General features: G+C 67.8%; 58 protein-coding genes and 1 riboswitch (1 of these 59 running past the window's edge). Of the genes, 14 read left to right on the top strand and 44 right to left on the bottom strand.

Annotated elements, in window-relative coordinates; translation table 11 throughout:
• The 13 genes from ACFXNW_RS18000 to ACFXNW_RS17940 all read right to left on the bottom strand — a co-directional run.
• Positions 1-1475 carry the 5' portion of a fatty acyl-AMP ligase gene (locus tag ACFXNW_RS18000; protein ID WP_379418829.1) on the bottom strand. Its footprint begins 208 nt before the window's first position, so the window shows 1475 of its 1683 coding nt (coding positions 1-1475); it begins with the start codon at positions 1473-1475; its stop codon lies off the left edge, out of view.
• Positions 1476-1594: 119 nt separating this feature from the next.
• Positions 1595-2368, bottom strand: coding sequence for an imidazole glycerol phosphate synthase subunit HisF (gene hisF / locus ACFXNW_RS17995; RefSeq protein WP_379418828.1), 774 nt, complete (start codon positions 2366-2368; stop codon positions 1595-1597).
• 4 nt (positions 2369-2372) lie between these two features.
• Positions 2373-3215, bottom strand: coding sequence for an inositol monophosphatase family protein (locus ACFXNW_RS17990; RefSeq protein ID WP_379418827.1), 843 nt, complete (start codon positions 3213-3215; stop codon positions 2373-2375).
• Positions 3216-3225: 10 nt separating this feature from the next.
• Positions 3226-3957: a bifunctional 1-(5-phosphoribosyl)-5-((5-phosphoribosylamino)methylideneamino)imidazole-4-carboxamide isomerase/phosphoribosylanthranilate isomerase PriA gene (gene priA, locus ACFXNW_RS17985; protein WP_379418826.1), complete on the bottom strand. Its 732-nt coding sequence runs from the start codon at positions 3955-3957 to the stop codon at positions 3226-3228.
• Between the two features lie 112 nt (positions 3958-4069).
• Entirely contained in the window at positions 4070-4597 is a 528-nt protein-coding gene (locus tag ACFXNW_RS17980) for a hypothetical protein (protein WP_379418825.1), read from the bottom strand.
• Between the two features lie 292 nt (positions 4598-4889).
• Positions 4890-5522 (bottom strand): imidazole glycerol phosphate synthase subunit HisH, encoded by a 633-nt coding sequence (hisH, locus tag ACFXNW_RS17975; RefSeq protein ID WP_379418824.1) that lies wholly within the window; start codon positions 5520-5522, stop codon positions 4890-4892.
• On the bottom strand, positions 5519-6151 hold the full coding sequence (gene hisB / locus ACFXNW_RS17970; RefSeq protein ID WP_379418823.1) for an imidazoleglycerol-phosphate dehydratase HisB: 633 nt from the start codon (positions 6149-6151) through the stop codon (positions 5519-5521). Before hisB ends, hisH begins: the two co-directional genes overlap by 4 nt.
• A gap of 20 nt (positions 6152-6171) precedes the next feature.
• A complete protein-coding gene (locus ACFXNW_RS17965) occupies positions 6172-7305 on the bottom strand; it encodes a histidinol-phosphate transaminase (RefSeq protein WP_379418822.1) in 1134 nt (377 codons plus the stop codon).
• Positions 7302-8639 carry a histidinol dehydrogenase gene (hisD, locus tag ACFXNW_RS17960; protein WP_379418821.1) on the bottom strand — a complete coding sequence of 446 codons (1338 nt, stop codon included), beginning with the start codon at positions 8637-8639 and terminating at the stop codon, positions 7302-7304. Before hisD ends, ACFXNW_RS17965 begins: the two co-directional genes overlap by 4 nt.
• 381 nt (positions 8640-9020) lie before the next feature.
• Entirely contained in the window at positions 9021-9623 is a 603-nt protein-coding gene (locus ACFXNW_RS17955; protein ID WP_379418820.1) for a maleylpyruvate isomerase family mycothiol-dependent enzyme, read from the bottom strand.
• Between the two features lie 320 nt (positions 9624-9943).
• Positions 9944-11464, bottom strand: a complete 1521-nt coding sequence (locus tag ACFXNW_RS17950) for a protein kinase (protein ID WP_379418819.1) — start codon at positions 11462-11464, stop codon at positions 9944-9946.
• Between the two features lie 412 nt (positions 11465-11876).
• Positions 11877-13628, bottom strand: a complete 1752-nt coding sequence (locus ACFXNW_RS17945; RefSeq protein ID WP_379418818.1) for a penicillin-binding transpeptidase domain-containing protein — start codon at positions 13626-13628, stop codon at positions 11877-11879.
• Positions 13629-13793: 165 nt separating this feature from the next.
• Positions 13794-14657: an arylamine N-acetyltransferase gene (locus ACFXNW_RS17940; RefSeq protein WP_379418817.1), complete on the bottom strand. Its 864-nt coding sequence runs from the start codon at positions 14655-14657 to the stop codon at positions 13794-13796.
• A 416-nt stretch (positions 14658-15073) separates the two neighbouring features.
• Between ACFXNW_RS17940 and ACFXNW_RS17935 the strand changes: the two genes are divergently transcribed.
• Positions 15074-15364, top strand: a complete 291-nt coding sequence (locus tag ACFXNW_RS17935; protein WP_379418816.1) for a hypothetical protein — start codon at positions 15074-15076, stop codon at positions 15362-15364.
• 338 nt (positions 15365-15702) lie between these two features.
• On the opposite strand, the gene ACFXNW_RS17930 is transcribed toward ACFXNW_RS17935, so the two are convergent.
• The 4 genes from ACFXNW_RS17930 to ACFXNW_RS17915 all read right to left on the bottom strand — a co-directional run bounded on the left by ACFXNW_RS17930 (position 15703) and on the right by ACFXNW_RS17915 (position 18970).
• Entirely contained in the window at positions 15703-16122 is a 420-nt protein-coding gene (locus ACFXNW_RS17930) for a pyridoxamine 5'-phosphate oxidase family protein (RefSeq protein WP_379418815.1), read from the bottom strand.
• 317 nt (positions 16123-16439) lie between these two features.
• Entirely contained in the window at positions 16440-17423 is a 984-nt protein-coding gene (locus ACFXNW_RS17925; protein WP_379418814.1) for an alpha/beta hydrolase family protein, read from the bottom strand.
• Positions 17424-17857: 434 nt separating this feature from the next.
• Positions 17858-18265, bottom strand: coding sequence for a VOC family protein (locus ACFXNW_RS17920; protein ID WP_379418813.1), 408 nt, complete (start codon positions 18263-18265; stop codon positions 17858-17860).
• A gap of 33 nt (positions 18266-18298) precedes the next feature.
• A complete protein-coding gene (locus ACFXNW_RS17915; RefSeq protein WP_379418812.1) occupies positions 18299-18970 on the bottom strand; it encodes a TetR/AcrR family transcriptional regulator C-terminal domain-containing protein in 672 nt (223 codons plus the stop codon).
• 91 nt (positions 18971-19061) lie between these two features.
• On the opposite strand from ACFXNW_RS17915, the gene ACFXNW_RS17910 reads away from it, so the two are divergent.
• Positions 19062-19766 carry an NAD(P)-dependent oxidoreductase gene (locus tag ACFXNW_RS17910; protein ID WP_379418811.1) on the top strand — a complete coding sequence of 235 codons (705 nt, stop codon included), beginning with the start codon at positions 19062-19064 and terminating at the stop codon, positions 19764-19766.
• Positions 19767-19933: 167 nt separating this feature from the next.
• Here ACFXNW_RS17910 and ACFXNW_RS17905 read toward each other — a convergent pair whose 3' ends face one another.
• Entirely contained in the window at positions 19934-20128 is a 195-nt protein-coding gene (locus tag ACFXNW_RS17905) for a DUF397 domain-containing protein (RefSeq protein ID WP_379418810.1), read from the bottom strand.
• Complete coding sequence (locus tag ACFXNW_RS17900) at positions 20125-20982, bottom strand: helix-turn-helix domain-containing protein (protein ID WP_379418809.1); 858 nt, start codon at positions 20980-20982, stop codon at positions 20125-20127. Before ACFXNW_RS17900 ends, ACFXNW_RS17905 begins: the two co-directional genes overlap by 4 nt.
• Before the next feature lie 304 nt (positions 20983-21286).
• On the opposite strand from ACFXNW_RS17900, the gene ACFXNW_RS17895 reads away from it, so the two are divergent.
• Together ACFXNW_RS17895 and ACFXNW_RS17890 are read left to right on the top strand one after the other, a co-directional pair.
• Positions 21287-21625: a hypothetical protein gene (locus ACFXNW_RS17895; RefSeq protein ID WP_379418808.1), complete on the top strand. Its 339-nt coding sequence runs from the start codon at positions 21287-21289 to the stop codon at positions 21623-21625.
• On the top strand, positions 21622-21813 hold the full coding sequence (locus tag ACFXNW_RS17890; protein ID WP_379418807.1) for a hypothetical protein: 192 nt from the start codon (positions 21622-21624) through the stop codon (positions 21811-21813). Before ACFXNW_RS17895 ends, ACFXNW_RS17890 begins: the two co-directional genes overlap by 4 nt.
• 58 nt (positions 21814-21871) lie before the next feature.
• On the opposite strand, the gene ACFXNW_RS17885 is transcribed toward ACFXNW_RS17890, so the two are convergent.
• Together ACFXNW_RS17885 and ACFXNW_RS17880 are read right to left on the bottom strand one after the other, a co-directional pair.
• Positions 21872-22732, bottom strand: coding sequence for an SGNH/GDSL hydrolase family protein (locus ACFXNW_RS17885; RefSeq protein WP_379418806.1), 861 nt, complete (start codon positions 22730-22732; stop codon positions 21872-21874).
• Between the two features lie 406 nt (positions 22733-23138).
• The gene (locus ACFXNW_RS17880) at positions 23139-24032 is read right to left on the bottom strand and encodes a LysR family transcriptional regulator (RefSeq protein WP_379418805.1); all 894 of its coding nucleotides are present in this window, start codon (positions 24030-24032) and stop codon (positions 23139-23141) included.
• Positions 24033-24122: 90 nt separating this feature from the next.
• Between ACFXNW_RS17880 and ACFXNW_RS17875 the strand changes: the two genes are divergently transcribed.
• Complete coding sequence (locus tag ACFXNW_RS17875; protein WP_379418804.1) at positions 24123-24476, top strand: DoxX family protein; 354 nt, start codon at positions 24123-24125, stop codon at positions 24474-24476.
• A gap of 143 nt (positions 24477-24619) precedes the next feature.
• On the top strand, positions 24620-25162 hold the full coding sequence (locus ACFXNW_RS17870; RefSeq protein ID WP_379418803.1) for a YaeQ family protein: 543 nt from the start codon (positions 24620-24622) through the stop codon (positions 25160-25162).
• On the opposite strand, the gene ACFXNW_RS17865 is transcribed toward ACFXNW_RS17870, so the two are convergent.
• From ACFXNW_RS17865 to ACFXNW_RS17845, 5 genes are all read right to left on the bottom strand, one after another.
• On the bottom strand, positions 25128-25559 hold the full coding sequence (locus ACFXNW_RS17865) for a lipase family protein (protein ID WP_379418802.1): 432 nt from the start codon (positions 25557-25559) through the stop codon (positions 25128-25130). The two genes, ACFXNW_RS17870 and ACFXNW_RS17865, sit on opposite strands and share 35 nt — an antisense overlap.
• Positions 25560-25640: 81 nt before the next feature.
• Positions 25641-27122, bottom strand: a complete 1482-nt coding sequence (locus tag ACFXNW_RS17860; RefSeq protein WP_379418801.1) for a flavin-containing monooxygenase — start codon at positions 27120-27122, stop codon at positions 25641-25643.
• A complete protein-coding gene (locus tag ACFXNW_RS17855) occupies positions 27119-28789 on the bottom strand; it encodes an AMP-binding protein (RefSeq protein ID WP_379418800.1) in 1671 nt (556 codons plus the stop codon). Before ACFXNW_RS17855 ends, ACFXNW_RS17860 begins: the two co-directional genes overlap by 4 nt.
• Positions 28779-29765, bottom strand: coding sequence for an SDR family NAD(P)-dependent oxidoreductase (locus ACFXNW_RS17850; RefSeq protein ID WP_379418799.1), 987 nt, complete (start codon positions 29763-29765; stop codon positions 28779-28781). Before ACFXNW_RS17850 ends, ACFXNW_RS17855 begins: the two co-directional genes overlap by 11 nt.
• A gap of 4 nt (positions 29766-29769) precedes the next feature.
• Positions 29770-30450 (bottom strand): TetR/AcrR family transcriptional regulator, encoded by a 681-nt coding sequence (locus ACFXNW_RS17845; protein WP_379418798.1) that lies wholly within the window; start codon positions 30448-30450, stop codon positions 29770-29772.
• Positions 30451-30682: 232 nt separating this feature from the next.
• Here ACFXNW_RS17845 and ACFXNW_RS17840 point away from each other — a divergent pair, with 232 nt between their 5' ends.
• From ACFXNW_RS17840 to ACFXNW_RS17830, 3 genes are all read left to right on the top strand, one after another.
• On the top strand, positions 30683-31225 hold the full coding sequence (locus tag ACFXNW_RS17840; RefSeq protein WP_379418797.1) for a CAP family protein: 543 nt from the start codon (positions 30683-30685) through the stop codon (positions 31223-31225).
• A gap of 511 nt (positions 31226-31736) precedes the next feature.
• Positions 31737-32915 (top strand): winged helix DNA-binding domain-containing protein, encoded by a 1179-nt coding sequence (locus tag ACFXNW_RS17835; protein ID WP_379418796.1) that lies wholly within the window; start codon positions 31737-31739, stop codon positions 32913-32915.
• Between the two features lie 163 nt (positions 32916-33078).
• Entirely contained in the window at positions 33079-33717 is a 639-nt protein-coding gene (locus tag ACFXNW_RS17830) for a GNAT family N-acetyltransferase (protein ID WP_379418795.1), read from the top strand.
• 4 nt (positions 33718-33721) lie between these two features.
• Here ACFXNW_RS17830 and ACFXNW_RS17825 read toward each other — a convergent pair whose 3' ends face one another.
• The 3 genes from ACFXNW_RS17825 to ACFXNW_RS17815 form a co-directional block, all read right to left on the bottom strand.
• Entirely contained in the window at positions 33722-34918 is a 1197-nt protein-coding gene (locus ACFXNW_RS17825) for a TetR/AcrR family transcriptional regulator (protein ID WP_379418794.1), read from the bottom strand.
• Positions 34919-35022: 104 nt separating this feature from the next.
• Entirely contained in the window at positions 35023-35853 is an 831-nt protein-coding gene (locus ACFXNW_RS17820; RefSeq protein WP_379418793.1) for an SDR family NAD(P)-dependent oxidoreductase, read from the bottom strand.
• Positions 35854-35994: 141 nt separating this feature from the next.
• On the bottom strand, positions 35995-37179 hold the full coding sequence (locus ACFXNW_RS17815; RefSeq protein WP_379418792.1) for a lipid-transfer protein: 1185 nt from the start codon (positions 37177-37179) through the stop codon (positions 35995-35997).
• A 186-nt stretch (positions 37180-37365) separates the two neighbouring features.
• On the opposite strand from ACFXNW_RS17815, the gene ACFXNW_RS17810 reads away from it, so the two are divergent.
• A complete protein-coding gene (locus tag ACFXNW_RS17810; RefSeq protein ID WP_379418791.1) occupies positions 37366-38913 on the top strand; it encodes a long-chain-fatty-acid--CoA ligase in 1548 nt (515 codons plus the stop codon).
• A 4-nt stretch (positions 38914-38917) separates the two neighbouring features.
• On the opposite strand, the gene nadC is transcribed toward ACFXNW_RS17810, so the two are convergent.
• The 3 genes from nadC to nadA all read right to left on the bottom strand — a co-directional run bounded on the left by nadC (position 38918) and on the right by nadA (position 42681).
• Entirely contained in the window at positions 38918-39778 is an 861-nt protein-coding gene (nadC, locus tag ACFXNW_RS17805; RefSeq protein WP_379418790.1) for a carboxylating nicotinate-nucleotide diphosphorylase, read from the bottom strand.
• A gap of 94 nt (positions 39779-39872) precedes the next feature.
• Positions 39873-41495: an L-aspartate oxidase gene (locus ACFXNW_RS17800; protein WP_379418789.1), complete on the bottom strand. Its 1623-nt coding sequence runs from the start codon at positions 41493-41495 to the stop codon at positions 39873-39875.
• Positions 41496-41637: 142 nt separating this feature from the next.
• The gene (gene nadA / locus ACFXNW_RS17795) at positions 41638-42681 is read right to left on the bottom strand and encodes a quinolinate synthase NadA (RefSeq protein ID WP_379418788.1); all 1044 of its coding nucleotides are present in this window, start codon (positions 42679-42681) and stop codon (positions 41638-41640) included.
• 77 nt (positions 42682-42758) lie between these two features.
• Here nadA and ACFXNW_RS17790 point away from each other — a divergent pair, with 77 nt between their 5' ends.
• Positions 42759-43517 carry an NUDIX domain-containing protein gene (locus ACFXNW_RS17790; protein WP_379418787.1) on the top strand — a complete coding sequence of 253 codons (759 nt, stop codon included), beginning with the start codon at positions 42759-42761 and terminating at the stop codon, positions 43515-43517.
• Between the two features lie 134 nt (positions 43518-43651).
• Here ACFXNW_RS17790 and ACFXNW_RS17785 read toward each other — a convergent pair whose 3' ends face one another.
• On the bottom strand, positions 43652-43963 hold the full coding sequence (locus ACFXNW_RS17785; protein WP_379418786.1) for a hypothetical protein: 312 nt from the start codon (positions 43961-43963) through the stop codon (positions 43652-43654).
• Positions 43964-44085: 122 nt separating this feature from the next.
• Here ACFXNW_RS17785 and ACFXNW_RS17780 point away from each other — a divergent pair, with 122 nt between their 5' ends.
• Positions 44086-44298, top strand: coding sequence for a hypothetical protein (locus ACFXNW_RS17780; RefSeq protein ID WP_379418785.1), 213 nt, complete (start codon positions 44086-44088; stop codon positions 44296-44298).
• A 234-nt stretch (positions 44299-44532) separates the two neighbouring features.
• Here the strand turns inward: ACFXNW_RS17780 and ACFXNW_RS17775 are convergent, their stop codons facing one another.
• Positions 44533-45468 carry a GlxA family transcriptional regulator gene (locus tag ACFXNW_RS17775; RefSeq protein WP_379418784.1) on the bottom strand — a complete coding sequence of 312 codons (936 nt, stop codon included), beginning with the start codon at positions 45466-45468 and terminating at the stop codon, positions 44533-44535.
• A 72-nt stretch (positions 45469-45540) separates the two neighbouring features.
• On the opposite strand from ACFXNW_RS17775, the gene ACFXNW_RS17770 reads away from it, so the two are divergent.
• Entirely contained in the window at positions 45541-45876 is a 336-nt protein-coding gene (locus ACFXNW_RS17770) for a cupin domain-containing protein (protein WP_379418783.1), read from the top strand.
• Positions 45877-45897: 21 nt separating this feature from the next.
• Here the strand turns inward: ACFXNW_RS17770 and ACFXNW_RS17765 are convergent, their stop codons facing one another.
• From ACFXNW_RS17765 to bioB, 5 genes are all read right to left on the bottom strand, one after another.
• Positions 45898-46083 carry a hypothetical protein gene (locus ACFXNW_RS17765; RefSeq protein ID WP_379418782.1) on the bottom strand — a complete coding sequence of 62 codons (186 nt, stop codon included), beginning with the start codon at positions 46081-46083 and terminating at the stop codon, positions 45898-45900.
• A 215-nt stretch (positions 46084-46298) separates the two neighbouring features.
• Positions 46299-46832 (bottom strand): DUF1353 domain-containing protein, encoded by a 534-nt coding sequence (locus ACFXNW_RS17760; RefSeq protein ID WP_379418781.1) that lies wholly within the window; start codon positions 46830-46832, stop codon positions 46299-46301.
• A gap of 164 nt (positions 46833-46996) precedes the next feature.
• Positions 46997-47722, bottom strand: coding sequence for a DUF2567 domain-containing protein (locus tag ACFXNW_RS17755; protein ID WP_379418780.1), 726 nt, complete (start codon positions 47720-47722; stop codon positions 46997-46999).
• Positions 47723-47757: 35 nt separating this feature from the next.
• Entirely contained in the window at positions 47758-47967 is a 210-nt protein-coding gene (locus ACFXNW_RS17750) for a hypothetical protein (RefSeq protein WP_379419083.1), read from the bottom strand.
• A 16-nt stretch (positions 47968-47983) separates the two neighbouring features.
• A complete protein-coding gene (gene bioB, locus ACFXNW_RS17745) occupies positions 47984-48997 on the bottom strand; it encodes a biotin synthase BioB (RefSeq protein WP_379418779.1) in 1014 nt (337 codons plus the stop codon).
• 131 nt (positions 48998-49128) lie between these two features.
• Here bioB and ACFXNW_RS17740 point away from each other — a divergent pair, with 131 nt between their 5' ends.
• Complete coding sequence (locus ACFXNW_RS17740) at positions 49129-49719, top strand: TetR/AcrR family transcriptional regulator C-terminal domain-containing protein (protein WP_379418778.1); 591 nt, start codon at positions 49129-49131, stop codon at positions 49717-49719.
• Between the two features lie 7 nt (positions 49720-49726).
• Here ACFXNW_RS17740 and ACFXNW_RS17735 read toward each other — a convergent pair whose 3' ends face one another.
• The 5 genes from ACFXNW_RS17735 to ACFXNW_RS17715 all read right to left on the bottom strand — a co-directional run bounded on the left by ACFXNW_RS17735 (position 49727) and on the right by ACFXNW_RS17715 (position 54970).
• Positions 49727-51076, bottom strand: coding sequence for an LLM class flavin-dependent oxidoreductase (locus ACFXNW_RS17735; RefSeq protein ID WP_379418777.1), 1350 nt, complete (start codon positions 51074-51076; stop codon positions 49727-49729).
• Positions 51073-51819: an ABC transporter ATP-binding protein gene (locus ACFXNW_RS17730; RefSeq protein ID WP_379418776.1), complete on the bottom strand. Its 747-nt coding sequence runs from the start codon at positions 51817-51819 to the stop codon at positions 51073-51075. The genes ACFXNW_RS17735 and ACFXNW_RS17730 overlap by 4 nt, the downstream gene beginning before the upstream one ends.
• Positions 51795-52658: an ABC transporter permease gene (locus ACFXNW_RS17725; RefSeq protein WP_379418775.1), complete on the bottom strand. Its 864-nt coding sequence runs from the start codon at positions 52656-52658 to the stop codon at positions 51795-51797. The genes ACFXNW_RS17730 and ACFXNW_RS17725 overlap by 25 nt, the downstream gene beginning before the upstream one ends.
• Positions 52658-53749, bottom strand: coding sequence for an ABC transporter substrate-binding protein (locus ACFXNW_RS17720; RefSeq protein WP_379418774.1), 1092 nt, complete (start codon positions 53747-53749; stop codon positions 52658-52660). Before ACFXNW_RS17720 ends, ACFXNW_RS17725 begins: the two co-directional genes overlap by 1 nt.
• A gap of 66 nt (positions 53750-53815) precedes the next feature.
• The gene (locus tag ACFXNW_RS17715; RefSeq protein WP_379418773.1) at positions 53816-54970 is read right to left on the bottom strand and encodes an alpha/beta fold hydrolase; all 1155 of its coding nucleotides are present in this window, start codon (positions 54968-54970) and stop codon (positions 53816-53818) included.
• 104 nt (positions 54971-55074) lie between these two features.
• A riboswitch (cobalamin riboswitch) is annotated at positions 55075-55140 on the top strand.
• The last annotated feature ends 54 nt before the right edge of the window (positions 55141-55194 follow it).

Genomic DNA, 55194 nt, shown 5'->3' with positions numbered 1-55194 from the left:
GCGCCGTCCTGCAACGCGGGCTTGACGCTGTGCAGCACGACCAGCCGCTCCCGGTCCCCCGCATCGACCGACACCGCGACACCGGCACCCGCCAGCGCCGGGTGCAGACCGCGCACCAGCTCCTCGATGTCCTGCGGATAGATGTTGCGGCCGTTGACGATCAGTAGGTCCTTACGGCGGCCCGCGACGAACAATTCACTCTCGCGCAGCACGCCCAGGTCACCGGTGCGCAGAAACGGTCCCTCGGTGCCGATATAGGCGTCGAAGTCTGCTGCGGTCTCCTCCGGGCGGTTCCAGTAACCGGCGGCGACACTGTCACCTCGGATCCAGATCTCGCCGACAACCGTGTCCGGCACGGGCTTTCCGGTGACGGGATCGACGATACGAATGTCGAGTCCGCGCGCCGCCCGACCGCAGCCGACGAGGCGGGCCTCATCTCCGGCGTCGAAGAACACCGGCTCCGTGGCGCGCGGGCTGGAACTGGCGAGCAAGGTGACCTCGGCCATCCCGTACGCCGGCCGGAACGCGGTCGACTTCCAGCCGACAGGCGCGAACCGGTCCCGCACGGCGGCGATCGTTCGTTCACGCACCGGTTCCGCACCGCACAACGCGATCTCCAGGCTCGACAGATCCAGTTGCGCCAACTGCTCGTCGGTGACGCGGCGCGCGATCAGCTCGTATGCGAAATTCGGTGCGGCGGTGATGGTTGCGCGATATCTGTCGATGGCCTCCAGCCAGCGCACCGGCCGCTTGAGGAAGGTGGTCGGCGCCATGAACACCAGGTTTCCCCCGGCATACAACCCACCCAGCAGCATGCCGATCAGGCCCATGTCGTGGAAGTGTGGAATCCAGCTGACCGCGGTCGCGGTCTCGTCGACGCCGAGCGCGGCGATGGCGGCTTCGTTGTGCAGCAGATTGCCGTGGGTGACGACGACGCCCTTCGGCGTGCCGGTCGACCCGGAGGTGTACTGGAGAAACGCGATCGTCGCGGTGTCGATGGCGGGCATGCGCCATGCGTCCGGATCGCCCAGTGCGCCGTCGGTGGTTGCGACCTTCGCCGAGGTCGCGCCCGCGATCAGCGGCTGGAGATCGGAAGTGGTGAGCACCAGGCCTGCGCCGGAATCGGCGATCACACCTTCGACCCGCTGGGCGCTGCGCTCATCGTGCGGCACGGGTGCGGGAACAGCTACCACACCCGCGTACAGGCAGCCGAGGAACGCCCGCAGGAACGCCATCCCGTCGAGATAGAGCAGCACGACCGGCTGCGCCGATTCCGGATGTCCGGCCAGCCAGACGGCCAGCGCCCTGGCCTCGCGGTCGAGGTCGCGATAGCTCGCGGTCTCCTCGACGAGTGCGCGGCCGTTCTCACGGAGGTAGGTGTAGGACCTGGTGTCGCCGTACGCGGCGACTTGCCGCCGGACATGCTGAACGTAGCCGTCGTGCACGGGGGATTCCTTCGCGGTGGAGGTGGCCATAGCTGGGAACTATGACTCTGGCCGATCCACCGGCCCGGAAACAGGAACCTCAGGTGCCTCGCGGCGAACCCCAGGGGTGAGCGCGAGCCCACCCTGGGTGGGGCACCGCGCGCGAGGTACTACCGGACGACGACGTCCGACTTGCGCATCGCGTCCTTGACCTCGGGGATGCTCAGATCACCGAAGTGGAACACGCTCGCCGCCAGCACCGCGTCCGCGCCGGCTTCGACCGCCGGTACGAAATGCTCGACTGTGCCCGCACCACCGCTGGCGATGACCGGAATCGACACCGCCGCGCGTACCGCCCGGATCATCGGCAGGTCGAAACCCGCCTTGGTGCCGTCGGCGTCCATCGAGTTGAGCAGAATCTCGCCGACACCGAGTTCGGCGCCGCGCACTGCCCATTCGATCGCGTCGATGCCGGTGCCACGTTTGCCGCCGTGGGTGGTGACCTCCCAGCCGGACGGGGTGTCGGGCTGACCGTCGGGGACGGTGCGGGCGTCGACCGAGAGCACGATGCACTGCGAACCGAACCGCTGCGACATCTCCCGCAGCACCTCGGGCCTGGCGATGGCCGCGGTATTGACCGACACCTTGTCGGCACCGGCGCGCAGCAGCCGATCCACATCGTCGACGGTGCGCACGCCGCCGCCGACGGTGAGCGGGATGAAGATCTGCTCGGCGGTGCGGGTGACCACGTCGATCATGGTGCCGCGATCACCGGAGGACGCGCTGACGTCGAGGAAGGTCAGCTCGTCGGCGCCTTGGGCGTCGTAGAGGGCGGCCAGTTCGACCGGATCGCCCGCATCGCGCAGGTTCTCGAACTTGACGCCCTTGACCACCCGGCCGGCATCCACATCCAGGCACGGAATCACGCGTACCGCGACCGTCATCGCCTCATCCTTCCCTGCCACCGCGCGCGGCGGTGGGTTCTGTTTCCGCCGAGACCGCGCCGATCATCTCCAGCAGCTCGGCGTGTACGCCCGGCGCGGCGGCCAGCACCGATCCGGATTCGATATGCCAGGGGGCACCGGCCAGGTCGGTCACCACACCGCCCGCGGCGCGCACCAGCGCCACACCCGCGGCGTTGTCCCAGGGATGGTGCCCGAACACGATCGCCCCGCCCAGCGCACCGGAGGCGGTGAAGGCCAGGTCGATGCCGGTCGAGCCGTGCATCCGCACCCGCGAGGACAGCCTGCTCAGCGCGCCGAGCAGATCGAACCGGAAGCGGCCGGGGATGCGGCCCGCCGAATCCACGTTGAACGCGCCGAAACCGATCATCGCCTCGGCGAGGGTCCCCGTCGGCAGCGGTGCTTGCGCCACACCGTCCAGTAGCACCGGTCCACCCGCGACGGCGGCGTATCGACGGCCGAGGACGGGCAGCCACGTCAAACCGAGCACCGGTTCGCCGTCACGGACCAGCGCGAGCAGCATGCCCGAGAGCGGATGTCCCGATGAATAGTTGAAGGTACCGTCGATGGGATCGAGCACCCAGGCGGTGCCCGAGGTCAGCTGCGGGCCGCCGAATTCCTCGCCGTGCACCTCGATACCGGTGAGCTGGTGCAGCCGTGCGGAGATGGTGCGTTCCAGTTCCAGATCGAGTTCGGTGGCGAAATCGTTGTGGCCCTTGTCGACCGCGCTCGGCGCGCCGAGGCCGTCGACGAACCGCACCGCGGCCGCGTCCAGCACTTCGGCGGCTATCGGCAGCAGCGCTGCGGGATCAGGGTTCGTGACGGTCATGTCGGCGGGTTCAGCGGACCGCGGCGAGCGCCTCGGGCAGCGTGAACCGACCCGCGTAGAGCGCCTTGCCGACGATCGAGCCCTCCACCCCGTCGGGCACCAGTTCCGCGATGGCCACCAGGTCCGCGATGGTGGACACCCCACCGGAGGCGATGACCGGGGCGTCGGTGGCGGCGCAGACCTCGCGAAGCAGATCGAGGTTGGGGCCGGTCAGGGTGCCGTCCTTGGTGACGTCGGTGACGACGTAGCGCGAGCAACCGTCGCGTTCGAGGCGCTCGAGCACCTCCCACAGGTCGCCGCCGTCGCTGACCCAGCCGCGTCCGCGCAGCCGGTATTCACCATCGATGATGCGCACGTCCAGGCCGACGGCGACGCGCTCGCCGTACTCGGCGATCGCGCGAGCACACCACACCGGATCTTCCAGAGCGGCGGTGCCGAGGTTGACTCGCGCGCAGCCGGTGGCCATCGCGGCCTTCAGCGATTCGTCGTCACGGATTCCGCCGGACAGCTCCACCTTCACATCGAGTTCACCGACGACGTCGGCGAGCAGTTCCCGATTCGATCCACGCCCGAACGCGGCGTCCAGATCGACCAGATGCACCCATTCCGCGCCGTCTTCCTGCCAGGCGAGCGCGGCCTCACGGGGCGAGCCGTAGCTGGTCTCGCTACCGGCCTCCCCCTGTACCAGGCGCACGGCCTCTCCATTGGCGACATCGACGGCGGGCAGCAGCACAAGACTCACTCCGAACAGCCTAGTAGCTGATCCCCGGCAACCAAGCTTCGGGCCTGCGGATACGGGACCGGCCGAGCGAGCCGTGCGGCGTCTTCGCGGCCGACGCCCGTGCACCACGCGCTCAGAGACCCGCCGCGAACTCGTCGGCCGCCGACGCCAGCACCCTTGCCCGGTAGCAGGCCAGCGCCGCTACCACGGCGCACACGGCGGTCACCGCGGCTGCCGCGATCCGCAGTCCCTGCCCGATCAGGAACTCGGAGGCGGCCTGCTCGATCTCGGCGAGAGTGTACTGATCGCGGTCGTCGAACAGGATCGACGCGCGCGGCCACTGATACAGCACCGATAGCAGGAACTGCCCGCTGATCAGCGAGACCAGCGACGCCGTCATCCAGCCGCGGGCGATCGGGGAGCGCACCGCGACCGCGCAGGCGATCAGCGCGGTCAGGGTCAGCACCCCACCCATCGGGCGCATCACGTCACCGACTGCAACCACGGACATGAACTCCTGCGTCTGCGCCAGCGACTCCGGCACATCGCGAAAAATGTTCGGGTACAGCAGGATCGTTTCGACCGCCGTGGTGGCGAACGCGAAACTCGCGACGACCGCGTACACCCCGATCACGGCCGACGCTACGGTGACAGACCTCATGGCGACCTCCTGCTGACCACGCTAGAACCGTGGGCGGACAGGCGGATCCGGGTGCAGCCCTGGGATTCACACCGCCCGGCTCAGGGTTGTCCCCGACCGCGGGAGCGTGGCACGATCGCTGACATGCCGGAGGTCAGCGACGATCTGCCGCCAGAACTCACCGAACGATTGGCGGTCGAGGCCACAGCGCAACCCCCGTTGCCCACCTTCCGTAGCGGTCGCCCGAGGAGCGCCGAGGATATGGACCGCGAGATCTCCGACCGCATTACGCAGCGGGCGGCCCGACGCCGACCTACAGCGAATGCACCCAGTTGCGCAGCAGATGCGCGCCGGCGTCGCCGGACTTCTCCGGGTGGAACTGGGTGGCCGACAGGGCGCCGTTCTCGACTGCGGCCAGGAACTTGGTGCCGTGGTCGGACCAGGTGAGTTTGGGTGCGGGGATGTGCTCGCTGGGCGGCAGGTCCCATTGCTGGGCTGCGTAGGAGTGCACGAAGTAGAAGCGGGTGTCGGCGTCCATGCCTGCGAACAGCACGCTGTCGGCGGGTGCTTCGACGGTGTTCCAGCCCATATGCGGGAGTACGGGGGCGTCGAGGCGGGCGACGGTGCCGGGCCATTCGCCGCAGCCCTCGGTCTCCACGTCGAATTCCACGCCGCGGTCGAACATGATCTGCATGCCGACGCAGATGCCGAGCACGGGACGTCCACCGGCCAGTCGCTGCCCGATGATGCGTTCGCCGCGCACCGCGCGCAGCCCCGCCATGCAGGCCGCGAACGCGCCGACGCCGGGTACCACCAGCCCGTCGGCAGCCAGCGCGGCCTTGGGGTCAGCGGTTACCTCTACCTGGGCGCCGGCGCGCACGAGGGCGCGTTCGGCCGAATGCAGGTTGCCGGAGCCGTAGTCCAGCAACACCACCGAGGCACTCACAGCGCACCCTTCGTCGACGGGATACCGCTGACTCGCGGATCGGGTTCGACAGCCGCGCGCAATGCCCGCGCGACGGCCTTGAATTCGGCCTCGGTCACGTGGTGCTGATCGCGCCCGTAGAGCACCCGCACATGCAGCGCGATGCGCGCGTTGAGCGCGATCGATTCGAAGACGTGCCGGTTGAGCACCGTCGAATAGGGCGCGCCCGGTTCGCCGCGCCCACGCACCGGCGACCCCGGAATCACTGTGTGCAGCAGGTGTTCCGGCTCGCCGACGTGCACGCAGTAGGGCCGCCCGGAGACGTCGACGGCGGCGTGGGCGAGGGTTTCGTCCATCGGAATATAGGCGTCACCGAAGCGGCGGATGCCCTTCTTGTCGCCCAGCGCCTGGCCCAGCGCCTGACCGAACACGATGGCGGTGTCCTCCACCGTGTGATGGGCTTCGATCTCGATATCGCCGTCGGCGCGCACGGTCAGGTCGAAGCTGGCGTGTGCGCCGAGCGCGGTCAGCATGTGGTCGTAGAACGGGACACCGGTGGAGATATCGGTGCGACCGGTGCCGTCGAGGTTCAACTCGACGACGATGCTGGACTCCTTGGTGGTGCGCTCCACCCGCGCGGTTCGGTTCATGCTCGCTTCCGTGGTGCCGGTCATCGGGCGGACCCGGGGGTCAGTTCGGTGCCGGCCAGTTTCGCACTGACCCGCAGGAATTCATCGTTCTCGGCGGCGAGGCCGATGGTGGTGCGCAGAAAGCCCGGGATGCCGACGTCCCGGATGAGCACACCTTCGTCCAGATAGTGCTGCCAGGCGCGCGGTGCGTCGGCGAACCGCCCGAACAGCAGGAAGTTGGCATCGCTCGGCACGACCTCGAAGCCGAGCGCGGCCAGTTCCGCCGCCACCCGATCACGCTGGGCCGCCAATTCCGCGACGCTGCCGAGCGTTTCGTCGGCGTGGCGCAGCGCCGCACGAGCCGCGGCCTGGGTGACCACCGACAGGTGATACGGCAACCGCACCAGCAGCAACGCGTCGATCACGGCGGGCGCGGCGACCAGGTAGCCGAGACGGCCACCGGCGAAGGCGAAGGCCTTGCTCATCGTCCGGCTCACCACCAGCTTGGTGGGGTATTCGTCGATGAGACCGATGGCGCTCGCCTCGGCGGAGAACTCGCCGTAGGCCTCGTCGACGATGACGATGCCCGGCGCCGCGTCCAGGATCCGCGCCAGCTCCGCGGCCGGGACACTGTGTCCGGTCGGATTGTTCGGGCTGGTCACGAACACCACATCAGGGTGACGTTCGGCGATCGCGGCCAGTGCGGCGTCGATATCGAGGGCGAAATCGGCGGAGCGCTCGGCTTCGATCCATTCGGTGTCGATGCCCTCGGAGATGATCGGATGCATCGAGTACGAGGGCACGAAACCGAGCGCACGACGGCCCGGTCCACCGAAGGCCTGCAACAGTTGTTGCAGGATCTCGTTGGAGCCGTTGGCGGCCCACACATTGCTCGCATCGACCGCAACGCCGGTCTGGCGGGTCAGGTAGACGGCCAGATCGGTGCGCAATGCCACCGCGTCGCGATCCGGGTAGCGGTGCAGGTCGGCGGCGGCGGCGCGAATGGCTTCGGCGACGTCGTCGATGAGGGCGCGGCTGGGCGGATGCGGGTTCTCATTGGTGTTGAGCTGCACCGGCACCGTCAACTGCGGTGCGCCATAGGGGCTCTTGCCGCGCAGGTTCTCCCGCAGCGGCAGATCCGCGAGACCGATGCGCGCACCGGGCACGCCGCTCACGACAGCGCCTCGAACCGCGCCTGCACAGCCTGGCCGTGCGCGGGCAGATCCTCGGCATTGGCCAGCGCCACCACGTGACCCGCGACATCCTTCAACGCCGCCTCGGTGTACTCCACGACGTGGATACCGCGCAGGAACGTCTGCACGCTCAACCCGGACGAGTGCCGCGCGCAGCCCGCCGTCGGCAACACGTGGTTGGAGCCCGCGCAGTAATCGCCCAGGCTGACCGGGGCGTACGCGCCCACGAACACCGCGCCCGCACTGCGCACCCTGGCAGCGACAGCGGCTGCGTCGGCGGTCTGGATCTCGAGGTGCTCGGCAGCGTAGGCGTTGACCACGCGCAGGCCCTGGGTGAGGTCGTCGACCAGCACCGTCCCGGACTGGGCGCCGGTCAGCGCCTCGGTGACCCGGTGCGCGTGCTTGACCACCGTCATCTGCGTGGTGAGGGCGGCGTCGACGGCATCGGCCAGCGCGACGCTGTCGGTGACCAGCACACTCGCCGCGAGTACATCGTGTTCGGCCTGGCTGATCAGGTCGGCGGCAACATGCACCGGATCGGCGGTGGCGTCGGCGAGGATGGCGATCTCGGTGGGCCCGGCTTCGGCGTCGATGCCGACCAGGCCGCGGCACAGCCGCTTGGCCGCGGTCACGTAGATGTTGCCGGGGCCGGTGATCATGTCCACCGGTGCGAGCTGCTCGCCGGTGGTGTCGGTGCCGCCGTAGGTCAGCAGCGCCACGGCCTGCGCACCGCCGACTGCCCACACCTCTTCGACACCGAGCAGCTGCGCCGCGGCGAGGATGGTCGGATGCGGCAGCCCGCCGAACTGCGCCTGCGGCGGCGAGGCCACCACCAGTGATTCCACGCCCGCGGCCTGCGCGGGGACGACGTTCATCACGACGCTCGACGGATAGACGGCATTACCGCCCGGCACGTACAGCCCAACCCTTTCGACCGGAACCCACCGCTCGGTGACGGTGCCGCCCGGCACCACCTCGGTGACGGTGTCGGTGCGCCGTTGATCGGCGTGCACGGCCCTGGTGCGTTCGATCGCGACCTCGAGCGCGGCACGAACGGCGGGGTCGAGCCGCTCGAGCGCACCGCTGAGTTCCGCTTCGGGAACCCGCACCGCGGGCGGCACGACACCGTCGAACTTCTCGCTGAACTCCTGCGCCGCGGCCACACCATGATCGCGGATCGCCTCGACCACCGGACGCACCTGATGCAGCACCGAGTCCACGTCGACTCCGCCGCGCGGCAGCGCGGTGCGCAGCTCGGCAGCAGACGGAGTGCGACCGCGCAGATCGACGCGGGCGAGCTCGATGCGGGATGTCATATCGGTGTCGATCCTTGTCTCCAGCTGGTTCGCAACAGGAAAGTTGCGTCTACCAGCCTAATGGGCGGATGCCAGGGGTTATGCGTGCGGTCTGCCGGGCAGGGCGTGCGCACGCGTGCCCGGCGGCCCGTGCGCAGGTCGACGGGCCGGGCGCGGTGTGCCAGATGCCTCCAGTGAGGTGCCCGTCTGCTCCACCAACCAAGTGAACCGACTGTGCATTCCGCCAGACGTATCCGAGGTCAGGCGGTCTGAGTGCACCCGGCACGGACATCGGTGATGACCGTCTCTCCCGCGTCGCGGAACTGTCGAGCACTCCCTACGAGCCGGCCGCTTGCGACGCGCGCGGAATCGCGACGCCGGACCGTATACCGATTCGGCGGGTCACGCGCAGCGGCGGCGTAATTCCGCGACCCCGTCGCCGGCGAGGTCGTCGAGCGCGACGGTGCGGCCGACCACCGCGAGCGCAATGGCCTCGCCCGGCCCGCGCACCTCAGGGCCGTCACCCGATGTCCACGACACGTCGGTGGCCACGAACCGCAGCCCCTTCGTGCGCCGGCCTGGCAGGGCGAACGGGTCGGGGTGGTCCAGGACGGTGATCAGCCGATCCTCGGGGATCTCGCGGGTGCGGCCGAGCGGGCGGCGGATGTCCTGATGATGGACGAACAGGTCGGCGAGCAACAGCCGGGGCGTGAACTTGGTCAATCGCCCGGCGCGATTCTCCAGTCCGTCGATCAGCTGCTCAGCCGACAGCTGCGCAGACGCCGTCACCAGAGCGTCATTGGTCTTGTCGATCGAGCCAAGGCTCTTCAGCACCACTGCCGCGTAACCCAGTGGCGAGTAAGTGTCGTACATCAGATGCCCGACCACATCACGTACCCGCCACCCCGCACACAGTGACGGCGATTCCCATTCCGCGTCCGACAGATCGCGCAGCATCTCGATCAGCTGCGCCCGCTCCGCGGCCAGCATCCCCCGAATACTCATGCGCCCGAGCCTATCCCGCGAGCTCGGCCTGCGAAAGGTTTGCGAGAGCCCGGACCTGACCGCGCGGCGGAATCCGCGGCCGGTACGACGGCGCGGCGTGCCCGCCTGCTGGTGGCGCAGCGTGCGAATCGTCACGCCCACCCGCCCGGAGACCGCCAACTCGGACCGATCCACCGCCGACTTTCGACAATACGGCCGCAGCGGACCAGTGGCACGTCCTTGCCCTCGGCCGTGTGTCGGAGGCATGGCCGCAGGCACTCAGGCCCACCCTTGCCTGCAATTACTGGTCGGCGGCGTGCGCCAGCGGAGGCTGCGGCCCCCTAGCGGGTGTCGCTGTCGATGAGCAATCGTCCGCCACCCGCGTCGATGATGCGCAGGCTGGGATTCTTGCTGTCGCCGCCGTAGGTGAGGCCGGTGACGAGCATGTCGACCGATCCGTCGCTGTTGACGCCGTCGGGGGCGTAGATGCGGCCGAAGCTCTGAATGGTGCGGCCATCAGCGCTCCAGTATTTCCGGAAGCCCTGCTGGTCGGTGTAGACCTTCTGCGCGGCGGGTGTCAGCAGCGACCAGTTGCTCTGTGGATCGCTGTAGAACCGCTCGACCAGCTGTCCGGCGGCACCGATATCGGTGACCTTGCCACCGACGCTCGGGGTGCTCCCGAGGGCGGGTATCGCGGCCGAAGTGCTCGGATCGCCCGAAGGCTCTACCGCCGCCGACGACGCCGACGCCTGCGGCGAGGATCCATCATCGGCACTGTTGAACGCGCTGACCAGCAACGCCGACACCGCGACGACCGCACCGACCAGCGCACCGATGAGCACCGCGCGCCGCTTACCCGCAGCCGCCGACGTGGGTCGCGGCTGGGCGGAGGTGCGCGGATGGGCGTCGGTGTCGGGCTGGTCGCGCGACGGCCGCATCGGCCGGTGTGCGGCGGTATCGACCGCCGAGGAGTTGCGCATCGGAGGACGCTGACGTTCGGTGGCCGGGGCGGCGGCCGCCGAACGTGTGCGCAACGCCCGGGTGGCGACGACCTCGGTGGCACCTTCGCCGTTGCGGCGGCCGTAAGCCTCACTGGCCGGGACGAATCCGGCGGGCACGGCGTCCTCATCGGCGTCGGCGAAGGCGGCGAGCTGATCGCGCGCCATCCGCATGGTCGGCCGGTCCTCGGGCTGCGGGCTCAGCAGCTGGAGCAGGAGATCGGTGGCTGGACCGGCATTGCGCGGCTCGCTGACCTGACCGTTCGCCGCCGCGTACAGTACCGCGAGCGGGTTCGAGCTTGCGCCGTAAGGCGGTTCACCCTCGAGCGCGTGAAACAGGGTGGCGCCCAAGGCGAAGACGTCGGCAGCCGGTGTGGGATCGGCCCCGCGCGCCACTTCGGGCGCGAGATAGGCGGCGGTACCGCAGATCAGGCCGGTTTCGGTGAGGGTGACATCGCCTGCGGCACGCGAGATACCGAAGTCGGTGATCTTCACGGTGCCGTGGTCGTCGAGCAGAATGTTGCCGGGTTTCACGTCACGGTGCACGATTCCGGCCTGATGCGCGGCGATCAGCGCCGAGGCCACCTGTTCACCGATCCGCGCGACCTGGTTCAACGGCACCGCGCCCTGCGCCGACAGCACCTGTGCGAGGCTGCGCGACTTCAGGTATTCCATCACCAGGCAGGGGTCGCCGCTGTGTTCGGTGATGTCGAAGACGACGATCGCGTTCGGATGCTGGAACCTGGCCGCGTTGCGCGCTTCCCGGATGGCTCGCTGACGCAGTACGTCGCGTTCGGCCTCGGGCAGGCTCGGCTTGATGTGGATCTGCTTGACCGCGACCGATCGCTGCAGGCGCTCGTCCACGGCGCGCCAAACCACGCCTGTGCCGCCGCTACCAATCCGCTCGACCAGGCGGTAATGCTCCGCGATCAACTGACCGGTATCGATGGCGCCTACTCCGAACCTTCTCGAAATGTGACAAATCGCGTACTGACCGCTCGCGCGTTCGGCACGAGTGTAGCTGGCGTGCGGGCCGCACCAGCCACTGATGTACCCCTCGACGGCCTCCAGCGGCCGCCGCTACCCCGCCACCTGCGGGCACTGTGCGGGTACCTGGGCTGATATGTCGGAACTCGGCCCGACACGCCGCGCGACACGCCGGAGCCTGGCCGGCTGACCGCTCGGCACGCTCGATCGCCGGGGTCGACTGCGCTGCGGCTCGGCACACACCCGCCACGCATCGGCCACTTGTCACCACCTTGCGTCCCGCCGGTGATCAGCGGCCGGCCCGCAGCATGCGCCCCGCCGCGTCGACCGCGGGCGCGGAGCTGCCTGCGTCGGCCACGAACACCGCGAACGCCAGGTCACCGTCGATCCCGACGAACCAGCCGTGCGCAGTGGAGTTGTCGCCGTATTCGGCGGTGCCGGTCTTGCCGAGCAGGCCGGGAATGTCGGCGAGCTGGGTGGCGGTGCCCGCGGTGATGGTCTCGCGCATCATCGACCGCACCTGGTCGGCGGTCCCCGCTGCCAGCGGTTGCGGTGTCCGGTCTGCGACACCCGGCGCACCCGTGACCAGCATCGGGACCGGCGGGCTGCCGTGTGCGAGCGAGGCCGCGACCAGCGCCATCCCGAACGGCGACGCGGTGACGGTGCCCTGTCCGATGCTCGATTCGACCCGTTCGGCGGGGGTGTTCGCGGGCGGAACCGAGCCGGTGACGGTGGTGAGGCCGGGTGTGACGTAGTCGATGCCGAGGCCGAGCTGTTCGGCGGTCTCGGTCAGGGCATCCGGCGGCAGGTTCACCGCGAGCCGGGCCATGGTGGTGTTGCAGGAGCGGGCGAAGGCGGTGTGCAGCGGCACCTCGCCCAGGTCGAAATTGTCGTCGTTGGGGATGCGGCGGCCCTCGATATTCGCCTCACCAGAGCAGGGCAGCACGGTGTCCGGGGTGACGGTTCCCGCGGCCAGCGCCGCCGAGGCGGTCACCGTCTTGAAGGTCGAACCGGGTGGATACAGCCCGGTCAGCGCGATCGGCCCCTGCGCGTCGGCGGCGTCGTTCTGCGCGACGGCCACGACCTTGCCGGTCGACGGTTGCAGTGCGACGATCGCCGCCGGTTGCGCCAGCGGTGTCAGCGCCGCTTCGGCCGCGTGTTGCAGGTCGATGTCGAGGGTGGTGGTGATGTCGACAGTCGGTTGGGCGTCCTGACCGGCGATGCGTTCGGTGCCCTCCGGCGTCTCGGCACGCACGGCCCAGCCCGCGGCGTCGTCGGCACGCTGCTGCCACAGCTCGCTCACTCCCGACAGCGTCGGCCCGGACAGGGACCTGTCGGTGGTCAGCAGGCGGGTCTGCGGCGCCAGGGTGACGCCGGGGATCGCTGCCAGCGCCTCCTGGATGGGGGCAATATCGGTGGCGCGCAAGCTGATCGGCGTGATCGATTTGCCCACGGCGGTCGCGAGGTCGGCATTCAGCGAATCGGCGGTGATAGTGGGTGCCAGCGGGGTGAGCAGCGCGGCGACGGCCACCGTGTCGGCGCCGGGCGCGAGGTTGACGAGCGTGACCACCTGTTCGGTCATGAGTTCGCCCCCGCTCGCGTCGAGCACCCGTGCGGGCTCGGGATAGACGGGCGCGTAGGTCAGCGGACCGGTGGCCAGGCCGGGTGCGACCGTGGCGGGATCCCAGCGAACTTTCCAGTCGTCACCGGATTCGGCGGCCGTGCCCGTGGTGGTGTAGGTCCACTCGTCCTTACCGTCCTTGCCGAGCTTCCAGGTGGCGGCGAGGGTGAAGCGGTCGTCGTCGGCGCTCTCGACCTCGAAAACAACCTCCGACCCCAGCCCTTCGTACAGTCCGCGCAACGCCTCGCCCGCCTGCGTCGGATTGTCGGTGAGCGCCGCCGCCCCAGGCAGATCGTCGCGATTGAGCGCCTCCACGAACTCCCCCGCCACCGTGTCGGGTTGTTCCGGCCCCGACGAGCACCCCGCCGAGAACAACGCGACGGAGGCCAGCAGCACGAAGACTTTCCGATCGGTGCGCATCCGCCCGACTGTAGCCACGTTCGGCGACATCCACCGTCGCCGCGACACGCTCGCACCGCGCCGCAGCCCGGTCGATCGGGCTCCTGATCAGCGGGTTCGGTGGGGACCGCTTGATTCGCGTAGAGGTCGAGCCGAGATGTCAGGTGCCACTCGGTCCGATGACGATCACCGCGTGGTCCACGGTGCCGCGATCAAGGCGGTGGTGTCTTCGTCGGTGAGGTCGATATCGAAGACTTCGCTGAGCACCTTGGGGAGTTCGCCGAGTTCCAGTTCGCGGGATTCGCTGGTGCCGTCGGGGTGCTCGGTGGTCCAGGTCGCGCCGTCGAGAATGTGGTGGACGGCCGGATGGAAGCGCTGCACGAACGGGCGCTGCGTGAACGGTGAGCGAGGTGAAGTGGAGACGAAATGGTTGCCCACCTCGTAGTCGATGCGGTACTGCGGGTTCAGGGTGAAGGTGTAGCGGTCGACCCAGCCGTCGCGGGCGAACTGGTGCAGCGTCCACAGCTCACTGTCGAGTTCGCCGTGGCCGTGTTCGAGGCGGAAACGCCAGTCCCCCAGGGTGAATTCACCGTTCGAGTCGGCGAGTTCGTATGGCGCCGCGGGTCCGGCGCCGAAACCGACGTCCACGATCCACACCCGGTCGTCATCGCCGGTGGTGACGCGCAGCAGCGCATGCGTCGCCGGCCGCAGCCCACCGGAGCCCATGGTCACCCGCCCGCTGAGCCCTGTGACGCCGAACCCGAACCGTTCCAGCGCTGCCGCGAACAACCCGACGTTCTCGTAGCAGTACCCGCCGCGCCGCCGCCGCACCAGTTTGTCCTGCAAGGACTCCACATCCAGCGGCACCGGTCTGCCGAGGACCGCCTCGAGATTCTCGAACGGAATCGAGGTGGTGTGCGCGGCCACCAGCGCCCGGAGCGCGGCGAGGGTGGGTGCACGCTCGCCGTCATAGCCGATCCGGGACAGGTACGCGTCCAGGTCGAGTTCGGCACCGTTCCAGTGGTAGGCCGGATCCGCAGGCTTGCTCATTGAAGTCCTCGATTCGTCGCTGTCGACTCGGACAACGACAGCGCGCCCGCACATGTTCCGGGCTCTGCTCGACCAGTCGCCGCTCCGACGTGGGACGGAATTCGGCATCCCGCAGGGCGCGGGGGCGACAGCATCCGCCCTGCACCTACCCATTCGAGGGGTCGGACTGGCACTGGCAGGGGCAATTGTTATGAGTCTTCGCGGGGAGCCCGGTTGTCCAGCAGTACGGCCGGCAGAGCGTGCGCGGTGCCCGCGAAGCTGCTCGGATCGACGGCAGTCCAGCGGGCGACAGATCGGTCATCAGACCGAGCACATCCGGAGTGATTGCCGTCACATTGCAGTCACAGTGGGAACCGGGCGCCCACTTCTGCGTCCAAGTCGTTGTAAGACAACCACATTCGAGTGAGGATTTCGATATGAGGCTTCGGACCGCAAGCGTCCTCGTCTCGGCAGCGATCGCCGGTTTCGGCCTGATCGCCACCGGATCGGCCATGGCCATGCCCGTCGACGGCGGCTCGGTGACGCTCGCCGCCGTTCCGGCCGACGGCTGCCCGCCCCCGCCGCTCGGCCCGGACGGCAGGCCGCTGCCGCCCCCGATCGGCCCGGACGGCAAGCCACTGCCGCCGCCGATCGGCGCCGACGGCAAGCCGTGCCCGCCGCCGGTCGGCCCCGACGGAAAGCCGCCGCAGCCGCCCGCCGACCGCTGAGGCCTCGCGCCGAACCCAGCGAACGCCCGCACGGGTTCCCGCAGGTTCGGCGCGCACCCTCCCGAGCGCCGATCGGTCCATGCCGCCGAGGGCGGCGAGCACTTGCCGATCTGCTCGGCGCCGCCCGCACCGGTAGTCCCGAACCGCGTGGACAGCCGATGACAGATCGTCTCGTAACTCTCGGTGAAGAACGCCATGCAACGGCCGGAACTGCGCGGTGGGCCGTTCTCGTTCGTTCGGGTAGATCGTGCAGGGGGTGAGACGTCGAGCATGGCGGATGATCGCGCCCGGCTGCGCTCGACGTTTGCCGACTCTGCCGGTCCGGAACGCCTGCGGGACTAGTCCTTCGAGTGGTCTGCGCTCAGCCAGCGTTCCGGTTTCATCCGAATGATGATCGAATCGCCCGTGAGGGTGTTTGCGGCGTAGGCGGTGCCCTCCTCCTCACCGAGGTAGCGCACCGCGATCGGGCGGGCGGTATCGAGGGTGGCCGGTTCGATCGCGATGACCTGGCCCTCCACCGTGGCGTACCGGTAGGGAGCCTGCTCCACCTGGACGCTCAACGCGAACCTGCCTGCGGCCCGGATGAGCTTCTCCTTCACCGACCCATTGTCCATCCAGACGACGACCTCACCGCCCGGCTCGTACCCGTACCAGATCGGCACCGCCAGCGGCGCACGGTCCGGGCGCTCGATCGCGATCACGCCCACATGCAGCTCGGCCAGAAACGCCTCACGCTCGGCAACTGTCATCTTCGCCATCCGTCAATTCCCTTCGGTCGCGTAACCCACCACCAGGGACCAACCCGACGATCCCGCAATCTATTTCGCCCGCATCCGCGACGTAACCAGCCCTGCCGCCGACGGGCAGGCGATGGCAGCACCCGCGCAAATCGTGACCGGTCGATGGCCGGGCTGGTCGACGGTGCCGGGCTCGTCACATGCCGATCAGGTGCGGCTTGCAGGACGCGCCGCCGAGCGTTCCGACACCGGCCGGATGGTGCAGCCGGCGCGTCAGTGGCTTCGCTCGATGAACCGACGAAGGGCGGCTCGCCGCAGCCAAGTACCACTCGCGGACTTCAGGCAGCGCATTTGGCGTTGCGGGGCGCGGGTGGGGCGGTGACGACATTGGCGGCGACGTCGACGAGGTACTCGCGGTCGAGCCCGTCGACGGGTTCGGTACCGAGGAGCAGGCGTTCGACCACGCAGCCGCCCTCGAAGAACGCGGGACCGATGCTGTGATCGCCTGGGACGACGGCGCCGTTCAGGTCGCGGCCGGTGACGACGGTGTACATCGACGTCGGTTTGCCCGCCACCAGCAGCGCCGCCCGCATCTGCATGCTCGCCGCGTACGGCACCACCGGATCGGCGGTGCCGTGGATCAAGAAGGCGCGCCGCACACCCATCCGCCCCGCCACCAGCGCAGGCGAACGCTCGACATAGGCCTGCGGGCACGCCACCGGCGGACATCCACCGGCGTCGCGTTCGATCTCGGCGCGCATCACCGGGTCACCGGCGGCGCCCATCCAGCGGGTGAATACGTCGGCGGGACCGTAGTTGTCCACCCAGTAGTCGAACAACCCGCGCGGGCCGTGTGCGGCGGCGAGCCCGCTGGTCGTCCCGCCCTGGCTCCAGCCCCACAGCACCGTGCGCACGATGCCGGGATGCTCGTTCTTGTACCACTGGGTGGCCGCCACCAGATCCCGCCAACCGGCCCACAGATTCCATTCGCCGGTGCGCCACGCGCTGGCCCCGCTCCGCAGATCCATCACCAGCACCGGTGTAGCGGTCCGCTGTGCGATCGAGGTCAGATACTCGGCGAAGTCGGCCGACGATCCGTCGTGTCCGTGCGCCGCGACCACGAGCCCGCCACCCGGCCCCGCGCATCCACTCGGTTCGTACACCCGGCCGGTCGCAGTCTCCCCATCGACCCCGACCGTCACGGGCCGCACCTGCACGACACATCCGGGCTCCGCATTCACCCCCGGCGCACCCAGCACCGTCAGGCATACCCCGACTACGACCGACAGCATCCAACCGGAAACCCGTATCCCGCGCCTCATTCGAGGGATGGTGTCATGCGACGAGCGCGGCGTCCGGCATCCGACGCGGGGTGTCGAATTCCGGATCTCGGTGTGCGCGAGAACCTTCCTGCAAGGGCCGCAGCCGCATCGCCGGCCGGTCGCGACAGCCGTTCTGGCGAGCCGGTCATCGACGACCACCGATCGCTCCCGATAGGTCGCCGCCGGCCCCGGGTCGGCGCGGTCGGAATGATCGCGCGGGCACGCGCAGAACTAACACGTCACGAGCATCACCACGAGGTATCCGAGGCTTGCTCACGCCGTGCGGCTGTCGGAAAGTGGTGAACCATCCGCCGAGCGGGTGGAATCGCTGGGTCGGGAAGGGACATCACTGTTCGGCGCCGGGCGTACCGCGTTGTCACAGAACAGGAGAACCGGCCAGATCATCGTCAACGGCTACCACGTGGCCTGACCGATCAGGACGTGGCGACGCGCGGGCGATGGGCTCGGATATCCACGGGCCGCCCATCTGGATCGCGCGCCGTCATCGTCCATTGCGTCGGCAATGTCTCGATCTCCTCGACCGGCCACCCGGCGCGCGAGATGCGTTCCCGAACCTCCGCCAATTGTTCGTAGGTCCCCACCCGCAGCCCCCACCCCGCGCGGCCGAGCGGGTCGAGCTCAGCCGTTGAGGCGTTCTCTGTTTCGACGATCATCAGGTGATCGGCGCCGCCGACATCGATGACGGCGATCCGGGGATCGTCATCAGCAGCGGCACGCTCGAATGCGAGCCTCGCTCCGAGCAATTCGGTGTAGTAGCGCACCAACTGGTCGAGGTCGGTGGTGGAAAGGGTCAGATGATTGATTCCGTGCAGATCGGGCATGGTGGCCCGAGCGTAGCGCGGATCCATCTCCGCCTAGCCTTCCCCGGGATGTAGCGCATCGAGAATCAGCGACAACCCGAAATCGAACTCGTCGGCGTAGGAGTACTCGGGCCGCAGCGCGTGGTCGGCAACGAGTTCAGCAAGGTGCGGGTACGCGTCGGTCGCCTCGCGCAGGATGCCGGTCGCGACCTCGTCCAGCTCGGCACGATTGGTGAACGGCAGGCTCGACTCCTGGAGCACGAATCCGTAGATGTAGCTGTCGATCACCGAGAACGCGTGCGCGGCCATCGCCACGGAGAAGCCGCCCGCGCGCAGCACGCCGAGCACGGCGTCATGGTGGCGCAGGGTCGCCGGGCCCGGATGGCTGCGCGAGTCCATCAGCCCGACGGCCCAGCGGTGGCGGCCGAGCGCCGCGCGGGTCGAGTCGGCGCGCTCACGCATGGCGTTCTTCCAGTCCGAAGTCGTTGCCGGGAGGTCGATTTCGGCGAAGACGGCGTCGACCATCCCGTCGAGGATGTCGTCGCGGCCTGCCACGTGGTTGTACAGCGACATCGCCTCGACGCCCAGCCCGGCGGCAATCGCCCGCATGGTGACCCCGGCCTCCCCCTTCTCGTCGGCCAGCGTCATCGCGGTGGCGATGACCCGCTCCCGACTCAGCGGCGGCCGCGTCGATTTCCCCCGCCGGGCGGTGCCCTTGTCGACCATGCGCTTCCTTCACCCTTGACGTACTTACGTTGTAAGCATAGCGTGACTTACACCGTAAGTACGACTGCCGACACGAGTGCAGGAGCAGGACATGACCACAGATCAGATGCGGAAGGTGTGCATCGTCGGCGCCTCGGGCAAGCTCGGGCAGTACATGGTCCGGCATGCGCTGGAGCGCGGCTACGAGGTCGTCGGCGTATGCCGTGAACGCAGTGTGCCGAAGCTCGCCGAGGTCGCGGACCGGATCACGATCGTCCCCGGCCAGACGAACGACCGCGATGTGATCCGCACGGCAGTCGCCGGATGCGACGGTGTACTGACGGTGCTCGCCCCCTGGGGAATCCAGCAGTACTCGTCGGGCACAGCGCAGGCAGTACTCGATTACGCCGACCCCGATGCGCGCCTGATCTTCTCCTGCGGCTGGCACGTCGCCCGCGACGACAAGGACGAATACACCTGGCGATTCAAGGCGATCGTCCGCATCACCACCTGGCTGGCCCGCCTGGTCCGCGCCGTCGAAATCGACGACCAGGTCGAGGCCGCCCGCCGCATCTTCGCCAGCGACCGCCGCTGGACCCTGGTCCGCGCCAGCGACCTCGAAGAGGGCGAACCCCAAGGCCTCCCCATCTGGCGCCCCCACGTCGGCGACCCAGCCCTCGCCACCAACCGCACCCGCCGCACCGACTTCGCCCTCTTCATGGTCGAAGCCCTCACCGACAACACCCTCACCCACCAATCCCCCGCCATAGTCGGCCGCCTCTCCCCCAGCGCCAGTCGTGCCACGAGTGGTACATGAAGCTGGCGACACGCCGATACGCCCTGCCTCATGTGCCGCTCGTGCGCGGAGTGGCTTGGGGGTACGAAACGTCTAGTAGTCGGCGGTCGGGGTTTGCGACGAGGGGACGTGAGGCTGGCGACACGCCGACAAGCTCAGTCTCATGTCTCCCTTGTGGGCGGCTCGGGTTAGGGGGTGTGCTTTGTGGTGGTGAGGAAGGTGTCCCAGGCGGTGGGGGTGAAGATGAGGGCTGGGACGGTGGGGTTTTTGGAGTCGCGGACGGCTACGTGGTCGGTGGCGAGGTGGGCTACTTCGACGCATTCCTTCCCTTGCACGCTTCTGGACGACGTGAACCACCGCGCGCCGGATAGGTCGAACTTCATTGCGTGTACTCCCTTGCTATCCGCCTGAGCAGCAGCTTGCTGTCCCCTCGGCTCAACGCTACCTGCTTCAACGTCTCGTGCGCGCGACGATATGACTCGATCGTGCGTGCGCGGTCATAGAAGATGTCTGCGTCGAAGTTCTCGATGTAGACGACAGCCGGCTCGTCGACGATGTCGAGCATCACGAATGAACCGACGTGTCCGACAGGAGAATACGGCCTGCCGATTGGTACTATTCGCAGCTCCACATTATCCGGAACATCCGCGAGGCTCCGAGCCTGATCCGCCATCACCCCGCGCGAACCCAGCGGACGTCGCAGCACGAATTCCTCAATAACCACGTCCAACTGGATCGGCGCCCTCTTGCGAGTGATCATCTGCTGCCGTTTCGCCCTGGCGGCGAGTTCGTCCTCTAGTTGCTTGCCGGGCTCGACCGTCATCTCGAACAGAGCACGCGTGTACGCCGGAGTCTGGAGCAGACCCGGGCACACCCACGGCTGGTACTGAGTCAGTTTCGTCGCACGGCTCTCCAGGGAGAGATACGACGCGAAATCTCCGGCCAGAACGTCTCGGTACTGGTGCCACCATCCCCGATCGGTCGATTCGGCTTCATCCGCAAGCCGTCGCAGTCGAGGCAGCTTGTCCATGGCATTGCAGACCTCACACAAGCCCTCGATATCGCTCATTCGGATCACATTGGCTTCACCCATTTCCAGGCGCTGGATCGTTGTCGCCCCTCGCCCGAGCAGGCGCGCGGTGTGCTCGATGGACAATCCCGCACCTTGCCGCATCTCGCGCAAGTCCCGTCCGAGCTGCCGTCGCGGCATGTTTGTCAGTACCGGCTTCGTCCGCATTGCGGTCACCTTCCCCCTTCGTGGATGGCTACCCATGGTTGTGATGGATGGGATTCAGCCCACCGACGGAGCCCTCTCTGGGGAACTCGGCGAACTCTCCTGAGCACCCCTGAAGAACTGGAATCCGCTGGCAGAGCCGTGTTTTCCTGACGCCGGTCACCAGGGCCGGGCCAGCTGTTCCGGGGGATGTGCCCCCTGCGAAAGCCCGGAACAGACATCTGCACGATGCCGTGGAGCGCGGGTTGCGGATGGCGATTGCCCCTCGCCCCGGCCCTGGTGGCACCCAACGAATCGTGAGGATGATGTGGACGACGATACACCGGTCGCGCTGGGGCTCATCCGGTTTCGAGATGAGCCGAAAACCTCGACACGCTGGGACGAGGCGCGCATCCAACGGCTGGCGGCGCGGCTCGGTTATGCGCTGGAGCAGCCTGTTTTCGTCTTCGGCCCCGAACCCTCGTTCTGGGAATCCGATATCACCGATGCCATCCGCCGTCTTAGGGCCGAAGCCCTTTTCGTGCCCTCACTCATCCATCTCGACCATGCGTTCCGAGCGCTGGAACAACAGGTCGACGTCATCACGCTCGACCCCTTCCACGTCTACGCCCGCTGGCCACTGAAGAACCTGGAGACCTTCGAATGATCACCGAATCCATGCTCGAGCCCCTGCTCGGCCACGCCCGCCTGCCGGTCATGGACGTCACCAACGCCCACTTGGTAATGCAAAAGCACCGGCACTGCCTGACCACCAACTGCCCGATCCGCCATCAGGCGAAAATCCGCCTGGTGCAGGCGAAGCGGATGGTCCCCGCAGACTGGCCGCATATGTGACGCCGAGCGCTGCGGTCGAGGTGGTGCCGCGCATCAGCAGCAGCGGATGCGGGACCGGTCAACGGTCGAGGACGCCGGAGCTGGTGATCGTGGCGACGATGCGGTCGGCGACGCCCCGGTGGCCCGCCAGCGTCGGGTGGTACGGCAGCAGCGTCTGATCGGCGATGATCGGGTCGAACCAGCGCACCGCAGGGTCGGCGCACATGCCTGCGGGCGGTGAGGCCGCGACGGTGTCGAGGTAGATCGCGCCGTGGGCGGCGGCTTCGCGGGCGACGACGGTGTTGAGGCGGGCGAACTTGGATTGAATGTAGGGCGCGTCGGCGTCGCGCAGACCCAGCATCGGCGCGCAGCTCGAGTCGCCGAGATAGGTCGGCCAGCCATCGACGAAGATCGTCGCTTGCGGTGCGCGTCGCGAGATCTCGTCCAGGGCGGCGGCATAGGCGGGGGTGATCGCGTCGATGTCGGCATCCCACTGCGGGTCGGCGGCGGCCGCGCAGCCGCCGGTCGCGATGCCCGCATGGCAGCCGCCGAGAATGTATCTCGTCATGTTCGCGTCATTGGCACCGATGTGCAGGGTCACGATCTCGGTGTTCGGCCCCAGCGCATCCAATTGCGGTGCGACGCCAGGAGACTGCGAGCGCATCAGGTCGGGAATCTTGGCGGAACTACAGGTGCGATCGTCCAGCTCGAGCCCGAGTTGCCGCGCCACCAGCGTCGGCGCGTTCGAATTCGACCGAATACATGCCAAGGGCGCGGTCGGATCGATGTCCACTGCTCCGGTAGTCGCGGCACCGGAATCACCCAGCGCCACATACTGCGCACCGCCGGACGCTTCGGGAGCCGCATGAGCTGCCGCCGGCGAAAGGGCGAGCGCTGACAGCGCGACCATGGCGACGAGGCGGTGGCGAGTGATGCGCATGAGATGTCCTCGCATTCGAACGACGGCAGTTCGGCGCAGAGCTGCCGCACCACCATTGAGACGACGTCGTCTCAATAGTTGGCATCATAGCGAGACATCAGGTCGGCCGGACCACTTTCACCCCGACCACCTAGCTCAACGCGGCTTGGGAACGAGGCGATGCCGATGTGATCGGTCGGCGACCCTGCATCGATAGGCCGACCGAGCCTGCGCCTACCGGCGCACCCGCCTCCCCGGACATCGCCAGCGCGGTATGGAGGGCCCTGTGGGCTGACTTCGTGGCTGGATCTCCCACAGCATCACGGCAACCCCACTCTTGGTCGCGCACGACCATGGTCACCCTGTAGCCGCCGCAGGCGAGTGCCGCCTCACGCAGCTCCGGAGTGAGAGCACCCTCGGCTGAAGCTCACTTCTGACGAAAGCGCAGGCAGCTCGCGACGAAGTCGTGCACGGCCGATGTCGCGCCGACGGCCGGATCCCAGGCCACAGCGACCTGTGTCGGCGCGATACCGGTCACCGGGCGATACACCACCCCGGGGCGCTGGAAATAGCGCGCGGCCGATTCCGGTGCGAGGGCGACGCCATAACCGTTGGCGATCGCGCTGAGCCATTCGTCGGTGTGTTCGGTGACGGCGCCGATCCGCACCGGGTGCCCCTGGCGTTCGCCGGTGGCGAGCCAATAGTCCCGCCATTCGCCGGTCGTGTCCGGAGCGGCGATGAACGGCTCGTCCCACAGCTGAGGGAAGGCGATGGTCTCGGCGCCGGCGAGCGGGTGGGTGCTCGGCAGCATCACCCCGCGAGGTTCGGTCAGCAGCACCTCGATGCCCCAGGATTCCTGGCCGGGAAACGGCACCCGCAGCAGTGCGACGTCGACGTCGCCCGCCGCCAGCCCGGCCGTCGGATCCCACCAGGAGCTCTGCCGCATCTCCACCCGCCAGCCGGGCCGGAGTTCGCTGAACGCGCCGATGATGTCCGGTGTCGCCTCATTCGCCGCGCTGGCGAGGAATCCGACCCGCAGCACCCGGGCGTGTTCGGCCGCCGCGGTTTTCACCTCGGTCACCACGCGTTGCCAGTCGACCAGCAAGGACGGCACCGAACGAGCCAGCACCTGCCCCGGTTCGGTGAGCGTCATTCCGGCGCGGGACCGGACGAACAGCGGCACACCGAGCAGTTCCTCCAGACGGCGGATCTGTTTGGTGAGCGAGGGCTGGGACACGTACAGCCGTTCGGCCGCGCGGCTGAGGTTGCCCTCGTCGGCGACCACCGCGAAATAGCGCAGCAGCCGGGTGTCGACATCCATGCCATCAGGTTATGGATGCAGGTATTGGACGGGCAACGGGGTCGGCGGCGAGGCTGGAAATGCATCTCGTCGAAGAAGGAAGGCCCACCCGTGTTCGCCCTGTATGTGACCCTGACCTGCCTCACCGCGCTCGGCGCATTCGGCGGAGTGTGGATGAACTTCACCCAGCATCCGGTGACCGTCGCCGCAGCCGAACAGGTTCGGGTACCGCTGTCGTGGACGCGGCCGATCGGCGTGGTGTTTCTCGCCGGGGCACTGGGTTTGGTCGCCGGGTTCGCGCTGCCCGCCGTTGGCATTGCCGCTGCCGGCGGGCTCGTCCTGCATTTCGGGTGCGCGATGATCGCCCATATTCGTGTCCGCGACTTCGATCTCATCAACCCAGGGATAGCTCTCACGCTCGTCACGGTGAACTTCGCCGTGACCCTCGCGTACTACCTCGGCTGAGTGCCGGCTGTGCACCCGAGCGCGGGAACCCGCGGCCAGAGGGGATCGCGCCGTCACGCGACCATTCCGACCGACCAGGGCCGCCCGTCGACGCGATCGGCCGGGCGCCGACGCTGCCGCATACTCACCGTAAGCTCCCGCTCATGGCCCTCAGCGCAACCCTGCACACCTTCACCATCCAGCTGGCCGACGTCGATCGCGGCGTCTACCAGGACCTGGAGTTGCGGGTCGCGCGCCATCCCTCCGAAACCGCCGAGTTCATGTTGACCCGCCTGCTGGCCTACTGCCTGGAATACGAGGACGGCATCACCTTCAGCGACGGCGGCGTCTCCTCCACCGACGAGCCCGCCGTCCTCGTCCGCGACCTGACCGGCCGCCTCACCACTTGGATCGATATCGGCGCCCCCGACGCCGACCGCATCCACCGCGCGAGCAAACTCGCCGACCGCGTCGCCATCTACACCCACCGCGACCCGGTCAAAGTCCTGGCCGCACTCACCGGCAAGCGCATCCACAACGCCGAAGCCATCCCCCTCTACAGCTTCGACCGCCCCACCATCGACGCCGCCGCCGCAGCCATCGACCGCCGCAACACCGCCACTGTTTCCATCACCGAACGCCTGCTCTATCTCGACCTCAACGGAACAGGCTTCAGCACCTCAGTCGAGGAACACCGGCTCGCATAGGCGGCGTCAGGGTAGCGCCGAGCAGTTGGCCGGGGCTGGTGTCCCGGCGAAGCGCTGGGTCATCCAGTCGTGCGCAGCAACAGTGGCAGGCAGGAATTCCAGCAGATGCCCCACTGCCAGGCTCGGCAGCAGCGGGGGTAGCCAGGTGGTTCTGTCGAGTTGCACGTGCGCCGTTGGCGTAGAAGGTGGTCGGACGGAACATCGTCCGCAGACCGGTTTCGGCGACGCAGGTCGTGGCGACCTCGGCGAGCATGGTGCGTCCGGCGTCGTTCAGGGTCTGGTGGACCAGCGGCGCGATGTCGGGGTAGTCGGCGACCATGCCGTTCAGGACGTAGCCGATGAGACCCGGTGCGGCGCCGCCGATCACACCGGGCACCACACCGTTGAGGACAACCACGGCGACCAGCGGCCGGGTCCAGGGTGGCTTCCGACTAGGAATTCCGTTGTCATCCAACACCCCTTTGTGAACTGGATTGATTCAGATGACCGCGGTATCGCGGCTACGCGTGAGCAGAAAGTCGCGGTCCTCAGGAGTACTGAGCAGCCGAGTCATCGTTGCGCGGTCGAACGGCCACAGGTCGATGGTGTGCTGATCGGTGAAGTACCAGGAGTTGCAACCGGTGTTCCACACCGTCGGCCCCATGGCCTCGGCGACGGAGTCGTTGAACCTCGAGGTCGCCTCCTCGGAGACCTCGACGGTGTCGAATTCGCCTGCGCGAAAACGTTCCAGCCAGCGGGTGATGTAGCGGGCGGTGAGTTCGGCCGAATATTGCAGCGAGATCGATCCGGTCGGCGAGTTCGGGCCGAGCACGGTGAACAGATTGGGAAACCCCGGGATCGCGGTCATCCGGTAGGCGCGAGGGCCTTTCGCCCAGGCTTCATCGATCGTCACATCATCGCGGCCGCGCAGATTCATCGGGCGCATGTAGTTGTGCGGGTGGAACCCGGTCGCGAAGACGATGACGTCGACCTCGTGCTCCACACCGTCGGCGGTGCGAATACCCGTGGGCGTGATCTCGGTGATCGCCTCGGTCACCAGTTCGGCATTCGGTGCCGAGATCGCCTGGTAGTAGGTGCCCGACAGAACCTGCCGCTTACACAGGGGCTCGTAGTCGGGGGTGAGCTTGTCCCGCAACCGCCGATCGCGAACCTGGGCACCCAGTGACCAGCGGGCGAACTGCTGCACCACCGTGCGCCGCCACGTCGGATGCAGCACCACATCCGCCAGCAGCCCCGACGCCCACAGCCCGGCGTCATACACCCGATCATGCAGACCCGGCACGGTTCCGAGCAGCTTCGCGACCACACTCGATTGCGGCAACCCCATCGGCGCCCACAGCACCCACTGCGGGGTGCGCGCGAACTGCACGAGCTTGTCCGCCTGCGGCTGGAGCGCCGACACGATCTGCACCCCGGTGGATCCGCTGCCGATGACCGCGATCCGTTTGTGCGCGGTGTCGATCGAATCGTCCCAGCGTGCGGTGTGCACCATCGCCCCACCGAAACTGTCGCGACCGGGGATGTCCGGAGTGAACGGATGGTGCAGTACACCGGTGGCCGCGATCACGAAGTCCGCGCGCAGCGATCGGCCACCGGACAAGGACAGCTCCCAGCCCTGCTCGCCGAAGACGGCGTCGTTGACTTCGCTGTCGAGCATCAGATGCTTATCGAGGCCGAAACGTTCGACGACGTCGCGGTGATAGCGCTGAATCTCGCTGCCCTCGGCCCAGATCCGCGACCAGTCCGGTTTCGGGGCGAAGGAAAACTGATACAGCTGTGACGGCACATCGCAGGTCAGGCCGGGATAGCGGTTCCAATGCCAGACCCCGCCCACGTCGGAACCTTTCTCCACGATGACGAAATTGTGGAAACCGGCCTGCTGGAACGTCACCGCGGTAGCGATTCCGGCGACGCCTGCGCCGATGATCACGATCGACGGGTCACGAGGAGTCATGGTCATGCCTTTCGAGGAGCCGATGGGTTCGCATCGGGCGCTTGCAGGAGCGAACGCAGCACTTTGCCGCCGGCGTTGCGGGGAATCTCATCGACGACGATGAACCGTTTGGGCACCTTGTAGCGCTCCAAACCGTCGCGGACGTACTGCTTCAGCTCTGCCTCGGAGGGCAGCTGCCCTGCATCTGCTGCGACGACGAAGGCATGCATGACCTGGCCGTATTCGGTGTCGTCCACCCCGATCACCACAGCATCGGCCACGCCGGGATGTGTGGTGAGGCGGTTTTCGACCTCACCGGGGAATACGTTCTCGCCGCCGGAGACGATCATGTCGTCGGATCGGCCGTCGATATAGAGGCGGCCGCTCGCATCGAAATGCCCCATATCGCCGGTATTCACGTGCCCGTCGACAATTTCCTTGGCCGGGGGCCGTGTCGTGCCGTCGGGGGTGTAACCGGTGTAGTCCAGCGGACTGCGCACGAAGATCATGCCGGTTTCGTTCACCGCTGCCTCGGAATGGTTCCCGCGCAGGATGCGCACCGACACGCCTAGCGCCGCACGCCCGGCGGTATTGGGCGCCTCGACCAGATCTTGTGGGGAGGCGATGGTCACCAGACCGCCTTCGGTGGAACCGTAGCCATTGACCAGGATCGGACCGAACGTATCAATGACCCCCGACACCGTCGCCGGGGTGATCGGCGCGGCACCGGTGACGATCATCCGCAACGACCTGAGCGCCGGTGCGGGGTCGAGCCCCGGAACCGCGAGCAGACGTTGCAGCATGACCGGCACACCCATCAGCACCGTGACCCGATGGCGCGCAATGTCTTCCAAGGTCTGCGCCGCATCGAATCGACGCCGGGTCACCACGGTCCCACCCAAAGCAAGCGGGCCGAGCAACGCCACCAGGCCGAACCCATGGAAGAACGGCGGCGCGGCCGCGACCACATCGGCCGAACGCAGCCGGATCATGCCCATGGCCGTCGCGCAGAGCAGGGCGATGGCACGCGGCTTCACCGCCCGCGGAACACCCTTGGCCAAGCCGGTGGTGCCCGAGGTGAGCAGGGTGATCTTCACCGCGCGCCGCACCCGGGGCGGGAGCGGATGCCGTTGGGTGGCCAGCTCATCCAGCGTCGGTAGCGACGTGGGAGGCGAACCAGGCGCACTCCAGGCCGAGACCCGAACTCCCGCATACCCCGATTCCGCTACTGCGGCGGCGTATTCGTCGTCGTAGATCAGCACGTCGGGGTTGTGGCGAGCCAGAATCGCCCGCAACTGTTGCGGCGGCAGTTCGGTATTGATGAAGACCAGTTCGGCACCCAATTGCGCACCGGCGGACATGGCTTCGACGAACCCGCGGTGATTGCGGCACACGATGCCCACCGACCGCGGCGCCGACGGTGCCAGCGCGAACAGTGCGGCCGCGATCGCGCTCGACCTGCTGTGCAGCTGCCGGTAGGTCAGCTGTCCTACGTCGTCGATGATCGCGACCCGGTCGGGGTGGCGGATCGCGGAAGCGGCCAGCAGCATCGCCGGGGTCGGCCCGAACTGGTGGAAACTGCGCGCGAGCTGCGTCGCGGCGCGCGGTGAGACCGGCGCCAGCATTCCCGAGGCGAGGATCGCGGGCACCGAGGTGGCGTACTGCCGTGCCGTGCGTGCTAGATCAGTGGGCATCGATGGGCACCTCACCGTTGCGTGCGGCGGTCAGAGCCGACGTGCGTTCGGGCGAACCCGCTGCCACCCGCGCCAACGACATCTGGGTGTCACCCAGTCGGCGATACAACAGACCGAGCAGAATCTCGAACGGAAGCCGAAGCAGCGGTACCGCGATCGCCGACGGGTGACCGTAGATCGGGGTCATCGTGCGCGGCTTGCGCACGACCGCCCGCGCGATCACCCGCGCCGCGTCCTCGGGAGTTTGCCCTGGCAGCAACCGCATCCAGCGACTCGGCGCGCTCATCCTGGTGTGCATCAGCCCGGCGTAGAAGGTGGTCGAGGTGACTCCGTCCGCGCGGGCCTCCATACCCACCGCACGCATCCACCAGTCGAACGCCGCCTTCGACGACAGGTAGAACCCCCACTTCGGCACGACCGGGAACATGATCCCCACCGTCGACACGTTCACGATGTGGCCGCTGCCGCGCTCCCGCATCCCCGGCAGAAACGCCAGCGTCAGGCGCATCGGACCGACGTAGTTCGCGCCCGCGGTCGCATTGATGTCCTTGGGCCGGTCGTAGGACAGATGTATCGATCGGCGCAGTGACTTGCCCGCATTGTGGATCAGATAGTCCACACCGCCGAAGTCGAACAACACTGCCGAGGCGAACTCCGACACCGATGCCTCGTCGGTCAGATCGAGCCGGTAGGCAGACGCCTGGCCGCCGTTGGCATTGATGGCGTCGGCGACTTCGCGCAGCCGATCCAGCGATCGTGCGCCGAGCACCACCCGGGCGCCCGCTTCAGCGAGCATGATCGCGGTGGCCTCCCCCACGCCGAACGAGGCGCCGGTGATCACCACGACCTTGTCCTCGACCTCCCGGCGCAGCCTGGCCGTGTCCCGCAATCCGCGCGGACCGATGATGCGAGCCGCGGCGCGGGCGATCGGATGGTGCACCAATCGCGAAGGGCCGGAGGGAAATTGTGTCGACATTCGATTACTCCAGATTGCCTGCGGTTCGGGTCATCGACTCGGGGACGACGAAAGCGGAAAGAAGCTGCGAATCCGACATCACCGCGTCCACCACGCGTTGACTGAGCTGGATCCCGGGATCGGCACGCACCGCGCTGAGCACCGTGGTGAAGAAGTTGGCCAGGATCAGCTCCCGCACCTGCTCACGGGAGATCTCCGCGGTGTGCAGCCAGTGCAGAACGATGCCCTCGATGAAGGCCAGGCACCCGCTGATCGCCGCGCGCAATACCGGAGTGGAATCGCTGCCGGTGATCTCGACGGCCAGCGCGTGTCTGAGGCGCCTACGGTGCTGTTCACCGATTGCCCTGACCTCCGCGTCGGCGACATCGGCGATCAAAGCCTCGAACGCGCTCGGTTCGCGTTCGGCGAGGTCGAGGAACGTGTCCACCCCACGCGTCAGCCGGTCCAGCGCGGGCCCCCGCATCTGCAGCAGCTCGCTCCAGAATTCCACCGCCGCCGCCTCGACCACCGCGAGGTAGAACCCCCGCTTACCGCCGAAGTGATAACTGATCGACCCGGCGGCCACCCCGAGGGAACGGGCGAGGTCCACGATCGACACCTCTTCGTACCGCCGGCGACTGAACGCAACCCGCCCGGCCGTTAACAGCTGCGCCTTCGCTTCCTCACCCCGCCGATTTCCGGCCACCACGCCTCCACTTCTTGAATCGGATTCAAAATAGACGGTACGGGCCGTCACCGATAACGGTCAAGACCCTTTTTGAAACAGATTCAATTTTTGGAAGGGCCGCGCCCGGTAACGCGCCAAGGGCGCGGGAGGTGAAGGTATGCTCTGCTCGGCTCAGATCGCCAGGGGCCGTGCGTGTTCCAGCTCTGGTTCCATTCTTCCGCGTGTTCCACTCGATAGCGAGGAGTCCCTCATGCGTGCCCGACGATGGTGGTCGACCGCCGCCGCATTGCTCACCGTGCTCGTTGCCGCCGCGGGGCCTGCCTCAGGGGAAGCCGCGTTCCCGCAGCACGCGCAGACCGGACTCGACGCACACAACATGTACCGGGCCCGCCACGGCTCACCACCGATGTCCCTGGCCGGGGATCTGGTCGACCGGGCCGCACAATGCGCCGAGTACTACGCCGACAAGGGTTCGATCGATCATTCGTGCCCATTCAAGAACGGGGCCGGGGAGAACCTCTTCATGGCGACGGGCGGAAGCGCGGACGCGGTACACCAGGTCCAGCGTGCGGTCCAGATCTGGTACGACGAGATCGCGAACTACGACTACAACAATCCCGGCTTCGCCAACAACACCGGCCACTTCACCCAGGTCGTGTGGAAAGCCAGCACGCGACTCGGCGTCGGGTTCCACTCGAAGGACAACAAGCACGTCGTCGTCGCGCTCTACCTCGAGCCCGGCAACGTCTCCGGGCGCGGCAACTTCGAGCAGAATGTGCCTCGACCGCGGTGAGATGAGCCGTTGCCGACCGTCATACCTCAGTCGGCGAATCCGCCGGCGAATGGCATTGCCTGCCAATGCTCGATCGCCGGCTTCATGTACTCCACCAACACGGGAAGTTGTGGGGCGAGTGCGAGGTAAGCGACGACGCGCAGCATCCCGAATGGCGTTCACGAACCGCTTCACATCCTCGCTCAACGGCCGCATACCGTTGCGTAGCGCACCCCGGTTGTAGGCGGCTTCGAGGTCGGGGCCGAGCGCTGCCAGATCCCACTCGACCGGGCCGGAGGTGACCAGCTCGAAGTCGGAGAACAGGTCGTGCAACACCCGCGGGTCTGCGACGGTGAGCCTCAGCTCTCGCGCAACCCCGACCGCAGCGTCGACAGCGGACACTGTGCGGCGCGCGATGTCTTCCGCGCTCAGAAAATCGGACATTGCCCGAACCTTCCAGGGCCGCCGGCGCATCGGATGCCTTGGTTGCGGATAGCCCCGTGCCGGCGCCGACTCCGGCTAGTATTCGCATATGCGTTCGATCGATACCGCGCAGCGGCGGGCACGGCTCGGGGTTCGGCATCGGCTGGCGTCGCAGGCACGGACCGGAAACGTCGCCGAGATCGCGCGGTCGATGGTGGTCCTGCACGCGACCGATCCGGCGACGGTATTCCTGTCGGTGGCCGCACGTGGCGACGGGATCGCACCCGGCGATATCGAGCAGGCGCTGTACGAGGACCGGTCGCTGCTGCGGATGCTGGCCATGCGGCGCACGATGTTCGTCGCGCCGATCGAGCTGGTTCCCGTGCTACAGGCCTCGTGCGCGGACGCACTGGCCGACAAGCAGCGGCGGAACTACGGAAAGTTCCTGGAGCAAGCCGGAATCGGCGACGGTGATGTGCCGTCGTGGTGGGCAGGGGTGGAGGCCGAGACGCATCGGGCGCTGCTCGCGCGTGGGGCGGCGACCGGCGCACAACTGAGCAAAGACGTGCCACTGCTGCGCACGCAGGTGAACCCCACTCCGGACAAGTCATATGCGCGCCCCACCAATATCACCACGTGGGTCCTGGTGACGCTCGGCGCGGAGGGGCGGATTGTCCGCGGGCGCCCCAATGGCAGCTGGTCGAGCAGTCAGTACGCCTGGGCGCCGACCGAATCGTGGTTGACCGACGGTGTGCGGTCGATTCCCGCCGACGAGGCACGCGATGAACTGGTCCGGCAATGGCTGCGGGCATTCGGGCCCGCACCGGTCAGCGACATCAAATGGTGGACCGGGTGGACATTGGGTGAGGTGCGCAAGACGCTGGCCCGCCTCGACATCACCGAGGTTCAACTCGACGACGGCATCGGCATCGTGCTCACCGACGACCTCGACCTGGTACCCGAACCCGAACCGTGGACGGCCCTGCTGCCCGCCCTCGACCCCACCCCGATGGGCTGGCAGTCGCGCGCCTGGTACCTCGGCGACCACGCGGAGGCCCTGTTCGACCGCAACGGCAATATCGGGCCGACCATCTGGTGCGACGGGCGCATCGTCGGCGGCTGGGCGCAGCGTAAGGACGGTGAGATCGCGCTTCGGCTGCTGGAAGATATCGGGGCGGACGCCGTGGCCATGATCGACGCGGAGGCCGAGCGCATCGGCACCTGGTACGGAGATGTTCGCCCGGTCCCCCGCTTCCGTACTCCGCTCGAGCGAGAACTGACCGCCTGATCGGGTCGCACGAGAGTGCGTCGGTGTTCGGCGCTCGATCGAACTGTCGCTCCTGACGGCGCTTTTCGTCTGCGGGCTTCGCAGCTCGGCCCGGCTGCCGATCGCGCACACTGTGGTTCGAGGCAAGCGCCGGAATGCCGGAAATGTCGGTACGCTCGTCCGCATGGATGTCCGACCGTTCCAGGAGACCGACCGCGCTGCGCTGCGAGAACTGTTCGGGCGCGCCGGTGCCGATTCACCCACCGAAAGTCTGTGGGGGCACCTCGATTCCGAGGCGGCGGTGTACCTCGATCCGTACATGGACCTCGAGCCGGAGTCGTTGTTCGTGGCAGAGGATGACGGGCAGCTCATCGGATATCTCGCCGGGTGCGTGAATACCCGAGCCTTCCCGTCCGAGAGCGAGCGGATGGAGCAGGCGTTTCGCCGCTACCGCTCGATCTTCCTGTCGCGCTCCGCCCTGTTCTTCGCCCGCGCCACCTTCGACACGATGGCCGCGAAGATCCGGCGCACCCCCGCCGCGGAAGACTTCACCGACCAACGCTGGCCCGCTCACCTGCACATCAACATCGCGCCGGCCGGACGCGGCACCGGCGCTGCCGACGCGATGATGGACCTGTGGTTCACTCGCCTGCGTGCGATCGATTCGCCGGGCTGCCATCTGCAAACCCTGGTCGAGAACACCCGGGCGGTGAAGTTCTTCGAGCGCATGGGATTCCGTGCACATGGACCCGAGCCGCTGGTTCCAGGGGTGCGATATCAGGGCCAGAAGGTGCGTCAGCGGACGATGGTCCGGGAGTTCTGAACGCTCAGTCCACGTCGAGGATCGTCCGGCACACCGACGCGGTGGGCCCGGCGATGGTCTCGATATCCCGCAGATGTGGTGTGGCCGCGATGTCGTTGACGACGGTGAACGCGGCTTGGATACGGATGCGGGTCTCGTCGGCATCCCACTGCGGATGAATCCGGCGCAGCAGCTGCGCCCACTCCGCGATGTATTCGCGTTGCACCAGGCGCATGCGCTCACGCTCCTCGTCGGGCAGTCGGTCCGCCTCCGAGGTCAGCAGGCGCATCAGATCGTTGTACTCGAGCACGAACTCGCAGTAGCTGACGATGAGCCGGCGCACGGCGTCGATGGCGCTGTCGGCCCGTCCGAGCTGACGGACCATATCGGCGCGCAGCAGTTCGTTACCGCGACGCATCGCGGTGGCGAGGATGTCGGCCTTGCTGTCGAAATGGTTGTAGATGCTGGGGCCGGCGATACCGACCGCGGCGCCGATATCGTCGTTTCCGACGCCGGCGAATCCGTCGCGGGCGAACAGCGACGTCGCTGTGCGCAGAATCGCCTCCCGCCGATTCGGTGACCACTGCGGCTCGGGTGCCGCGGCTGGGCGCGGCTTCGGCAGCGGCGCGACGGGCACGCCTGCGACAGCGCGGCTGAGACCTGCGATCAGCGCGGCAAACCGATCGGCAGGCAACTCGAGGTGGTAATAGGAGGCACTGGTGGTGACCCCGAGCACGCACCATGACAGGAAATCGGCCTCTGCGGGACCGAGTTCGGGCCTGGTGCGGCGCAGGATCTCCGCCAGCCGCGCACCGATACCCCGCAACTGATGACGCAGCTCGGTACGGACGTCGGCGCTCAGATGCCTGGCCTCCGCATGCCAGAGCACACCGACACCACGATGCTGGAGCATGGTTTCGGCCAGGGTTGCGGCCGGATCGGCGGCGGGGTCGGCAATGAGTCCATCGAGAGCGGCGACAACCGTGGTCAATGCGTCGGCGACGACGGCTTGCAGCAGGTCATGCTTCCCGCTGAAGTGGCGATACAGCGCCGACGGACCGATCGCGACGGCATCGGCGACATCCTTCATCGACACGCCGGAATAGCCGTTGCGGAAGTACAGATCGGCCGCCGCCGCAATGATCAACGCCCGCCGATTGGCTGGTCGGGTGCCACGAGCCGGGCGCGGGGCTGCCTTCGGCTCGGCTCGGCTCGCGGTCACGGTCTCCTCCTCGTCCATGGTCCGGGCCAGGTTACTGCGAACGTGCGATCAGCTCCGCTATCACCTCGCTGGACCTCGGTCCGGCGCGATGACGGCTGTCGGCGTCAGACGTTGAACCCGCCACCGCAGATGAGCGTCTGGCCGCTGACATAGTCGGATTCAGGGGTACACAGCAGATACACCGCGCCCGCGGCCTCGGTGGGCGTGCCTGCCCTGCCCAGCGGGATCGATCGTTCCATCGTCGCGAGCAGGTCGGGGTTGACGCCCACTTTCAGCTCACGTCCCTGCACGTCGATAGTGCTGCTGCCATCGGCAGGCGCTTCGGTGAGCCGGGTCCGGATGAGCCCGAACGCGACCGCGTTGACAGTGACGTTGTAGCGGCCCCATTCCTTGGACAGCGTCCTGGTCAGGCCCAGCACACCGGCTTTCGCGGCGGAGTAGTTGGCCTGTCCCGCATTGCCGCCGGTGCCCGCCATCGAGGAAATGTTGACGACCTTGCGGCACGGCACCGGCTCGCCCGCATCCTTGGCCCGCTTCACCAGTCCGGCGATCACCGGCTGAGCGGCGCGCAAGATCCGGAACGGTGCCTTGAGGTGCACGTCGAGGATGGCGTCCCACTGATCGTCGGTCATCTTCTGGATCACCGAATCCCAGGTGTAGCCGGCATTGTTGACGATGATGTCGAGCCCGCCGTAGGTGTCGACGGCGGCGGAAACGAACCGCTCGGCGAAGTCCTCGTCGGTGACGCTGCCCGGTACGGCCACCGCCTGGCCGCCGGCGGCCTCGATGGCGGCGACGGTCTCTTTCGCCGGTTCGGCGTCGAGGTCGTTGACGACAACCTTCGCGCCCTGCGCCGCGAATTTCAGCGCGATCTCGCGGCCGATGCCGCGCCCGGACCCGGAGACGACGGCGACCTTGTTGTCCAGATTTCCCATGATGAATGTCCTTGTGCGGTGCGGTATCAGAGAGCGATGACGGCGGACCCGGTGAGGGTTACGGTGCCGTCGGGCAGGGTGATGGTCAGGGTCGACGCCGGTAGCTCGGTGCCGATCACGGCAGGGTCGAGTGGCATCGTGTCAGCCCACCTTCTGGTACAGGGTGACGACGGCGGCGCCGCCGAGTCCGATGTTGTGCTGCAAGGCGACCTGCACGCCGTCGACCTGACGTTGCTCGGCCTGTCCTCGCAACTGCCACACCAGTTCGGCACACTGCGCCAGTCCGGTCGCGCCCAGCGGATGCCCCTTCGACAGCAGCCCGCCCGACGGATTGGTGACGACCCGGCCGCCGTAGGTGTTGTCGCCGTCGGCGATGAATTTCTCGGCCGTGCCCTGCGGGGTGAGCCCGAGCGCCTCGTAGGTGAGCAGCTCATTGGTGGTGAAGCAATCGTGCAGCTCGACCACCCGGATGTCCTCCGGCCCGATACCCGCGCGCTCGTAGACCTGCTGTGCGGCGGAGCGGGCCATATCGGCGCCGACGATGTTCATCATCGAGCCGCTGTCGAAGGTCGCGGCGCCGTCGGTGGTCATGGCCTGCGCCGCGATCGCCACATCGCCGCGTAGACCGTGTTTACGCGCGTACTCCTCGCTCACCAGCACCGCCGCGGCCGCTCCGCAGGTCGGCGGGCAGCACTGCAACCGGGTGAGCGGACCGTAGATCTGCGGGGCGGCCAGCACCTGCTCGACGGTCACGGGGTCACGGAATACCGCGTACGGATTGTTCGCCGCATGCTTGCGTGCCTTCACCGCGATCTGGGCGAATACGGCCGGATCCATGCCGTACTTTTCGGCGTACTCGCGGCCCGCACCACCGAAGTACTGGGCCGCGAACGGTGCGTCGCTCGCTCCCTGCACGCTGTCCACGACGGCACCGAAACTGTCGAACGGGCTCGGCCGATCCGTGTAGGACATGGTCAGCGCGCCGCGCTGCATTTGCTCGAACCCGACCGCGAGCACCACGTCCGCGACGCCGTGCTCGATCGCCTGCCGAGCCAGGAACAGTGCCGACGAGCCGGTCGAGCAGTTGTTGTTGACGTTGACCACCGGGATACCGGTGACACCGACCCGGTACAGCGCGGCCTGGCCGGAGGTCGAATCCCCATACACGTAGCCCGCGTACGCCTGCTGGATGGCGCTGTAGTCGACGCCTGCGTCGGCGAGCGCCGCGCGCACCGCACGTTCACCCATCACGTCGTAGGTCTCGCTCGTGCGCGGGGTGGTGAACGGGATCATCCCGACACCGGCGACGAGTGTCTTCACTCCCATATCAATTCTCCGATCAGCTATCGGTAGTTCACTTACATGTTTGCACCATGGTCCTCGCCATTGTCAATACTGACTCGATCCCGCCGCAGTCCGTCAATGGAAGGGATTTACACCTACCGATTGTTCACTTACACTCCACGATGTGACCTAGGTCGCAGACGGCTCATTCACTTCCTGGAGGACACGATGTACCTCACGCAATCCCTGCATCGCGCGCTACAGCAGCGGCCCGACGACATCGCCACGATCTGCGGCGACAGGGTGCGCACCGTCGCCGAATCGGCGGATCGGGTGGCACGGTTCGCCGGCGCCTTGCGCGGGCTCGGCGTCGAGCAGGGCGACCGCGTGGGGATCCTGGCGTTGAACAGCGATCGCTACCACGAGTACTACCTGGCGGTGCCGTGGCTCGGAGCGGCCGCGAATCCGGTCAACATCCGCTGGAGCGTCGCGGAAATCGTCTATTCCCTACAGGATTCGGAGACCACCGTCCTGCTGGTCGACGATGTGTTCGCGCCGATGGTCGCACCGATCCGCGCGGCCTTCGACCAGTTGCGCACCGTGATATTCATCGGCGACGGCGACACACCCTCCGGCACGATCGCCTACGAAGAACTGGTCGCCAGCAACGACCCCATTCCCGATACTCGCACCGGTGGCGACACCCTGCTCGGCATCTTCTACACCGGCGGTACGACCGGACATCCCAAGGGCGTCATGCTCAGTCATGACAATCTGGTCACCTCGGCCATGGGCTCGCTGTCCACCGGACACGTGCTGTCGCACGGTGGACGCCTGCTGCACGCGGCGCCGATGTTCCACCTCGCCGACTTCGCGCTCTGGACGGTCGGGAATCTGGCGGGCGCGACGCATGTGTTCGTGCCGAGCTTCACCCCGGCCGGGGTGCTCGACGTCATCGCCAGGGAGCGGATCACCGACGCGCTGCTGGTGCCGACCATGATCCAGATGCTGGTCGACGATCCGGCGGCCGCCGACTCCGACCTCAGCAGTATGCGGCATCTGATCTACGGCGCCTCACCGATCTCGGAAGCAGTGCTGGAACGCGCCATGAAGACCTTCCCGGAGGCGGGTTTCACCCAGGCCTACGGCATGACCGAGCTGTCGCCGATCGCGACGCTGCTCTCCCCTGCCGACCATCTGCGCCCGGAGCTTCGCCGATCAGCGGGTCGGGCCGCTCCGCACGTCGAGGTCCGCATCGTCGACGACACCGGCGTGGAGGTACCGCGCGGTGAGGTCGGCGAGGTCGTCGCTCGCGGTGACAACGTGATGCTGGGCTACTGGAACAAGCCCGAGGCGACCACCGACGCGATCCGCGACGAATGGATGCACACCGGTGACGGCGGCCGGATGGATGAGCAGGGCTATGTGTTCATCGTCGACCGGATCAAGGACATGATCATCACCGGCGGCGAGAACGTGTACTCGGTAGAAGTGGAGAACGCGCTGGCCGCGCACCCGTCCGTCGCCGCGTGCGCGGTCATCGGGATTCCCGACGAGCAATGGGGTGAGCGGGTGCACGCGGTCATCGTGGTGCAGCCGGAGGCCGAGCTCACCGAGCAAGACGTGCAGGAACATTGCAAAGCGCTGATCGCCAACTACAAGATCCCGCGCAGCGTGACTTTCGCCGACGCGCTGCCGATGTCCGGGGCGGGCAAGATCCTCAAACGCGAACTGCGCAAGGAGTTCTGGGACGGGTCCGCGGCCGCAGTCCACTGACAGCCTACATATCCAACCCAAGGTCCAAGACCGTGACCGAGTGGGTAAGGGCGCCGACGGCGAGGTAGTCGACGCCCGTCCCGGCGTACTCGGCGGCGACGTCGAGAGTGAGCCCACCGGAGGATTCCAGCTTGGTATCCGGCGCCTTGGCGTCGCGGCGCTGAACCGCGGCCTGGGTCTGCCAGAGCGGGAAATTGTCCAGCAGGACCAGCTCGACGTTTTCGGCCAGGACGGCATCGAGCTGGTCGAGGCTGTCGACCTCCACTTCGCATTCGATATCGGGGGCGAGTGCGCGGACGGCGCGCAGCGCCTCGACCACCGAACCGGCCGCGACCACATGGTTGTCCTTGATCAGGGCCGCATCACCCAGGCCCATCCGATGGTTGACGCCGCCGCCGACGCGGACCGCGTACTTCTGCAGACCACGCAGACCGGGCAGGGTCTTGCGGCTGTCGCGAATTCGGCATTCGGTGCCCGACACCGCATCCACCCATGCTGCGGTCGCGGTGGCGATCCCGGACAGGTGGCACAACAGGTTCAGCATGGTGCGTTCGGCGGTGAGCAGTCCGCGCGTCGGCGCCACGATGCCGAGCACCGACTGCCCCGGCGTCACTCGGGTTCCGTCGGCCACCCGCTCGGCGACCTCGTAGTTGCCCGCACCGATCACCTCGTCCAGCACCAGCAGCCCGACATCGATACCGGCCACCGTCCCGGGCTGCCGCGACACCACCGACGCCTTCACCACCGCGTCCTCGGGCACCGTCGCCATCGTGGTCACATCCGGTCCGTACCGCAGATCCTCATCCAACGCGGTCCGAATCAGCGCAACCACTTCCTCGCGCACCAACCCCGCATCCACACCCATCACGAACTCCCTACTCTCATGTCTTCGTCAGCGAGTGGTACCTGGCTGCGGAGGCTTCTCGCGTTGTGCCGCAGCCAGGTACCACTCGGCAGCGTCATCCGGTGGTTACGGGCACCGTCAGTGGTGTGAGGTGCAGTGTGCCGTCCGGGGCCAGGCGGACTGCGGTGCTGTGACGGGCTGCCTCGACCGGGGCCGGGTGGTCCGAGCGGGTATGGCAGCCGCGACTCTCCTGGCGCGCCGTCGCCGCGAGCAGAAAGGCCCGCGCGGTCACGGTGAGCGCCGCGTCCTCGAATGCGGCGATCCGCTCGGCCGACAGCTCGGGACCATCGGCGATCGCCGTCGGGTCAGAAATCTGCGGCGCTCCATTCGCGTTGTGCACTGCCAGCTCGAGGGCATGGGTGGCGGCGGTCAGTCCGGCGGCGTCGCGGACCACCGAGGCGTGGGTGGTCATCAGCTGCTGCACGAGCTCTCGCGGTGCAGACGGGGATACGAATTCCGCATCCGGCGTGAAGCCGGTCGGTTCGCCGAGCCGCGTCACGGCCGCGGCGCCCGCACGCTCACCCACGACCAGGCCCTCGAGCAGGCTGTTGGAGGCGAGGCGGTTCGCGCCGTGTAGGCCGGTACGAGCGACCTCGCCCGCCGCGTAGAGTCCCGGCACCGAGGTGCGGCCGCAGGTGTCGGTGACGACACCGCCGCACTGGTAGTGCGCGGCCGGGGCGACCGGAATCAGGTCGGTGCGTGGGTCGATGCCCCCGGCCAGACACGACGCCGTGATGGTCGGGAAGCGCGTGGTGAAGTTGTCGACGGTGCGGGCGTCGAGATACACGTGATCCTCGCCGAGCAGATGCATGCGATCGGCGATCGCGCGTGAGACGACGTCGCGGGGCGCCAGATCACCGAGCGGATGCACTCCCGCGGTCACCGACTCACCAAGCGAATCGACCAGCACAGCACCCTCACCACGCACCGCCTCGCTGATCAGCGGCCTGCGCCCCAGACCGCCCGGTGTATGCAGGACGGTCGGATGGAACTGCACGAACTCCAGATCGGCTACCTCGGCCCCCGCCCACAAGGCGAGCGCGATGCCGTCGGCGGTGGCGCCGGGTGGATTCGTGCTCAACGCGTAGAGCTGACCGAGCCCGCCGGTAGCGAGCAGCACAGCCGGAGCGTGCACCGCACCGATCCCCCGCTCCGACACCGCGATCACTCCACGCACGCCACGCTCCCCCGTGACGATCCGCAATGCCGCGGTCCGGAACAGCACCGGCAGCCCGGCGTCGTTCAAGGCGCGCTGAACTTCGGCACCCGTGGCGTCTCCACCGGCGTGAATGATCCGCCGGGTGCTGTGCCCGCCCTCGCGGGTGCGCGAGATCTGACCGTCACGCCCGAGATCGAAGACCGCACCCAGATCCGTCAGCGCGGCGACGGCGTCCTGACCGCCGGTGACGATCGATTCCACCGCCGCAACGTCGCAGAGCCCGCCGCCCGCGTCGACAGTGTCACGCACGTGCGATTCGACCGAATCACCGTGCGGCGCAACCACCGCGATCCCGCCCTGCGCGTACTGCGTCGACGTATCGGTCGGTCCGCCCTTGCTGAGCACCAGCACGCGCAGGCCACGCTGCGAGGCGGTGCGGGCCGCGGTCAACCCCGCGACACCGCCACCGATGACGACGAAATCCGCGTCCTCGGTCCAATCGAAACCTGCCGCATTCATCTGTTCTCCCCGAGGGTTCGCCCCTGGCGTGGACCCGCACCGGCGACGAAGCACCACTCGATCATCGGCGCGCCGGCCGCACGCGTTGCCGGCACGGCGAACGCAGACGGCCGAACCATCCCGGCGCGAGGCCGGGACCGGTTCATTCCCCGCCGCCGGGGTTGCCGATCTCGATCATGCGCTGGACCGAACTGCGGGCCAGGGCGGCGGTTTCCGGGTCGACGTGGACTTCGTCGCTGTTCTCGGCGAGGCTGCGCAGCAGGGCGGCCGGGGTGATCATCTTCATGTACTTGCAGGAGGCGCGGTCGTTGACGGCCTGGAAGTCGATGCCCGGTGCGGCCTTGCGCAGCTGGTGCAGCATGCCGACCTCGGTGGCCACCAGGACCTGGCTCGACTTGGCCGCTTTGGCCGCGTCGATCATGCCGCCGGTGGACAGGATGTGCACCCGGTCGGCCGGGAACGAGCCCTCGCCCGCGAGGTACAGCGCCGAAGTGGCGCAACCGCATTCGGGGTGCACGAACAGCTCTGCGTCGGGGTGGGTGCGCGCCTGCTCCTGCAGTTCGTCACCGTTGATGCCCGCGTGCACGTGGCATTCGCCGGCCCAGATGTGCATGTTCTCGCGACCGGTGACGCGCTTGACGTGCGCGCCGAGGAACTGGTCGGGCAGGAACAGCACCTCGCGGTCGGGGTCGATGGAGGCGACCACATCGACGGCGTTGGAGGAGGTGCAGCAGATGTCGGTGAGTGCCTTCACCGCCGCGGTGGTGTTCACATACGACACCACGACGGCGTCCGGGTGCTCTGCCTTCCACTCGCGCAGCTCGTCGGCGGTGATCGAATCGGCGAGCGAGCAGCCTGCGCGCTGGTCCGGGATGAGCACGGTCTTGTCCGGGCTGAGGATCTTGGCGGTCTCGGCCATGAAGTGCACACCGCAGAACACGATGGTGTCCTCGGGCGCCTCGGCCGCGATCCGGGACAGCGCCAGCGAGTCACCGACATGGTCGGCCACGTCCTGGATCTCGGGCAGCTGGTAATTGTGCGCGAGGATCGTCGCGTTGCGCATCCTGGCCAGGCGTTTGACCTCGCTCGCCCATTCCGGTGTCGCCTCGACCCCGGCGAACCCCGACGGGGTGTCGGTGACCCGCTCCAGCAGTGCGGGGGCGAGATCAGCTCCCATCATCGTCATGATGGCTCCTTCCTTCGTGCGAGACGGCCCTACCGCCGATTCGCACCAAACCAGGTTTTCGACTTATGATCGAAAACGTGCCCCATAGTAACACCATCCATGAATCGCTCACCGCGGTGTTCCAGGTTCGCCGCTTCCCTGCCGCCATCACCGCAGGTCACGGCGGCGGCGACGGCTCTGGTGAACCGAATCGTCGCTGCCCACCTGGTCAACGGACCGAATTGGCTGTGCTGCTGTGGCAGCGGGCGCTGGACCCACAAGCGGGCACCTGGTCGCTACCCGGCGGGCGACTGCGCGACGACGAGGACCTCGACGTCTCCGCGCGCAGGCAGCTGGCGGAGAAGGTCGACGTCCAGGAGCTGACCCACCTCGAGCAGCTGTCGGTGTTCAGCGCGCCCGATCGCGTGCCCGCCCCGCGCCGCATCGCCTCGGCGTACCTGGGCCTGGTGCCGTTGACGGCCGACCCCCAGCTGCCGTCGGACACCGCTTGGCACCCGGTGACGGCATTGCCGAACATGTCGTTCGACCACGGCATCGTCGTCGACCACGCCCGCACCCGCCTGGCCGCCAAACTCTCCTACACCAACATCGCCTTCGCCCTCGCTCCCGACACCTTCACCATGTCGACCCTGCGCGAAATCTATTGCGTAGCACTAGGTTACGACGTCGACACGACTAACCTGCAACGAGTCCTCAGCCGCCGCAAGGTGATCACCCCCACCGGCGACACGGCCGCCCCCGGCCGCGCAGGCGGACGCCCCGCCGCCGTCTACCGCTTCACCGACTCCGGACTACGCGTCACCGACGAATTCGCCGCCCTGCGGCCACCCACCTGAGTACCATCAGCCCGGCAGCAGCAACCGTGCACTCGCGAGCAGCGCCTGCACCGCCTCCCGCGCACTACCCACAACCCAATTCCTGCACGCTCGTTCGGATTACCTCGCGCCGAGACCGAGCAGTCTGGTCGGCACTAGGCACTCACAGTGCCAGTCGAGTCGGTCTGCTCCATGACCTCCAGAAGCCGGGTCTGCGGGGTGCCGCGTAGCGCGGGGGCGTTGGCCGGAGTGGACCAGATCTGCGTGGTGAGGAAATCCAGGAACCCTTGCGCCTGGTCGGCGGTGGCGAAGTCGAGTTCGACGACGATGCGATCGGCGACGCCTGCCGGTCGGCGGATGCGGTGGGCGCGGACTCCCGCGGACCGGCGGGCGGTGGCGAACCGGTCGAAGGTCTGCTTCCAGACCGCGTAGTCGGTGATGTCGTGCTCGATGGCCAGGGTGACCATGGCGCTACCTCCTGAAATCGCTGCGGCCCGCTGTCGAACCTGCTGGTCACCTCATCCTCCGCGCACCGCGGCGCCTGCGGTATCCCAGAAATCCGGGGAGTTCGGCTTGTACGATTCGCACGGTGGACACCTCGGCCACACGGCGTGCGCACGCCGATATCGACCGCCTGTGTGCGGCGGGCGGTGAATCGCGGGCCCTGCGGCGGGCGATTCTGGATCGACTGGCCCTGGCGCTGGATTTCGACTACTTCGCCTTCGTCCTGACCGATCCGTTGACTTGCGTCGGATGCGATCCGCTTGCCGAGGTTCCGCGCTCGAGGAGCTACCGCGGCTGATCCGGCTGAAGTACGCGACGGCAGGGAACCGGTGGACCGGGCTCGACGACGTGGGGCTGTTGAAATCGCGACGGCCGGACATCTCGAGCAGAGCCCGATGTGGCGCGAAGGGCTCGCGGCCCACAGCGTCACCGATATCGCTTCGGTCGTATTCCGGGATCGCGACGGCTGCTGGGGATTTCTCGACCTGTGGCGGCGCGGTAGCGAAGCAGACAACTCGCCGGCCGCGTCCATCTAACGGATCCGGAATGCCCGCCGGTACGCGCCCGGCGTCGTGCCCACCTGAGCGCGAAATCGGCGGCGCAGGTTGACCGCCGACGTGAGACCGACGCGGACCGCGATGGCCTCCACCGGCAGATCTGTCTGCTCGAGCAGAGTCCGCGCCTCGGCCACCCGGCGCGACAACAGCCACGCACCCGGGCTCGTACCGAGCTGATCGGCGAAGCGCCGGGCCAGGGTGCGGGGCGAGACGTTGAGGTGGGCGGCCATATCGTCGATCGACAACGGTGCCGCCAGGCGTTCACCGGCCCAGTCGAGGAGTCCGTTGAGCGCGTCCACGGGCGGCGCGGGCGGCGCGTACTGGGCTTGGCCGCCGTCGCGGTGTGGCGGCATCACCATGTGCCGCGCGAGCAGAGCTGCATGCGCGGCGCCGTGGTCCTGCCGCACCAGATGCAGGCACAAGTCGATCCCCGCGCCGGCCCCCGCACTCGTGGCGACGTCGCCGTGGTCCACGTAGAGCACGTCCGGCTCGACGCGCACCTTCGGGAACTCCTGTTGCAGCTGGTCGGCGCGCGCCCAGTGGGTAGTGGCCGAACGACCGTCCAACAAGCCCGTGCGGGCCAGCGCGAACACCCCGGAGCAGATCGTGACCAGCCGCGCACCACGCGCATGTGCCCGCAGCAGAGCACGGCGCACACCATCGGAGAGCGGCGCTTCCACGGGGGCCCAGCCGGGGATGATCACGGTATCGGCGGAGGTGAGCGCAGAAAGTCCCCGCACGACCGTCATCGCATACCCGGCCGAGGTCGGTACCGGACCCGGCGTTTCGGTACACACCTCGAACTCGTAGTGCTGCGGTACCGCGGCCCGCGGGGTGCCGAAGACTTCCGCGGCGCAGCCGAGCTCGAACGTCGACTGCACAGGCCGCACCAAGGCCACCACGCGATGCATGGCAAGAAAATACCCCATAGTGTCTTTGTTGCCACTGTCGCGACCCGGCTCGCGCCCGGCATCGTGATAGCTATGCACTCCGAGATCCTCGCCCAAGAGGGCTACATGTCCGTATCCGTAGCGGAATCGCCTGTCCGCGAACTCTTTCCCGGCATCCGGGTACGCCCGCTCTGGACCGGTCCGACCGGAGCTCACGCCAACATGCTGGAAATGGACCCGGGTACCTCATGGCCGCAGCGCGATATCCACGAGCCCGGGCCGGAGGAGGTGTACGTCGTCGCGGGCACGTTCAACGATGGCGCACGCGACTATCCGGCGGGGACATTCCTGCACGCGCCTGCCGGTTCGTGGCATGTGCCCGCCACAGCGACCGGCTGCACGCTGTTCGTGTTCTATCCGGAGGGATAGCGCACGACCCGACCGCGAGCGCTAACGGTAGTCCGTTTTCACATGCTTGCGTTCACGCCGATAGCGGCGCTTGTTCGGAAGGGGCTGGGCGGCGTTGGAACTGCGCAGGGCGTGGCGTTTGCGCCAAGCGGTGAGGTCGGGGCGTTCGGCGGGTGTCTGTATCTCGCCGAGCGCTGCGGAATCATCTGGTTGCGTTGTGCTTCGCATGTCGTTCACCTCCTCTCGGTGCTCGGGGGAACGCTGTCGCGGTCCGATGAACGCCTGCAACCGTAGGTGGAGATGAGCCGGTGAGCCACATAGTTTTCCGCACTCGCGCCACACGGATCCGGCAGTGTCGAGACGACGACCACGCCGCGGCCATCGCGTTGCAGGCGGCCGAGGCCGGACTCGAGGCGCTGCCGCCGATGTTCGGCCGGTCCCCGTCAGGCCGATTTCATATCCGGGGCGGGCGCGGGTTCAGGACGTCGACGCGTCATGCGGAAGATGGCCCAGGCGATCAGTTCGATGAACCAGAACAGAATCAGATACACCGTCACGACCACGACCGGTACCGCGAGGAACAGAATCGACAACACGGCCACGACGAGGAACAGCCCGATATCGCCTGGGGTCGCCCCACGCAGCCGGTTGGCGAAACGTACGGCCGCCCACATCATCCAGCGACGCGGCACCGACACGCCGAGTTCCCGCAGGGACCGCCGGAAGATGCCGTCGGCGTCGGCGACACTCACCGCGCCGGAGCTGAGCAGATAGTCGTGCAGGATCGCGGCTTTCGTGTACGCGCCGTAGCGCGGGATCAGCCACACGACCGGGCGCGGCACCGAAGCGAAATCGGTCCGGAAGCCTTCGGGCACCACGAATCGTTCGGTGGCTCCGCGGTATTCCAGCGGTTGCGCCACCCGCCAGAACTTCTCGTCGAGCTCCTCGACGACGATCCCACCATCATCGAACGGCATTGCTCACTCCCCTGAAAGTCCAGCGTATGAGCTGATTCTAGGGTTGACGGGTGTCGACTCGACCGAACGCGAGGCAACGGTTGGGCCAATACTGGCGCGTCGGCAGCCTATCCGGCGCCACGACCAGCCCGGGCTGCCGTCCGACCGAATAAGGCCTGCACTGGTCAGTTCGTCGAATCACGTTCCGGCAGTACACCGGGCTGCGGCGCATTCCCGTGCGGCGCACTCGCCTGCGGCGGCGCACCGTACATCCCCGGGTTCGCGGGCACCCGGTACGGGTCGTACACCAACGCCGGGTCGTAGACGTATTCCTGCACCGGCCGGGAAGCACCGATCGCCCCCGCGTAACCGGTTCCCAGATCCTCCGACGTGCTGAGCGCGGCGAGGAACAACACCACCAGCGAAGCGATCAACGGCTGCGGCACCATCGCCAGCCACGTCCCGACCTCCGTCGGCAGCGCCACGATCTGGCCCACCGGCGGGTCGGCCGGGCGCGGATTGTTCCAATCGGCGATGTATTCGCCGAGCAACGCCATCAGCCAGCCGCCCGCGATCGATCCGAACAGCAGCCCCGCATACGGGATGGGTCCGCGCATGCGCCGCCACCGCCACGCCCCGACCGCCGACAGCACGCCGATCACCGCGCCCGCGCAGACGAACATCGCCACCGCGTCGAACTGGTGCGCGCTCTCACCGGTGAGCGCGGCACCGCGCCCCGGTTGCACGACGAGCAGCTGCTCGGTGGGTGCGAGCAGACCCCACACCACGGCACCGATGAGGTTGGCCACGATCACCGCGGCCGCGATCACGCCCGCCGCGCCCACCTCACGGCGCACCGCGGCGCCCGGGTCCACTGTCACCGCGTGCGCCTGCGCATTCACTCCGCCCATGTGCTGGATTATGACCGACCGCCGCGGGCGCTGCCCTAGCGGCGCTCCAGACTGGTCGAATCGGTGACCCCGTGCCGGGAGCATTTGGCCCACCAGCCGTCGGGGTTGACCTGCACGATCATCCGGCGGCCGCAGTGCTCGCAGAACCGTGGCGGTTCCAGGCCGAGCGCGGCCGCCTGCGGCATCGGATCGTCGAGACCGGGCACGATCCGTTTGCCGGTGAACGGGTTGTAGCGCTCGTCCATGTTCGTCGTCACCGCGTCAGATGGTGTCGTTGAGCGCCTTGATCGGCATCTTCAGCTCGCCGAGCAGGTCGAGGTCGCTCTCCGCGGGCCTGCCGAGGGTGGTCAGGTAGTTGCCGACGATGACGGCGTTGATACCGCCGAGGATGCCCTGCTTGGCGCCGAGGTCGCCGAGGGTGATCTCACGGCCGCCCGCGAAACGCAGGATGGTGCGCGGCAGCGCGAGGCGGAACGCCGCCACCGCACGCAGCGCGTCGGCGGCCGGGAGCACCTCGAGATCACCGAACGGGGTGCCGGGGCGCGGGTTGAGGAAGTTGAGCGGGACCTCGTCGGGTTCGAGTTCGGCCAGGTTGGCGGCGAATTCGGCGCGCTGCTCGAGGCTCTCGCCCATGCCGAGGATGCCGCCGCAGCAGACCTCCATACCGGCTTCACGCACCATGCGCAGGGTGTCCCAGCGCTCCTCCCAGGTGTGGGTGGTGACGACGTTCGGGAAGTGCGAGCGCGAGGTCTCCAGGTTGTGGTTGTAGCGGTGCACGCCCATGGCGGCGAGCTGGTCGACCTGCTCCTGGGTGAGCATGCCGAGCGAGCAGGCGACCTGGATGTCGACCTCGTTGCGGATGGCCTCGACACCGGCGGCGACCTGTGCCATCAGCCGCTCGTCCGGGCCGCGCACGGCGGCGACGATGCAGAATTCGGTGGCGCCGGTCTTGGCGGTCTGCTTGGCGGCCTCGACCAGGCTCGGGATGTCGAGCCAGGCGGCGCGCACCGGCGACTGGAACAGGCCGGACTGGGAGCAGAAGTGGCAGTCCTCGGGGCAGCCGCCGGTCTTGAGGCTGATGATGCCCTCGACCTCGACCTCGGGCCCGCACCACTTCATCCGCACGTCGTGGGCCAGTGCCAGCAGGTCCTCGAGCTGGTCGTCGCCGAGCCGCAGCACCTCGAGGGTCTGGTCCTGGGTGAGGCCGACGCCGCGCTCGAGCACCTGCTCGCGGGCGATGGCCAGAATGTCGGTCTTGACGGGTGCCTGGGTCACTGCACGAATCCCTTTCGTCCGGCCGGGTGCGGCCGTCGGTTGTGGCCGATCGAGGTGGCCATGCAACTTGAACGGTGTTCAGGATAGGCTAGCTCGAGAGTGAGTCACAACACGAACGGGAGGGTTCCAGCGTGCAACTGCACCGGTCCGATGTGGTCGAGGGCGCCATCGCCATCCTCGACCAATACGGTCTCGCCGATCTCACGATGCGGCGGCTGGCCGGATCGTTGCGCGTGCAGCCTGGCGCCTTGTACTGGCACTTCCCGAACAAGCAGGCGCTGCTCGGCGCGGTAGCCGACCGCATCCTCGCCCCGATGGAGGACCCGCTCACCGCCACCGACTGGCCCGGCCAGCTCACCGAACTCGCCCACCGGCTGCGCAACTGCCTGCTCGCTTACCGCGACGGCGCCGAGCTCGTCTCGGCCACCTACGCCTCTCGCCTCACCACCAGCAAGGGCCGGGAACGTTTCGCCGGCGCCGCCATCCGCGCGGGCATGCCGCGCGCCGAGGCCGAACTCGCCGCCTTCACGCTCCTCTATTACGTGCTCGGCCACACCGTCGACGAGCAGTCCCGCATGCAGATGGACTCGGCAGGCGCGCTCGCCGACGCGGATTCACCGCTGGACGACACCGAATCCCCCGACCCCACAGCCCGTTTCGACTTCGGGCTGCAACTATTCGTGGGCGGGATCCGGCAGCTCCTCGGTACGCGCGTGCGCTGAGCCCCGCTCACCTGGCCAACGCTGGGCGGCGCGCGAACTGGCTCTCCGGGCGCGGCAGCCCGAAGTGATCACGCAACGTAGTACCGGTGTATTCGGTGCGGAACAGCCCGCGTTCACGCAGAATCGGCACCACCGTCTCGGTGAACACCTCGAGCCCACCCGGGTAATACGGCGGCATGACGTTGAACCCGTCGGCGGCGCCGTTGCGGAACCATTCTTCGATGGTGTCGGCGACCTGTTCCGGGGTCCCGGCGAACACCCGATGTCCGCGCGCACCGGCCAGACGGTGCAGCAGTCCGCGCACGGTGGGCCGCTCTCGCTCGACGATGCCCGCCACCACTTGCAGACGGCTCTGGGCGTTATCGGTGACATCGCCCGCATCGGCGAACAATTCGTACGGCACCGGCTCATCGAGCTTCAGATGCCGCAGGCTCTTGCCCGCGATGCTTTCCAGCTGCGCCAGGCCGTATTCCGGTACGGTCAGCTCGTTGAACTCGCGTTCCAGGCGCAGTGCCCCGGCCTCGGTGTCGGCGATGAACGGGCAGATTCCGGGCAGGATCTTGACGTGATCAGGGTTGCGGCCGAAGCCGCGCGCCCGCTCCTTGATGTCACGGTAGAACCGCTGGCCGTCTTCGAGCCGCTGGTGTGCGGTGAAGATGGCTTCGGCGTAGCGGCCTGCGAAGGATCGGCCGTCGTTGGAGGCGCCGGCCTGCACCAGCACCGGGTAACCCTGCGGGGTGCGCGCGGAGCTGAACGGCCCGCGTACGCGCAGGTGATCGCCCTCGAAGTCGATCCGGTGGATCTTGTCCGGGTCGGCGTAGCGGCCGGCTGCCCGGTCGAACAGGATCGCATCGTCTTCCCAGCTGTCCCACAGCGCAACGACCGCGTCGACGAATTCCCGTGCCCTGGCATACCGTTCGTGATGTGCGGGATGCCGGTCGAGTCCGAAATTGGCCGCTGCTTCCCCGGTTCCGGTGGTGACGATGTTCCAGCCCGCCCGGCCGCCGGAGATGTGGTCGAGCGAGGAGAACAGCCGCGCCAGGTTGTAGGGCTCGTAATAGGTGGTCGAGGCCGTCGCGATCAGCCCGAGATGGGTTGTCGCCGAGGCGATCGCAGTCAGCAACGTGATCGGTTCGAGCCCCGGTGCGGCGTTGTATTCGACATTGGTGCGCAGGGCCGGCCCGTCGGCGAAGAACACCGCGTCGAACGTTGCCGTCTCGGCGGTGCGGCCGATCTGCTGGTAGTAGGACACGTCGTAGATGCGGTCGGCGCCGCTGTCGGGATGCCGCCACGCCGCCTCGTGGTGCCCGGCGGGATAGATGAACGCATTGAGACTCAACTGTCGCGGTTCGGTCATGACGCCTGCTTCACCTGCGCTGCCTGCGACTCGACTCCGAGACCGCTGAGCAGCTCCTCTCTGTACCGATTGAATGCCGGATCACTGTGCCGGCGTGGACGTTCCAGTTCGATCTGCCGATCCAGTGCGATGCGGCCGTCGTCGAGGACGAGGACGCGGTCGGCCAGCGATACCGCCTCGTCCACGTCGTGGGTGACCAGCAGCACGGCCGGTGTGTGCTTGGCGCACAGGTCCCGCAGCAGCGCGTGCATCCGGATACGGGTGAGCGCGTCCAGCGCGCCGAACGGTTCGTCGGCCAGCAGCAGCGCGGGTTCACGCACCAGCGAACGAGCCAGCGCGACACGCTGCTGCTCACCGCCGGACAGCTCACGCGGCCAGGCCTTCTCCCGCCCGGCCAGACCGACCTCGGCGAGCGCGGCGCGGCCACGGTCGGCGGCGCCACCGCCGGTCAGCCCGAGGGTGACGTTGTCGAGCACCCGGCTCCACGGCAACAACCGCGAATCCTGGAACACCACAGCCTTTTCCGCAGGCACCGACAACTCGCCGGAGCCGGGTACCTCGTCGTCGAGTTCTGCCAGCGCCCGCAACAAGGTGCTCTTACCGGAACCGCTGCGGCCGAGCAGCGCGACGAACTCGCCACGAGCGATATCGAGGTCGATGCCGTCGAGCACGACCCGATCGCCGAACCCGCGGGTGAGGTCGCGGGCCCGGACGACGTTCAGTCGCCCAGTGTCTGGCGCCATGACAGTGTCTTCCTTTCCACTGTGCGCACGGCGAGATCGCCGAGCAGCCCGAGCAGGCCGTAGATGACCAGGCCGACCACGATGACGTCGATCTGCCCGTACGTGCGCGCCTGGGTCATGAGGTAGCCGATGCCGCTGGTGGCGTTGACCTGTTCGACCACGACCAGCGCCAGCCAGGAGATGGTGACCGCGAGCCGCAGCCCGGTGAAGAACCCGGGCAGCGAGCCGGGCAGCGCGATCTTGCGGATGAACGCCGCCCGCGACAGGCCCACCGTCTCCGCGAGTTCGACGTAGCGCGCGTCGACGCTGCGCAGTTGCGCATGGGTGTTGATGTAGATAGGTATCAGCACGCTGGTGGTGATGACGATGAGCTTCATCTGCTCACCGATGCCGAACCACACGATGAACAGCGGAATCAGCGCCAGCGTCGGAATCGAGCGTTTGATCTGGATCGGCCCGTCCACCAGCGCTTCACCGAGCCGGCTCAGCCCCGCGATCAACGCGAGCACCACGCCGATGACGACACCGAGCACCAAGCTGATCCCGGCCCGCTGTAGCGAGGTGAGCAGATTGGATTGCAGGCGACCGTCGGCGATGAGGTCGCCTGCGGTCTGCGCGACCGTCCACGGTGCGGGCAGGGTTTCCGGGTCCAGTGCGCCGGATGCGGAACCGATGACCCAGGCGCCGACCAGCAGGGCAGGGCCGAGGGCCGCGCCGAAGGGGATCGCCCGGCCGGGCCCGAGCCTGCGACGGGTCCGCCTCCGGGTGGCGAGTGCGGGTGCCGAGCTGGTGCGGGTGATCCGCCCGAAAATGCCCGCGTCGGCGGTCTGTACAGCCATCAGTTGCTCCCCGGTTCGAAGCTCGCGCCGACCTGGCCGACGGTTTCGGTGATGACGGCGTCGAAGCGCAGATCGAAACCGTCGGCGGCCTGGATCTTTCGTGGCAGTTCACCGGCGGCGTCGATGGCGTCGATGGTGGCCTGCTGGCGGTCGATCAGCCGCTGGTCCAGATGCGGAAAGGTGATGGTGCCGCGGGACTCCACGATGCGGTTCGCGTCTTCGATGCTGATCTTCTGGTTGTCGACGTAGTACTTCTGCGCCCATTCGGCCCGGTGGTCGTTCACCCACTGCCAGGACCGCACATACGCGGCGACCAACGCCCGGGTGGCGGCGGCCTTGGCCGGATCGCGCACCACATCGCGGCGCGCGTACAGGTAGGTGAGCCCCGGATAGGTGCCTGCGGTGTCGGCGTCGGGGATCAACGATGTGCCCGAAGTGCGCAGGAACCGAGTGACATTCGGTTCACCGAGCGGCGCGATGTCGACCTGGCCGGTGCGCACAGCGTCGAGGAATTCGGCCAGCTGGATCCGCACGAGTTCCACATCGGAGGTCGCCAGACCCGCCTTGTCGAGCAGACGCAGCACCGCGGCCTGTTGCGAGGTGCCCTCGGCGTAGGCGATCTTCCTACCCTTGATATCGGCGATGCCGTTCACCGAAACCCCTGGCGCCACCGCGAACTTCAGTGCCGCGGTGTCGATCTGCGACGCCGCGACGATGGGTACGTCCTGCTTGGCGGCGAGCGCGTGGATGGGCGGCACGTCACCGACCCATGCCACATCGGCGGCCCCGGCACGGAAGGACTCCAGGATGGCCGGACCGCCGACGAAGTTGGCGAATTCGACCTCGAACGGCAGCTTGTCCAGCTCACCCGACAGCAGCAGCTGATGGCGTAGCAGTTCGGACTGGTCGGCGATCACGAGTGTGGTGCCGGACGGCACCTCGGTGGGCAGCGGCCCGTCGACGACCGACCCCGCCCCGGTGTCGTCGGAGGCACATCCGGTCAGCGCGAACGTCGCGAACGACAGTGCGGCGAGCAGGACGGCGGCGGTCCGGCCGCGTGGGCCGGTGCGGAGAAAACGAGGTCGAGCCATGCGGGAATTCAACAATCCGAGCGGCGGCCCGAACACCGTTAACGACAGCGTGATCCGAACTCGCCGTCAGCGTCCGGCGTCGACCCGCTCGACGATCTGCTCCTCGAAGCGCTGCACGAACGGTGCCACCTGCTGGGCGATGACGGTGTTGTACTCGACCGGACGCTGCCGCGGGTTGGCATGTCCGGTGCCGTAGGGCAACACCACGAGCAGCGCGCCGTCGACGCCGCCGACTTCGTCGATGAGCACCTGATGGGTGCGTTCGACGTCGACCACGCCGTCGCGATAGGGGTTGTGCGGGCGGATGAAGACGATCGCCGGGCGCGGCTTGCCGTCGGCGGGCTCCGACAGCGCCCGCAGATTGTCGATCGAACCGCCCGCGACAATGGCCAGGAATTGCGATTCGATCAGGCCGTTGCTTGCGGCGTCGCTGGAGAAGATCTTGTCGCGCAACACCTCCCCCACCACCTCGCGCACTTCGCCGACGCGGATACCCGGCACACCTTCGCGATCGATGAAACGCTCGCGGCGGGCATAGGTTTCGACGACCAGCCGCAGGCTCCGGCTCTCCCTGGCGCCGGGCAGCCAGCCCATCCAGCGCACCATGTCCTGCCCGCGACCGCGTTTGTCGGGACGGACGGCGTTCAAATCCAGCGGCGTGCAGTCGAGCATCACCGCGACCAGGCGCAGCTCGCTGCCGGTGTGGATGTGCTGGCCCACCTCGAGCGCGATGACGCCGCCCATACTGTGTCCGGTCAGCACGATATTGCGGATCCCGGACATGATCGCGGCCCGGATGATCAGATCGGCGATCACCTTGGTGTCGATACCTCGATTGTCGTAGCGGATCGCCCACACCACTCCCATCGCGCTCAACGAGGGCAGGGCTTCGGCGGTGTCGGAGGCATTGAGCCCGCCGAGGCCGGCCATATCGACGACGGCGGTGTCCCAGCCCTGCGGATCGGCGGGTGCCGATACCGGCAGCAGCGCCGGTTCGGTGCGCGCCAGCCGCGCCCGCTCCGGCGCGACATCGTGCACCAAGTACTGGACGAAGCCGATCGACACGATCAGCACCAGTACCGCGACCCGCGACAACGCCAACCGGGTGCGGCGCAACGTCGTTCCTGTGTGCCCGAGCCGGGTTTCGGCAAGTCGAGCCCGCCGTCGCGCGTCGTCCCAGTCGGTGACAGTGGACGGGTGCCGTTGGTCCAGCGGCGACATACTTTCACTGTAGGCACGCCGCGCGCGGGCCCGCCGTCATCGCGACCCGGCGCCGCGGAGAACCCGACCGATCGGTAGAGTTCGGCCTCACCCTCGGTGGGTGCGGGAATCCGGTGTAAATCCGGGACGGTCGCGCCACTGTGAGCGCCCCAGCGGGCGCGAGTCAGACCTCCCCCACCGGACGAACTCTGGAGAGGCCGCGACTTGCCTGTGGGGCGCTGTAC

Source organism: Nocardia sp. NPDC059180 (assembly GCF_042754945.1).
GTDB lineage: Bacteria > Actinomycetota > Actinomycetes > Mycobacteriales > Mycobacteriaceae > Nocardia.
Note: the sequence above shows the minus strand (reverse complement) of the source record. Positions and strands in the feature narration are given on the sequence as shown.

What these genes read in the sequence shown, in the direction of transcription:
- ACFXNW_RS17715 (WP_379418773.1), bottom strand. Translation starts at nt 54,970, where the DNA reads ATGTCGCCGCTGGACCAACGGCACCCGTCCACTGTCACCGACTGGGAC.
- ACFXNW_RS17900 (WP_379418809.1), bottom strand. Translation starts at nt 20,982, where the DNA reads ATGCGGACGAAGCCGGTACTGACAAACATGCCGCGACGGCAGCTCGGA.
- ACFXNW_RS17935 (WP_379418816.1), top strand. Translation starts at nt 15,074, where the DNA reads ATGAGGCTTCGGACCGCAAGCGTCCTCGTCTCGGCAGCGATCGCCGGT.
- ACFXNW_RS17925 (WP_379418814.1), bottom strand. Translation starts at nt 17,423, where the DNA reads ATGAGGCGCGGGATACGGGTTTCCGGTTGGATGCTGTCGGTCGTAGTC.
- ACFXNW_RS17910 (WP_379418811.1), top strand. Translation starts at nt 19,062, where the DNA reads ATGACCACAGATCAGATGCGGAAGGTGTGCATCGTCGGCGCCTCGGGC.
- ACFXNW_RS17920 (WP_379418813.1), bottom strand. Translation starts at nt 18,265, where the DNA reads ATGCCCGATCTGCACGGAATCAATCATCTGACCCTTTCCACCACCGAC.
- ACFXNW_RS17775 (WP_379418784.1), bottom strand. Translation starts at nt 45,468, where the DNA reads ATGCATCGCGTGGTGGCCTTGGTGCGGCCTGTGCAGTCGACGTTCGAG.
- hisD (WP_379418821.1), bottom strand. Translation starts at nt 8,639, where the DNA reads ATGACATCCCGCATCGAGCTCGCCCGCGTCGATCTGCGCGGTCGCACT.
- ACFXNW_RS17760 (WP_379418781.1), bottom strand. Translation starts at nt 46,832, where the DNA reads ATGCCGTTCGATGATGGTGGGATCGTCGTCGAGGAGCTCGACGAGAAG.
- ACFXNW_RS17850 (WP_379418799.1), bottom strand. Translation starts at nt 29,765, where the DNA reads ATGTCGACACAATTTCCCTCCGGCCCTTCGCGATTGGTGCACCATCCG.
- hisB (WP_379418823.1), bottom strand. Translation starts at nt 6,151, where the DNA reads ATGAACCGAACCGCGCGGGTGGAGCGCACCACCAAGGAGTCCAGCATC.
- ACFXNW_RS17785 (WP_379418786.1), bottom strand. Translation starts at nt 43,963, where the DNA reads ATGGTCACCCTGGCCATCGAGCACGACATCACCGACTACGCGGTCTGG.
- ACFXNW_RS17915 (WP_379418812.1), bottom strand. Translation starts at nt 18,970, where the DNA reads ATGGTCGACAAGGGCACCGCCCGGCGGGGGAAATCGACGCGGCCGCCG.
- ACFXNW_RS17730 (WP_379418776.1), bottom strand. Translation starts at nt 51,819, where the DNA reads ATGGCGCCAGACACTGGGCGACTGAACGTCGTCCGGGCCCGCGACCTC.
- ACFXNW_RS17820 (WP_379418793.1), bottom strand. Translation starts at nt 35,853, where the DNA reads ATGGGAAATCTGGACAACAAGGTCGCCGTCGTCTCCGGGTCCGGGCGC.
- ACFXNW_RS17945 (WP_379418818.1), bottom strand. Translation starts at nt 13,628, where the DNA reads ATGCGCACCGATCGGAAAGTCTTCGTGCTGCTGGCCTCCGTCGCGTTG.
- ACFXNW_RS17835 (WP_379418796.1), top strand. Translation starts at nt 31,737, where the DNA reads ATGCGTTCGATCGATACCGCGCAGCGGCGGGCACGGCTCGGGGTTCGG.
- ACFXNW_RS17860 (WP_379418801.1), bottom strand. Translation starts at nt 27,122, where the DNA reads ATGACCATGACTCCTCGTGACCCGTCGATCGTGATCATCGGCGCAGGC.
- nadC (WP_379418790.1), bottom strand. Translation starts at nt 39,778, where the DNA reads ATGGGTGTGGATGCGGGGTTGGTGCGCGAGGAAGTGGTTGCGCTGATT.
- ACFXNW_RS17815 (WP_379418792.1), bottom strand. Translation starts at nt 37,179, where the DNA reads ATGGGAGTGAAGACACTCGTCGCCGGTGTCGGGATGATCCCGTTCACC.
- ACFXNW_RS17870 (WP_379418803.1), top strand. Translation starts at nt 24,620, where the DNA reads ATGGCCCTCAGCGCAACCCTGCACACCTTCACCATCCAGCTGGCCGAC.
- ACFXNW_RS17800 (WP_379418789.1), bottom strand. Translation starts at nt 41,495, where the DNA reads ATGAATGCGGCAGGTTTCGATTGGACCGAGGACGCGGATTTCGTCGTC.
- ACFXNW_RS17855 (WP_379418800.1), bottom strand. Translation starts at nt 28,789, where the DNA reads ATGCCCACTGATCTAGCACGCACGGCACGGCAGTACGCCACCTCGGTG.
- ACFXNW_RS17830 (WP_379418795.1), top strand. Translation starts at nt 33,079, where the DNA reads ATGGATGTCCGACCGTTCCAGGAGACCGACCGCGCTGCGCTGCGAGAA.
- ACFXNW_RS17905 (WP_379418810.1), bottom strand. Translation starts at nt 20,128, where the DNA reads ATGAAGTTCGACCTATCCGGCGCGCGGTGGTTCACGTCGTCCAGAAGC.
- ACFXNW_RS17720 (WP_379418774.1), bottom strand. Translation starts at nt 53,749, where the DNA reads ATGGCTCGACCTCGTTTTCTCCGCACCGGCCCACGCGGCCGGACCGCC.
- ACFXNW_RS17885 (WP_379418806.1), bottom strand. Translation starts at nt 22,732, where the DNA reads ATGCGCATCACTCGCCACCGCCTCGTCGCCATGGTCGCGCTGTCAGCG.
- nadA (WP_379418788.1), bottom strand. Translation starts at nt 42,681, where the DNA reads ATGACGATGATGGGAGCTGATCTCGCCCCCGCACTGCTGGAGCGGGTC.
- ACFXNW_RS17890 (WP_379418807.1), top strand. Translation starts at nt 21,622, where the DNA reads ATGATCACCGAATCCATGCTCGAGCCCCTGCTCGGCCACGCCCGCCTG.
- ACFXNW_RS17770 (WP_379418783.1), top strand. Translation starts at nt 45,541, where the DNA reads ATGCACTCCGAGATCCTCGCCCAAGAGGGCTACATGTCCGTATCCGTA.
- ACFXNW_RS17840 (WP_379418797.1), top strand. Translation starts at nt 30,683, where the DNA reads ATGCGTGCCCGACGATGGTGGTCGACCGCCGCCGCATTGCTCACCGTG.
- ACFXNW_RS17980 (WP_379418825.1), bottom strand. Translation starts at nt 4,597, where the DNA reads ATGAGGTCTGTCACCGTAGCGTCGGCCGTGATCGGGGTGTACGCGGTC.
- ACFXNW_RS17735 (WP_379418777.1), bottom strand. Translation starts at nt 51,076, where the DNA reads ATGACCGAACCGCGACAGTTGAGTCTCAATGCGTTCATCTATCCCGCC.
- ACFXNW_RS17750 (WP_379419083.1), bottom strand. Translation starts at nt 47,967, where the DNA reads ATGGACGAGCGCTACAACCCGTTCACCGGCAAACGGATCGTGCCCGGT.
- ACFXNW_RS17765 (WP_379418782.1), bottom strand. Translation starts at nt 46,083, where the DNA reads ATGCGAAGCACAACGCAACCAGATGATTCCGCAGCGCTCGGCGAGATA.
- ACFXNW_RS17725 (WP_379418775.1), bottom strand. Translation starts at nt 52,658, where the DNA reads ATGGCTGTACAGACCGCCGACGCGGGCATTTTCGGGCGGATCACCCGC.
- ACFXNW_RS17955 (WP_379418820.1), bottom strand. Translation starts at nt 9,623, where the DNA reads ATGAGTATTCGGGGGATGCTGGCCGCGGAGCGGGCGCAGCTGATCGAG.
- ACFXNW_RS17810 (WP_379418791.1), top strand. Translation starts at nt 37,366, where the DNA reads ATGTACCTCACGCAATCCCTGCATCGCGCGCTACAGCAGCGGCCCGAC.
- ACFXNW_RS17880 (WP_379418805.1), bottom strand. Translation starts at nt 24,032, where the DNA reads ATGGATGTCGACACCCGGCTGCTGCGCTATTTCGCGGTGGTCGCCGAC.
- ACFXNW_RS17940 (WP_379418817.1), bottom strand. Translation starts at nt 14,657, where the DNA reads ATGAGCAAGCCTGCGGATCCGGCCTACCACTGGAACGGTGCCGAACTC.
- ACFXNW_RS17930 (WP_379418815.1), bottom strand. Translation starts at nt 16,122, where the DNA reads ATGGCGAAGATGACAGTTGCCGAGCGTGAGGCGTTTCTGGCCGAGCTG.
- hisF (WP_379418828.1), bottom strand. Translation starts at nt 2,368, where the DNA reads ATGACGGTCGCGGTACGCGTGATTCCGTGCCTGGATGTGGATGCCGGC.
- ACFXNW_RS17755 (WP_379418780.1), bottom strand. Translation starts at nt 47,722, where the DNA reads ATGGGCGGAGTGAATGCGCAGGCGCACGCGGTGACAGTGGACCCGGGC.
- ACFXNW_RS17990 (WP_379418827.1), bottom strand. Translation starts at nt 3,215, where the DNA reads ATGACCGTCACGAACCCTGATCCCGCAGCGCTGCTGCCGATAGCCGCC.